The organism is Chryseobacterium sp. SIMBA_028, from assembly GCF_046535285.1.
Lineage (GTDB): Bacteria > Bacteroidota > Bacteroidia > Flavobacteriales > Weeksellaceae > Chryseobacterium.
In genome coordinates, this window is sequence record NZ_JAWRWZ010000003.1 from 57672 (window position 1) to 114871 (window position 57200).

Annotated in this window: 65 protein-coding genes (2 of these 65 cut by a window edge); 14 read left to right on the forward strand and 51 right to left on the reverse strand. The window is 35.8% G+C overall.

Features of this window, described 5'->3' with window-relative positions:
- The 4 genes from SCA31_RS04540 to eno all read right to left on the reverse strand — a co-directional run.
- Positions 1-458: the beginning of a TonB-dependent receptor domain-containing protein gene (locus SCA31_RS04540; protein WP_410695657.1), read on the reverse strand. The gene continues 1711 nt to the left of window position 1, outside the view; only the first 458 of its 2169 coding nucleotides appear in the window; its start codon is at positions 456-458; its stop codon lies off the left edge, out of view.
- Positions 459-538: 80 nt separating this feature from the next.
- Positions 539-1600, reverse strand: coding sequence for a helix-turn-helix domain-containing protein (locus SCA31_RS04545; protein ID WP_410695658.1), 1062 nt, complete (start codon positions 1598-1600; stop codon positions 539-541).
- Positions 1601-1871: 271 nt separating this feature from the next.
- Positions 1872-3158, reverse strand: coding sequence for a citrate synthase (locus SCA31_RS04550; RefSeq protein ID WP_410695659.1), 1287 nt, complete (start codon positions 3156-3158; stop codon positions 1872-1874).
- 81 nt (positions 3159-3239) lie between these two features.
- Complete coding sequence (gene eno / locus SCA31_RS04555; RefSeq protein WP_106916800.1) at positions 3240-4532, reverse strand: phosphopyruvate hydratase; 1293 nt, start codon at positions 4530-4532, stop codon at positions 3240-3242.
- A 280-nt stretch (positions 4533-4812) separates the two neighbouring features.
- Here eno and SCA31_RS04560 point away from each other — a divergent pair, with 280 nt between their 5' ends.
- Positions 4813-5247 (forward strand): hypothetical protein, encoded by a 435-nt coding sequence (locus SCA31_RS04560; protein WP_410695660.1) that lies wholly within the window; start codon positions 4813-4815, stop codon positions 5245-5247.
- A gap of 92 nt (positions 5248-5339) precedes the next feature.
- Here SCA31_RS04560 and SCA31_RS04565 read toward each other — a convergent pair whose 3' ends face one another.
- The 32 genes from SCA31_RS04565 to SCA31_RS04720 form a co-directional block, all read right to left on the reverse strand.
- Positions 5340-7409 (reverse strand): T9SS type A sorting domain-containing protein, encoded by a 2070-nt coding sequence (locus SCA31_RS04565; protein ID WP_410695661.1) that lies wholly within the window; start codon positions 7407-7409, stop codon positions 5340-5342.
- 73 nt (positions 7410-7482) lie between these two features.
- Positions 7483-7992: a 50S ribosomal protein L17 gene (gene rplQ / locus SCA31_RS04570; RefSeq protein WP_410695662.1), complete on the reverse strand. Its 510-nt coding sequence runs from the start codon at positions 7990-7992 to the stop codon at positions 7483-7485.
- 6 nt (positions 7993-7998) lie between these two features.
- Positions 7999-8994, reverse strand: a complete 996-nt coding sequence (locus SCA31_RS04575; RefSeq protein WP_106916804.1) for a DNA-directed RNA polymerase subunit alpha — start codon at positions 8992-8994, stop codon at positions 7999-8001.
- A 33-nt stretch (positions 8995-9027) separates the two neighbouring features.
- Positions 9028-9636 carry a 30S ribosomal protein S4 gene (rpsD, locus tag SCA31_RS04580; RefSeq protein WP_047096812.1) on the reverse strand — a complete coding sequence of 203 codons (609 nt, stop codon included), beginning with the start codon at positions 9634-9636 and terminating at the stop codon, positions 9028-9030.
- A gap of 19 nt (positions 9637-9655) precedes the next feature.
- Positions 9656-10045: a 30S ribosomal protein S11 gene (gene rpsK, locus SCA31_RS04585; protein WP_034694697.1), complete on the reverse strand. Its 390-nt coding sequence runs from the start codon at positions 10043-10045 to the stop codon at positions 9656-9658.
- A gap of 12 nt (positions 10046-10057) precedes the next feature.
- The gene (rpsM, locus tag SCA31_RS04590) at positions 10058-10435 is read right to left on the reverse strand and encodes a 30S ribosomal protein S13 (RefSeq protein WP_034738759.1); all 378 of its coding nucleotides are present in this window, start codon (positions 10433-10435) and stop codon (positions 10058-10060) included.
- A gap of 9 nt (positions 10436-10444) precedes the next feature.
- On the reverse strand, positions 10445-10561 hold the full coding sequence (gene rpmJ, locus SCA31_RS04595) for a 50S ribosomal protein L36 (RefSeq protein ID WP_007839480.1): 117 nt from the start codon (positions 10559-10561) through the stop codon (positions 10445-10447).
- A gap of 62 nt (positions 10562-10623) precedes the next feature.
- Positions 10624-10839 carry a translation initiation factor IF-1 gene (gene infA, locus SCA31_RS04600; protein ID WP_034684855.1) on the reverse strand — a complete coding sequence of 72 codons (216 nt, stop codon included), beginning with the start codon at positions 10837-10839 and terminating at the stop codon, positions 10624-10626.
- A 3-nt stretch (positions 10840-10842) separates the two neighbouring features.
- Positions 10843-12222 (reverse strand): preprotein translocase subunit SecY, encoded by a 1380-nt coding sequence (secY, locus tag SCA31_RS04605; protein WP_410695663.1) that lies wholly within the window; start codon positions 12220-12222, stop codon positions 10843-10845.
- 9 nt (positions 12223-12231) lie between these two features.
- Positions 12232-12681 (reverse strand): 50S ribosomal protein L15, encoded by a 450-nt coding sequence (gene rplO, locus SCA31_RS04610; protein ID WP_034694692.1) that lies wholly within the window; start codon positions 12679-12681, stop codon positions 12232-12234.
- A gap of 21 nt (positions 12682-12702) precedes the next feature.
- Positions 12703-12879, reverse strand: a complete 177-nt coding sequence (gene rpmD / locus SCA31_RS04615; protein WP_029297759.1) for a 50S ribosomal protein L30 — start codon at positions 12877-12879, stop codon at positions 12703-12705.
- A 10-nt stretch (positions 12880-12889) separates the two neighbouring features.
- Positions 12890-13411 carry a 30S ribosomal protein S5 gene (gene rpsE / locus SCA31_RS04620; RefSeq protein ID WP_045491132.1) on the reverse strand — a complete coding sequence of 174 codons (522 nt, stop codon included), beginning with the start codon at positions 13409-13411 and terminating at the stop codon, positions 12890-12892.
- Positions 13412-13430: 19 nt separating this feature from the next.
- Entirely contained in the window at positions 13431-13784 is a 354-nt protein-coding gene (gene rplR, locus SCA31_RS04625; protein ID WP_034694689.1) for a 50S ribosomal protein L18, read from the reverse strand.
- 15 nt (positions 13785-13799) lie between these two features.
- Positions 13800-14345, reverse strand: a complete 546-nt coding sequence (rplF, locus tag SCA31_RS04630; protein WP_109621634.1) for a 50S ribosomal protein L6 — start codon at positions 14343-14345, stop codon at positions 13800-13802.
- Between the two features lie 17 nt (positions 14346-14362).
- Positions 14363-14761, reverse strand: a complete 399-nt coding sequence (gene rpsH, locus SCA31_RS04635; RefSeq protein ID WP_076353268.1) for a 30S ribosomal protein S8 — start codon at positions 14759-14761, stop codon at positions 14363-14365.
- A 144-nt stretch (positions 14762-14905) separates the two neighbouring features.
- Positions 14906-15175, reverse strand: a complete 270-nt coding sequence (gene rpsN, locus SCA31_RS04640) for a 30S ribosomal protein S14 (RefSeq protein WP_076353267.1) — start codon at positions 15173-15175, stop codon at positions 14906-14908.
- A gap of 3 nt (positions 15176-15178) precedes the next feature.
- Positions 15179-15730 (reverse strand): 50S ribosomal protein L5, encoded by a 552-nt coding sequence (gene rplE / locus SCA31_RS04645; protein ID WP_076353266.1) that lies wholly within the window; start codon positions 15728-15730, stop codon positions 15179-15181.
- 13 nt (positions 15731-15743) lie between these two features.
- Entirely contained in the window at positions 15744-16070 is a 327-nt protein-coding gene (gene rplX, locus SCA31_RS04650; RefSeq protein ID WP_109621632.1) for a 50S ribosomal protein L24, read from the reverse strand.
- A gap of 21 nt (positions 16071-16091) precedes the next feature.
- Positions 16092-16460, reverse strand: a complete 369-nt coding sequence (rplN, locus tag SCA31_RS04655) for a 50S ribosomal protein L14 (RefSeq protein WP_002983226.1) — start codon at positions 16458-16460, stop codon at positions 16092-16094.
- Positions 16461-16462: 2 nt separating this feature from the next.
- Positions 16463-16717, reverse strand: a complete 255-nt coding sequence (rpsQ, locus tag SCA31_RS04660) for a 30S ribosomal protein S17 (RefSeq protein WP_027387210.1) — start codon at positions 16715-16717, stop codon at positions 16463-16465.
- A gap of 12 nt (positions 16718-16729) precedes the next feature.
- Positions 16730-16915 carry a 50S ribosomal protein L29 gene (gene rpmC, locus SCA31_RS04665; RefSeq protein WP_027371716.1) on the reverse strand — a complete coding sequence of 62 codons (186 nt, stop codon included), beginning with the start codon at positions 16913-16915 and terminating at the stop codon, positions 16730-16732.
- Positions 16916-16927: 12 nt separating this feature from the next.
- Positions 16928-17353, reverse strand: a complete 426-nt coding sequence (rplP, locus tag SCA31_RS04670) for a 50S ribosomal protein L16 (protein WP_042720939.1) — start codon at positions 17351-17353, stop codon at positions 16928-16930.
- A gap of 98 nt (positions 17354-17451) precedes the next feature.
- Positions 17452-18201, reverse strand: a complete 750-nt coding sequence (rpsC, locus tag SCA31_RS04675; RefSeq protein WP_076353263.1) for a 30S ribosomal protein S3 — start codon at positions 18199-18201, stop codon at positions 17452-17454.
- A gap of 7 nt (positions 18202-18208) precedes the next feature.
- The gene (gene rplV, locus SCA31_RS04680; RefSeq protein WP_410695664.1) at positions 18209-18607 is read right to left on the reverse strand and encodes a 50S ribosomal protein L22; all 399 of its coding nucleotides are present in this window, start codon (positions 18605-18607) and stop codon (positions 18209-18211) included.
- Positions 18608-18609: 2 nt separating this feature from the next.
- Positions 18610-18888 carry a 30S ribosomal protein S19 gene (gene rpsS / locus SCA31_RS04685; protein WP_034702850.1) on the reverse strand — a complete coding sequence of 93 codons (279 nt, stop codon included), beginning with the start codon at positions 18886-18888 and terminating at the stop codon, positions 18610-18612.
- Between the two features lie 2 nt (positions 18889-18890).
- Positions 18891-19712, reverse strand: coding sequence for a 50S ribosomal protein L2 (gene rplB / locus SCA31_RS04690; protein ID WP_076353262.1), 822 nt, complete (start codon positions 19710-19712; stop codon positions 18891-18893).
- 22 nt (positions 19713-19734) lie between these two features.
- A complete protein-coding gene (gene rplW / locus SCA31_RS04695; protein ID WP_103289180.1) occupies positions 19735-20025 on the reverse strand; it encodes a 50S ribosomal protein L23 in 291 nt (96 codons plus the stop codon).
- A gap of 3 nt (positions 20026-20028) precedes the next feature.
- Positions 20029-20658 carry a 50S ribosomal protein L4 gene (rplD, locus tag SCA31_RS04700; RefSeq protein ID WP_045491156.1) on the reverse strand — a complete coding sequence of 210 codons (630 nt, stop codon included), beginning with the start codon at positions 20656-20658 and terminating at the stop codon, positions 20029-20031.
- On the reverse strand, positions 20649-21275 hold the full coding sequence (gene rplC / locus SCA31_RS04705) for a 50S ribosomal protein L3 (RefSeq protein WP_410695665.1): 627 nt from the start codon (positions 21273-21275) through the stop codon (positions 20649-20651). The genes rplD and rplC overlap by 10 nt, the downstream gene beginning before the upstream one ends.
- Before the next feature lie 345 nt (positions 21276-21620).
- Entirely contained in the window at positions 21621-22448 is an 828-nt protein-coding gene (locus SCA31_RS04710; protein WP_410695666.1) for a GLPGLI family protein, read from the reverse strand.
- Between the two features lie 73 nt (positions 22449-22521).
- Complete coding sequence (locus SCA31_RS04715) at positions 22522-22761, reverse strand: hypothetical protein (RefSeq protein WP_410695667.1); 240 nt, start codon at positions 22759-22761, stop codon at positions 22522-22524.
- A 163-nt stretch (positions 22762-22924) separates the two neighbouring features.
- Complete coding sequence (locus tag SCA31_RS04720; protein WP_410695668.1) at positions 22925-23686, reverse strand: DeoR/GlpR family DNA-binding transcription regulator; 762 nt, start codon at positions 23684-23686, stop codon at positions 22925-22927.
- 116 nt (positions 23687-23802) lie between these two features.
- On the opposite strand from SCA31_RS04720, the gene SCA31_RS04725 reads away from it, so the two are divergent.
- The 7 genes from SCA31_RS04725 (at position 23803) to SCA31_RS04755 (ending at position 32917) form a co-directional block, all read left to right on the forward strand.
- Entirely contained in the window at positions 23803-25401 is a 1599-nt protein-coding gene (locus SCA31_RS04725; RefSeq protein ID WP_410695669.1) for a glycerol-3-phosphate dehydrogenase/oxidase, read from the forward strand.
- A 7-nt stretch (positions 25402-25408) separates the two neighbouring features.
- On the forward strand, positions 25409-26905 hold the full coding sequence (glpK, locus tag SCA31_RS04730; RefSeq protein WP_410695670.1) for a glycerol kinase GlpK: 1497 nt from the start codon (positions 25409-25411) through the stop codon (positions 26903-26905).
- A 24-nt stretch (positions 26906-26929) separates the two neighbouring features.
- Positions 26930-27661: an MIP/aquaporin family protein gene (locus tag SCA31_RS04735; protein ID WP_410695671.1), complete on the forward strand. Its 732-nt coding sequence runs from the start codon at positions 26930-26932 to the stop codon at positions 27659-27661.
- Between the two features lie 12 nt (positions 27662-27673).
- Positions 27674-28480 carry a hypothetical protein gene (locus SCA31_RS04740; protein ID WP_410695672.1) on the forward strand — a complete coding sequence of 269 codons (807 nt, stop codon included), beginning with the start codon at positions 27674-27676 and terminating at the stop codon, positions 28478-28480.
- Between the two features lie 129 nt (positions 28481-28609).
- The gene (locus SCA31_RS04745) at positions 28610-29029 is read left to right on the forward strand and encodes a hypothetical protein (protein ID WP_410695673.1); all 420 of its coding nucleotides are present in this window, start codon (positions 28610-28612) and stop codon (positions 29027-29029) included.
- A 71-nt stretch (positions 29030-29100) separates the two neighbouring features.
- Positions 29101-30072, forward strand: coding sequence for a hypothetical protein (locus tag SCA31_RS04750; protein ID WP_410695674.1), 972 nt, complete (start codon positions 29101-29103; stop codon positions 30070-30072).
- Between the two features lie 109 nt (positions 30073-30181).
- Entirely contained in the window at positions 30182-32917 is a 2736-nt protein-coding gene (locus SCA31_RS04755) for a hypothetical protein (RefSeq protein ID WP_410695675.1), read from the forward strand.
- 72 nt (positions 32918-32989) lie between these two features.
- Here SCA31_RS04755 and SCA31_RS04760 read toward each other — a convergent pair whose 3' ends face one another.
- From SCA31_RS04760 to SCA31_RS04810, 11 genes are all read right to left on the reverse strand, one after another.
- Entirely contained in the window at positions 32990-33490 is a 501-nt protein-coding gene (locus tag SCA31_RS04760; protein ID WP_410695676.1) for a low affinity iron permease family protein, read from the reverse strand.
- Positions 33491-33591: 101 nt separating this feature from the next.
- Entirely contained in the window at positions 33592-34788 is a 1197-nt protein-coding gene (locus SCA31_RS04765; protein WP_410695677.1) for a PepSY-associated TM helix domain-containing protein, read from the reverse strand.
- Positions 34789-34973: 185 nt separating this feature from the next.
- Positions 34974-35594, reverse strand: a complete 621-nt coding sequence (locus tag SCA31_RS04770) for a hypothetical protein (protein ID WP_410695678.1) — start codon at positions 35592-35594, stop codon at positions 34974-34976.
- 29 nt (positions 35595-35623) lie between these two features.
- Positions 35624-37633, reverse strand: a complete 2010-nt coding sequence (locus SCA31_RS04775; RefSeq protein WP_410695679.1) for a TonB-dependent receptor domain-containing protein — start codon at positions 37631-37633, stop codon at positions 35624-35626.
- 332 nt (positions 37634-37965) lie between these two features.
- Positions 37966-38271 carry a 30S ribosomal protein S10 gene (rpsJ, locus tag SCA31_RS04780; protein WP_002661363.1) on the reverse strand — a complete coding sequence of 102 codons (306 nt, stop codon included), beginning with the start codon at positions 38269-38271 and terminating at the stop codon, positions 37966-37968.
- Between the two features lie 16 nt (positions 38272-38287).
- Complete coding sequence (gene fusA, locus SCA31_RS04785; RefSeq protein ID WP_410695680.1) at positions 38288-40405, reverse strand: elongation factor G; 2118 nt, start codon at positions 40403-40405, stop codon at positions 38288-38290.
- 6 nt (positions 40406-40411) lie between these two features.
- Positions 40412-40888, reverse strand: a complete 477-nt coding sequence (gene rpsG, locus SCA31_RS04790) for a 30S ribosomal protein S7 (RefSeq protein ID WP_089734635.1) — start codon at positions 40886-40888, stop codon at positions 40412-40414.
- A gap of 23 nt (positions 40889-40911) precedes the next feature.
- Entirely contained in the window at positions 40912-41325 is a 414-nt protein-coding gene (rpsL, locus tag SCA31_RS04795) for a 30S ribosomal protein S12 (RefSeq protein ID WP_002983146.1), read from the reverse strand.
- Between the two features lie 181 nt (positions 41326-41506).
- The gene (locus SCA31_RS04800; protein ID WP_410695681.1) at positions 41507-42454 is read right to left on the reverse strand and encodes a sulfatase-like hydrolase/transferase; all 948 of its coding nucleotides are present in this window, start codon (positions 42452-42454) and stop codon (positions 41507-41509) included.
- Between the two features lie 152 nt (positions 42455-42606).
- The gene (locus SCA31_RS04805) at positions 42607-44193 is read right to left on the reverse strand and encodes a hypothetical protein (protein WP_410695682.1); all 1587 of its coding nucleotides are present in this window, start codon (positions 44191-44193) and stop codon (positions 42607-42609) included.
- A 97-nt stretch (positions 44194-44290) separates the two neighbouring features.
- Positions 44291-45877, reverse strand: coding sequence for a hypothetical protein (locus SCA31_RS04810; protein WP_410695683.1), 1587 nt, complete (start codon positions 45875-45877; stop codon positions 44291-44293).
- Positions 45878-46079: 202 nt separating this feature from the next.
- On the opposite strand from SCA31_RS04810, the gene SCA31_RS04815 reads away from it, so the two are divergent.
- The 6 genes from SCA31_RS04815 (at position 46080) to SCA31_RS04840 (ending at position 50336) form a co-directional block, all read left to right on the forward strand.
- Positions 46080-46556 carry a Dps family protein gene (locus SCA31_RS04815; protein WP_410695684.1) on the forward strand — a complete coding sequence of 159 codons (477 nt, stop codon included), beginning with the start codon at positions 46080-46082 and terminating at the stop codon, positions 46554-46556.
- Between the two features lie 94 nt (positions 46557-46650).
- Complete coding sequence (gene pncB, locus SCA31_RS04820; protein WP_076353246.1) at positions 46651-47829, forward strand: nicotinate phosphoribosyltransferase; 1179 nt, start codon at positions 46651-46653, stop codon at positions 47827-47829.
- Between the two features lie 127 nt (positions 47830-47956).
- Positions 47957-48427, forward strand: a complete 471-nt coding sequence (locus SCA31_RS04825) for a YciI family protein (RefSeq protein ID WP_410695685.1) — start codon at positions 47957-47959, stop codon at positions 48425-48427.
- A 2-nt stretch (positions 48428-48429) separates the two neighbouring features.
- Positions 48430-49020, forward strand: coding sequence for a hypothetical protein (locus SCA31_RS04830; protein ID WP_410695686.1), 591 nt, complete (start codon positions 48430-48432; stop codon positions 49018-49020).
- A gap of 168 nt (positions 49021-49188) precedes the next feature.
- On the forward strand, positions 49189-49443 hold the full coding sequence (locus SCA31_RS04835; RefSeq protein ID WP_410695970.1) for a TIGR04149 family rSAM-modified RiPP: 255 nt from the start codon (positions 49189-49191) through the stop codon (positions 49441-49443).
- Positions 49444-49580: 137 nt separating this feature from the next.
- Positions 49581-50336 (forward strand): DUF5995 family protein, encoded by a 756-nt coding sequence (locus SCA31_RS04840; protein ID WP_410695687.1) that lies wholly within the window; start codon positions 49581-49583, stop codon positions 50334-50336.
- A gap of 67 nt (positions 50337-50403) precedes the next feature.
- Here the strand turns inward: SCA31_RS04840 and SCA31_RS04845 are convergent, their stop codons facing one another.
- The 4 genes from SCA31_RS04845 to SCA31_RS04860 all read right to left on the reverse strand — a co-directional run.
- A complete protein-coding gene (locus tag SCA31_RS04845; protein ID WP_410695688.1) occupies positions 50404-53502 on the reverse strand; it encodes an efflux RND transporter permease subunit in 3099 nt (1032 codons plus the stop codon).
- Entirely contained in the window at positions 53502-54617 is a 1116-nt protein-coding gene (locus SCA31_RS04850) for an efflux RND transporter periplasmic adaptor subunit (RefSeq protein ID WP_410695689.1), read from the reverse strand. The genes SCA31_RS04845 and SCA31_RS04850 overlap by 1 nt, the downstream gene beginning before the upstream one ends.
- Before the next feature lie 92 nt (positions 54618-54709).
- On the reverse strand, positions 54710-55984 hold the full coding sequence (locus tag SCA31_RS04855; RefSeq protein WP_410695690.1) for a TolC family protein: 1275 nt from the start codon (positions 55982-55984) through the stop codon (positions 54710-54712).
- 236 nt (positions 55985-56220) lie between these two features.
- Positions 56221-57200 carry the 3' portion of an ATP-binding protein gene (locus SCA31_RS04860; protein WP_410695691.1) on the reverse strand. 382 nt of this gene lie beyond the right edge of the window, so 980 of the gene's 1362 nt are visible here — the last part of the coding sequence; its start codon lies beyond the right edge, outside the window; it ends in the stop codon at positions 56221-56223.

Here is a 57200-nt window from a genome sequence, read left to right on the forward strand (position 1 = left end):
TCAATAATTCCTTTAAACTCTGCATCATACTTTGAAGACGGATTGGTATTAACTTCTATTGACTCTACCATTTCAGGTGGCAATGATCGCAAATAAGCCTGTAATTCCTGATTGCTCATCACAATCGGTTTTCCATCAATAAATATCGCCGGTGCTATTCTTCCACCAATAAAAATTCCATCTTCTTGATCTACGGTAACTCCTGGTGTTCTTCTAAGGACTTCAAGAAGATGGGTAGAAGTTTTGAAGTCTTTATTACCCGAGACAGCCATCACGATGTTTCCGTCATTTAACTTCAGGTTTCTGGGGACAGCCTGAATCACCACTTCTGAAATATTTGTGGTTGTAGCTTTTGGGGTAATCAAAGAATCTGATGCTTTTTCTTTTACAACGTTCTGAGCATTTCCAAAAAATGAGATAAATAATAGCAACAGAAACAGCCATATTTTAGTGATCATAAATTTTATATTTTATGAAACCAAAAGTATTAGCTTACTAAAGAAAAAAGGTTTTGAAGTTAAAATTCCGCAGTACGAAATTATAAATTAAAACTCTGAAAGCTCGTTTCAGATAACGTTTGCGATTGTCTATACAAAAGCGGTGTGGTATTTTTGATTTTTTTGAATGTTGAAAAAAATGTAGACTTAGAATTAAAGCCCACCTCGTAGCCAATCTCTTCAATCTTTAAATAAGAACCACTATCTATTTTTTCACATGCTTCATAGATTCTATACTCATTAATGTAAGTGGAAAAACTTTTCCCCAGATTATCATTCAACAGTTGGGAAAGCTGATGTGCAGACATATTCATTTTCAGAGCAAGGTCACTTAGTTTCAGATTGGGATTCTTATACAGTTCTTCGAAATCCATTAACTGCTCCAGCTTAATTACAAAACTATTGGCCTGCTCTCCGGAGATTTTTCTATTTGAATATTTATGGGTTTCTTTTACTAATACTGCCTGATGCTTTTTATTGAATAAGGTCAAAAAATTAGCATAGAGTACAAATGAAAATACAAGACTCCCTCCTGCACAGTAGATTTGTACCCAGCCTGTAGAAATCAATTGATAGGTTAAAAAAATAATCACATTACTGATCAAAACAGGAAGAAGAAACTTATTAAAGCTTTTCTGGCCTTGTTTTAATAAGATGTAATATTGATAAACTGCAAGAAACATAAATATCGACCAAACGGTGTAAATAAAAGTTCCAAAATAATGGTCCCATGTAACAGGAAAAAATAAGTACAGTACCCCGACAGTTCCCAAAATAAGAGTCAGTATTCCAAATATTTTTCGGCAGCTCTTAAAATCAAAATGGTCATTCTGAAAGGAAGATTTTACATAGTAATAGAGTGCTGGTCCTGTAAAAAATAATGCGGGCATCCCCAAATGCTGAATACTCCTTGGTAAATCCGGATAAAAATAAATACACACGGAAATTCCTACTCGTAAACTTAGCATCAGGAGAAGTATTCCCAGAAAAAATTCTGGAAGGTTTTTCAGTTTCTTAATAAATAACAGGTAAACCCCAAGCAGAAGCCCATTGAATGCTCCTACTGCACTGAAGAAAAATAGCATCTGCTGCCCAAAAGTCATGGTCTGTTATTTTTTATATTAAACAAAAAGTGGCAAATATGGTTTCAAAAATCACACTGATGTCTGATCTTTAGCAATAGTCCTTAGGTTATTTCATTAATAAATATCAATTATCTGGCTTTATCTGAAACTTATATCCTGCAAGGGTAAATTTAATAATTTATTTAATATCAATCACATATAGATCTCATCAAAAATAAGATTTTATTGTGAGTCCCAATAAAAAATCCCAAAGCAAGCTTTGGGATTTGAATATTATAGAAACCAGAAATTATCTGTTTGTAATATCGATGTAGTTTCTTTCTTGAGCACCTTGGTAAACCTGTCTTGGTCTTCCGATTGGGTCTCCTTTCAATCTCATCTCTTTCCACTGAGAAATCCATCCTGGAAGTCTTCCTAATGCAAACATTACAGTGAACATTTCTGTAGGAATTCCTAATGCTCTGTAGATGATACCTGAATAGAAGTCTACGTTTGGATAAAGTTTTCTTTCAATGAAGTATTCATCCTCAAGGGCTACTCTTTCTAACTGCATTGCAATGTCAAGAGCTTTATCCTGGATACCAAGTGCAGTAAGGATATCGTCAGCAGCTTTCTTGATGATTTTTGCTCTTGGATCGAAGTTTTTGTAAACTCGGTGTCCGAATCCCATCAAACGGAAGTTATCGTTTTTATCTTTAGCTTTAGCAACATATTTAGATACGTCACCACCATCTTTTTCGATTAGCTCAAGCATTTCGATTACTGCCTGGTTAGCTCCACCGTGAAGAGGTCCCCAAAGTGCAGATACCCCAGCAGAAACAGAAGCAAAAAGACCTGTATGTGCAGAACCTACCATTCTTACTGTAGAAGTAGAACAGTTTTGCTCGTGGTCAGCGTGAAGGATTAATAATTTATCTAAAGCTCCTACAACAATTGGATCTATTTCAAAATCAGCATTTGGTAATCTGAATGCCATTTTGTAGAAGTTCTCTACGTAGTTTAGGTTGTTATCTCCATGGTTTAATGGTAAACCTTGAGTTTTTCTGTAAGTCCAAGCACAAAGGTGAGAGAACTTAGCGATCATTAGCTCAGCAGCATGATCCATTTCTTCTTTAGAATTTACGTTAACTGCTTTTGGGTTGAAAGCTGTTAAAGCAGAAGTCATAGAAGATAAAACTCCCATAGGGTGAGCAGAACGAGGAAAAACATCAATGATCTTTTTCATCTCATCTGCGATGAAGTTATATTTTTTAATATTGTTGTCGAAAGAAGTAAATTGATCCTGAGTAGGTAATTCTCCATGTAATAAAAGATACATTACTTCTGTAAAGTTAGATTTCTCAGCAATCTGCTCGATTGGATAACCTCTGTAGAATAACTCTCCTTTATCTCCGTCTAAGTAAGTGATGTCGCTAATAGTAGCTCCAGTATTTTTGTAACCTAAATCCAGAGTGATTAAACCTGTCTGGTCTCTTAATTTTGAAATATCAATCCCTCTGTCTCCGATAGTACTATCCACGATAGGATATTCATATGAATTACCGTCGTAATTCAATATTACTTTGTTGTCTGACATTATTTATTTTTTTTTAAATATACTACTTTCCATAAAATACGGCAAACAAAAATTATCGCTTGCCGTTATTTATAAATTCAATTATCTTTTAATTTTAAATGCTTCTAAACCTGGGAAAATTGCAGTTTCACCTAGTGCTTCTTCAATTCTCAACAACTGGTTGTATTTCGCCATTCTGTCTGATCTTGAAGCTGAACCTGTTTTGATCTGTCCACAGTTCATAGCTACTGCCAAGTCAGCAATGGTAGCATCTTCAGTTTCTCCTGATCTGTGAGACATTACTGAAGTGAACTTGTTGTTCTGAGCCATTTGTACTGCTGCCATTGTTTCAGAAAGAGAACCAATTTGGTTTACTTTTACAAGAATTGAGTTAGCAATACCTTCTTTTACTCCTCTTGATAATCTGTCAACATTCGTCACGAATAAATCGTCACCTACCAACTGTACTCTGTCACCGATTTTATCAGTTAACATTTTCCAACCTTCCCAGTCATCTTCCTGCATACCATCTTCAATAGAGATGATAGGATATTTAGCTGCCAATTCTGCAAGGTAAGAAACCTGCTCTTCTCTTGATCTGTGAGCTCCTTTATCTCCTTCAAATTTTCTGTAATCGTAAGTTCCGTCTTTATAGAATTCTGAAGCAGCACAGTCTAACGCCAACATGATATCATCACCAGGCTTATAACCTGCCTTTTCAATAGCCTGAAGTAAAGTATCCAAAGCATCTTCAGTCCCGTTGAATGTTGGAGCAAAACCTCCCTCGTCCCCTACTGCTGTAGAAAGACCTCTTCCTTTAAGGATTGATTTTAGGTTGTGGAAAATTTCAGTACCCTTTCTCAAAGCGTGAGAGAAAGAATCTGCCTTTACCGGCATAATCATAAATTCCTGGAATGCAATAGGGGCATCAGAGTGAGAACCACCATTAATTACATTCATCATAGGAACAGGAAGTGTATTTGCATTTACACCACCTACATATTTATATAGAGGCATTCCTAATTCTGCAGCTGCAGCTTTTGCTACGGCTAAAGAAACACCAAGAATTGCATTAGCACCAAGGTTCCCCTTGTTAGCCGTTCCGTCAAGATCAATCATAATCTGATCGATATAGTTTTGTTCGAAAACCGGCTGTCCAACTAAATTTTCAGCAATTACTTCTTTTACATTTTCAACAGCTTTCAGAACTCCTTTTCCTTGGTATTCTGAACCACCGTCACGTAGTTCCACAGCTTCGTGTTCTCCGGTAGATGCTCCTGAAGGTACAGCTGCACGCCCCATTGCTCCACTTTCTGTAAATACATCTACTTCAATGGTTGGATTACCTCTGGAATCTAAAATTTGTCTTGCTTCTATGTAAGAAATTGCACTCATTTTTTATTTTTTTAGTTTACACAAATTTAATCAAAAATAAACTTTAAAGGGGCATTTTTCATGGATCTTTTGGTACAAATTGAGAGTTAAATTTTCGTTAATTTTGAACCTTATAATTGTATAAAGATTCAATAAAAAAAATTATAGGTATCCTTTCGTTTTCATGTAATTTTTAAATGTAAAATCAACGCTGTTGGTTTACTTTTTGATTTCATTAAAATAATTAAATTCTTCATTATAGGAATAAAAACCTATATTCGATACATAAAAAATAACCATTATGAAAAAAGGACTTTTAATAGCAGTTTCAGCTTCTGCCTTACTACTTACAAACTGCAAAAAAAGTGAAAGCGGAAACAAAAGTGTAATTAAAACAGATAGCTCGGAAACATTGGTTACTGATAACAATGGGAAAATTGATTCTGTAACACAAAGCTCATCAACACTAGATGTAAACGGAAAGAAAATTGAAAAAACAGATTTTGTTTATAAAGCTACGGACGGAACCTTGGTAAAGGTTATATTCAAGAATGACCCAAAGGAAAGTACAGTAGCTATTACCAGCAACACAAAAACATTTACTCTTTCTAAAACTGAAACTAAAGGGGAGGAAACCATCTATAAGAAAGATGATATGACGGTAAGGGTAAAAGGAGACAGCTTACACCTGGAGCAGGGAAATAATATCATAGAATTGAAAAGAACTAAGATCTAGATTGATTTCAAGTCGGGAAATGAAACGATATAACAATTTCCATCGATATACAAACAAATAAAAACCGTTCAGCATGCTGAACGGTTTTTATTTTATTTTTTGATTACTTTTTCAAAGTATGTTTTATTATTGGTGGTAATTTTTACAAGATAATTCCCTTTTTCGAGGTTAGAAATATCTATGGAGTTTCCTTTAATATTATCCATATTTTTGAAGACCCTACCTATCATATCTACAACAACAATATTCTTGATTTGTTCTTTAGTATCAAAAAATAGAACTGAAGAAGTGGGATTTGGATAGATCCTCATTTCATTATTGGTTTTAATACTTTCCTCATTAATTGTTAAAGTACCATTCACCAAGTCCAATCTATAGAATCCAAACGTTGCAGTTCCAATTATATAGTCTCTATAAATGGCGTACTTACCCATATTCGCTGCAGTTAAATAATATAATTTTGTCTCCCGTATTTTTTGCCAGGATACTCCATAATCTGTTGTTTTAAAAATATCTCCATCATGTACTCCATAACCAGTACCATCATCGAAAATTTCAAAATCTTTAAAAGATCCCGTCCAGTTATTATTAACAAACCATGTGTTTCCCAAATCTACAGAACAATAATTTCCTACATACATTCTTGAAGAATTTCCGAAAATAATATCTCTGGGCTGATCAAACACTCCTGGAAAACTAATGGCTTCCCAAGTTATGCCACCATCAATTGTTTTCATCATTTTTTCACTAGTAAGAAGAAATCCTACATTATTATTCACAAATTTCATCACTCTCACATGTCGTCCTACCTCAAAAGGAGTTGACCATCCTGTCGTTTCGTTGTAAATAGTAACGTAACCTTTATATTGATCTGCATTATCTCCTCTCGTTGCCATTGCAAAGTCACCATTAGGCTTCATTGCTAGTGCTCCTGTCAAACCACGGGAAATACTCTGGATAGTCCAAGTTAAACCGTTATCTTGTGTTTTCCAAAATTCATAGGCATATTTACGTAGTCCGATTCCTTTACCATTAGGAAGTATACTAATAGCTCCAGTGGGTATACTAGGAGGCATATACTTCCAAGTCTTTCCCTTATCTGTTGATGCGTATTCTCCCCCTACTGTTGCAAGATTTTTACTTGCATAAGAATAATCATATGTTAAGCCTCCTCTATAAATCCAATTTATTTTTTCAGGAATCCAGTTCACAAGATCTGTACTCTTAAAAATTGAATGATGTAGCTCGTTGCCTGTTTCATTATCTCCACCTACTAGAAATTTTCCTCCGCTTATTGCAAGAGCAGTAAAGACATGGAATGAAGTAGGATATATAACACTTGAATTCCATAATTCCCCTGTTGCTGTTCTGTACAATTTGTTTGGAGTTCCAACGGCAATGAATTCATTATTATAAACCTTAATATCCTTTAGAAAAGGAATGTTTGTGTCCAGCCAAGTATTTCCACCATCCAATGTATATTTGGTAGTTCCATTATCAAGAGATGCAATACCGTTTAGTGCATTTTTAAAAATAACTTTCCAAAACCTACCAGGGGTTTCACTTACCTTAATCCAAGTTTGACCTCCATCCGTTGATTTTAAAATAAAGCTATTACCTGCTGCTGCCTCAGTTACACAGTATCCTGTATTTGCATCTGTAAAGAACAGACTTGTAATTTTGGCAGCATAATCACCAGTAGGTACCATATATACATTCCATGTAACCCCACCATCAGTAGATTTCATTATCCGGCTATTTGTAGTACTTATAAATATAGTGCTATCATTCAAAACAAACAATGCCTCGGGAAAAAGCGACCCAGGTAATGGATAAGAAACACCCGGTGTTGAAAACTTAGGATCAGATATGATCAAGTTATATCCTATTACAGCATAACCTTTATTATTATGAATTGTAAAATCGCTTACGTTACTATAGTCATTAATTTTCCTCCAAGTATTACCTTCATTCTCAGTAATCAATAAATCATCATCTTCATTACGCTTTTGTACCAAGTAACTTCCATCTGGTAAAATTTCCATCTTCATCACTCTCTCCCCTTTTAAAAATGGGGTAGTGAGCATCCAGTCAGTATTCAATGATTGACTGAAAAATAGAGTACAGCATAGGATTGCTGTTGCAAATATTATTTTTTTCATGGTTTTAGTTTTAAATAAAAGGAGCTTATGGTAAACCACAAGCTCCTTTAAAATATTTTGAAGTGTAAACTAATTATTCTTCAGTTTTTTCTTCAGTAGTGTCAGCTTTAGCTTCTTCTACTTTTTCTTCTACAGGAGCATCAGCAACAACTGCTGCTTTAGCTGGCGTAGATCTTCTGCTTCTTCTTGTAGCTTTTTTCTCTTCAGCATTAGGGTTGTAAAGCTCGTTGAAATCTACCAATTCGATAAGAGCCATATCAGCAGCATCACCTGGTCTGAAACCTGTCTTAATGATTCTTGTATAACCACCGTTTCTTTCAGCGATTTTTGGAGCTACAGTTCTGAATAATTCAGCAACCGCAAATTTATTTTGAAGGTAAGAGAATACTACTCTTCTGTTATGTGTAGTATCTTCTTTTGCTTTTGTTAATAGAGGCTCAACATATACTCTTAAAGCTTTTGCTTTAGCTACAGTAGTGTTGATTCTTTTATGCTCAATTAGAGAACAAGCCATATTAGAAAGTAAAGCACTTCTGTGAGAAGCTGTTCTTCCTAAGTGATTGAATTTTTTACCGTGTCTCATTATTAATTATTTATCAGCGTCTAACTTATATTTTGCAACGTCGAAACCGAAGTTAAGACCTTTTGAATGCACTAATTCTTCTAGTTCTGTCAAAGATTTTTTACCAAAATTTCTGAATTTCATCAAATCAGACTTACTGTAAGAAACAAGTTCTCCAAGAGTTTCTACTTCAGCTGCTTTTAGACAGTTAAGGGCTCTTACTGAAAGATCCATATCTGCTAATTTAGACTTAAGAAGTTGTCTTGTGTGAAGTGTCTCTTCATCGTATTGGATAGATGCTTTTACGGCTTCAGTTTCAAGCGTGATTCTCTCATCAGAGAATAACATGAAGTGATAAATTAATATCTTAGAAGCTTCAGTTAAAGCATTCTGAGGGCTAATAGACCCATCAGTTTCTATATCTAATACAAGTTTTTCGTAGTCTGTTTTTTGCTCTACACGATAATTTTCAATGCTGTATTGTACTTTCTTGATCGGTGTAAAAATAGAGTCAATAGCAATAGTCCCTACAGGAGCATTGTTTGACTTATTTTGTTCCGAAGGAACATACCCTCTACCTTTTTCAATATTGAAAGTAATTTCGAAAGTTACATCATTATTTAGGTTACAAATCACTAAATCCGGGTTTAAGACCTCAAATCCGTTGATCGATTTTCCTAAATCACCAGCAGTAATAATCGTTTGACCTGAAACTTTAGCAACAACCTGCTCGTTAGCCTGGCCTTCTGCTGAAGCTTTTAATCTAACCTGCTTAAGGTTAAGAATAATTTCGGTAACGTCTTCGATTACTCCTGGAATAGTTGAAAATTCGTGCTCTACACCTTCTATTTTGATAGATGAAATAGCGTATCCTTCCAGAGAAGAAAGCAACACTCTTCTCAAAGCATTACCGATTGTAAGCCCGAAACCTGGTTCTAAAGGTCTGAATTCGAATTGACCTTTAAATTCATCAGAGTTAAGTAAAATTACTTTATCGGGTTTTATGAATTGTAAAATTGCCATATTATTGGGTTGAGCAAAAATTTGATTAAAAAATTATTTAGAGTAAAGTTCGACGATAAGGTTCTCCTTAATGTCCTCCGGAATTTGGATTCTTTCAGGAGCAGAAATGAAAGTACCTTCTTTCTTCTCATCGTTGAATTGTAACCACTCATAGTTTGACTTAGAAGCCAATGCGTTGGTAACAACCTCAAGAGACTTAGACTTTTCTCTTACAGTGATTACATCACCAGCTTTTACCAAATAAGAAGGGATGTTAAGGATTTCTCCATTCACAGTGATGTGTCTGTGAGAAACCAATTGTCTTGCACCAGATCTAGTTTTAGCAAAACCTAATCTATATACAACGTTATCCAATCTTGATTCACAAAGTTGTAATAGAACTTCCCCTGTTACACCTTTACTTCTGTGTGCTTTTTCAAATAAATTAGCAAACTGTCTTTCTAAAATACCGTAAGTATATTTAGCTTTTTGTTTTTCAGCTAACTGAACTGCATATTCTGATTTTTTAGCACCTCTTCTCTTGTTAGGACCATGTTGTCCTGGCGGTTGGTTTTTTCTCTTTTCGAAGTTTTTATCATCTCCGTAGATTGCAGCACCAAACTTTCTAGCAATCTTAGTTTTAGGTCCAATATATCTTGCCATAATGGGTAAATTCTAAAAATTAAACTCTTCTTCTTTTTGGTGGTCTACATCCATTGTGTGGCATAGGAGTCACATCAACGATTTCACTTACTTCAATACCTGAATTGTGAATAGATCTGATCGCAGATTCTCTACCTGCACCTGGACCTTTTACAAACACCTTTACTCTTCTTAAACCAGCTTCGTGAGCTACAGCAGAGCAATTTTCAGCTGCCATTTGAGCAGCAAATGGAGTATTCTTTTTAGAACCTCTGAAACCCATTTTACCGGCAGAAGCCCAAGAGATAACCTCTCCGTTTTTATTTGTTAAAGAAATGATGATGTTATTGAAAGAAGCTTGAATATGTGCTTCACCAATAGCTTCAACTTTTACTTTTCTTTTTTTAACTACTTTAGTTTGTTTTGCCATAATTCCTAACGATTATTTACTAGCTTTTTTCTTGTTAGCAACAGTTTTTCTCTTTCCTTTTCGGGTTCTAGAGTTGTTTTTCGTTCTCTGGCCTCTTAAAGGTAATCCTAGTCTGTGACGTATTCCTCGTTGGCATCCTATGTCCATCAATCTCTTGATGTTCAATTGCACTTCAGATCTTAATTCTCCTTCTACTTTTACGTTTTCAGAGATATATGTTCTGATTGCAGCCAATTCATCGTCATTCCATTCGTTGACTTTCTTGTCTTCGCTGATACCGGCAGCTTTAAGGATTTCAGAAGAAGTATTTCTTCCTACTCCATAGATGTAAGTTAAACCGATAACACCTCTTTTGTTTTTTGGTAAATCAATACCTGCAATTCTCGCCATAATTTAATGTTAACCTTGTCTTTGTTTAAATTTTGGGTTCTTCTTGTTGATTACGAACAGTACACCTTTTCTGCGTACAATTTTGCAATCAGCGCTTCTTTTTTTAATTGATGCTCTTACTTTCATTTTGATAGTATTTATTTTTTAACAAATGCCAAATGGAATGCATGTTCCATTTGGCTAATTGTTTAGTATCTAAATGTGATTCTCCCTTTTGTTAAATCATAGGGAGACATTTCTAATTTTACCTTATCACCAGGTAAAAGTTTAATATAATGCATTCTCATTTTACCGGAAATATGAGCGATAAGTATATGCCCATTCTCCAGCTCTACACGGAACTGGGCGTTCGAAAGTGCTTCCGTGATAACGCCGTCTTGTTCGATATGTTTTTGTTTCGCCATAAATTAATATCCAGTCGTTCTTGATAATTTAGACTGCATTAAGCCATCATAATGATGGTTCAGCAGATATGTATTAATCTGTTGAACTGTATCTAAAATTACACCCACCATGATTAATAGCGACGTTCCCCCGAAAAACAAGGCAAACGCATCTGTCTGAACAAAGCTTCCATGCACAATTGCAGGAAGGACTGCAAAGATAGATAAAAAAATTGCACCTGGCAAGGTAATTTTTGATAAAATATCATCTAAATAATCAGCGGTCTCTTTTCCGGGTCTTACTTTTGGTACTAAACCTCCATTTCTCTTCAAGTCATCAGCCATTTGGTTTACCGGAATTGTAATTGCAGTATAGAAAAATGAGAAGATAATAATTAATAGCGCAAACAATACATTGTATTGCCAGCTAAAAACATTTTTGAAACCTGCAAGAAAGGTATTAGATTCGTCGAATTTTGTTAATAATCCTGGTACGAACATCAATGCCTGAGCAAAGATAATCGGCATTACACCAGCAGCATTTACTTTCAATGGAATCCATTGTCTTGCTCCCTGCATAAGATTTTTGTTTACACCTCCTCTTGCTTGAGCTCTGCTTACATACTGAATAGGAATTTTTCTAACAGCCACTGATAAAATCACGGCTAAAAGAACAACTAACATCCAGAATAATACTTCAATAAGGATCATGATAGATCCCATTCCTCCTTTTCCGTTCTGCACGGCCATCTCCTGTACGAATGCCTCAGGTAATCTTGAAAGGATCCCCACCATAATAAGGATAGAGATACCATTTCCGATTCCCTTATCGGTAATCTTTTCACCTAACCACATTGCAAACACTGAACCACCTACCAGAATAACAATACTTGGTAACCAGAACATGATTGAAGTTGGTTCTACAAAATATGCAGATTGGAACTGAGCATATGGTAAGAATAATTGAGTAATAGAAGTTAAGTAAGAAGGTGCCTGTACCAGACAAACTCCAATCGTTAACCATCTTGTAATTTGGTTCAATGTATTTCTACCTGACTCTCCATCTTTCTGAAGCTTCTGAAGATAAGGAATAGCCATCCCCATCAACTGAACAATAATAGAAGCAGAAATATAAGGCATGATTCCCAACGCCATTACGGAAGCGTGGCTGAAAGCTCCCCCCGTAAACGACGAAAGCAAGCCAAGGAGACCTGCTCCTTGCTTGTTACCGCCTTGATTTTTATAATGCTCTAAGAGATCTCCCACCTCTGCAAGATTAATTGCTGGAAGTGAGATATAAGATGCGAATCTATACACAAGGATAATACCTAACGTAAAGAGAATTTTATCTCTTAACTCCTTTAGGCTCCATATATTTTTAAGTGTTTGTATAAATTCTTTCATTAGTAAGTATTATAAGGTAATTGCTTTTCCACCTGCCTTAGCAATAAGCTCTTCAGCAGATTTAGTGAACTTGTCAGCAGAGATTGAAACCGCAGATTTCAATTCTCCTCTACCCATAATTTTCACTAATTCGTTTTTAGAAACTATCCCGTTTGCTACTAAAACTTCTTTCGTGATATCTCCAGTGATGGATTTGTTCTCGATTAAAGTTTGAATAGTGTCAAGGTTAACTCCTCTAAACTCTTTTCTGTTTACGTTTTTGAATCCGAATTTAGGTAATCTTCTTTGTAAAGGCATCTGTCCACCTTCGAAACCGATTTTCTGAGAATAACCAGCTCTAGCTTTCTGACCTTTGTGTCCTTTTGTTGAAGTACCTCCTTTTCCGCTACCTTGACCTCTACCAATTCTCTTTGAGTTGAAAGTAGATCCTGCAGCAGGTTGTATGTTATTTAAATTCATTTTAATTTCTCTTTTATAAAATTATTTTTGAACTTCAAGTAAGTGGCTTACTGCAGCGATCATTCCTAAGATAGAAGGAGTCGCTTCATGTTCTACAACTTGGTGAAGTTTTTTTAATCCTAATGCTTCAAGCGTTCTCTTTTGGGTTTTTGTTCTACCAATAGCGCTTCTTACTTGCTTTACTTTAATTGTTGCCATTGTTTTATTATTAACCGTTAAACACTTTACTTAGAGAAACTCCTCTCATTCTTGCGATCTCTTCAGGTCTTCTGATATCCAATAACGCTTTGAAAGTAGCTTTCACCACGTTGTGAGGGTTAGAAGATCCTTTAGATTTTGAAAGGATATCGTGAATACCAGCAGATTCCAATACCGCTCTTACCGCACCACCGGCGATAAGTCCTGTACCGTGAGAAGCAGGTCTTAAGAAGATATCTGCACCACCGTATCTAGCAGTAGTTTGGTGAGGAATAGTATGGTTCATTACAGGAACTTTCACAAGATTTTTCTTAGCGTCTTCAACTGCTTTAGCAATTGCAGAAGCAACCTCTTTAGATTTTCCTAAACCGAAACCGATAATACCTTCTTCGTTACCTACTACAACAATAGCAGAAAATCCGAAAGCTCTACCCCCTTTAGTTACTTTTGTTACTCTGTTAACAGCTACGAGACGATCTTTTAATTCTAATCCTCCCGGTTTTACTCTTTCTATATTATCTAGTCCTAACATATTTTCCGAAATTTAATGATTAGAATTTAAGTCCACCTTCTCTCGCACCATCAGCTAGAGCTTTTACTCTACCGTGGTAAACGAAACCGTTTCTGTCAAATACAATACTTTCGATTCCTGCAGCGATAGCTTTAGCAGCGATAGCCTTACCAACAGCAGCAGAAACTTCAGTCTTAGTACCTTTAGCGTCTACACCTTTTTCTCTAGAAGAAGCTGATGCTAAAGTTTTACCATTTTTATCATCGATTAACTGAGCGTAAATTTCCTTATTACTTTTGTATACAGATAATCTTGGCAATTCAGAAGATCCAGAGATTTTCCCTCTTACTCTTCTTTTGATTCTTATTCTTTTTTCTAATTTACTTAATGCCATAATACTTATAATTTATTAAGCAGATTTACCAGCTTTACGTCTAACAATTTCTCCTACGAATCTTACACCTTTTCCTTTGTATGGCTCAGGCTTTCTGAAAGAACGGATCTTTGCAGTAACCATTCCTAGAAGTTGCTTGTCGTGAGACGCTAAAGTAATAATTGGGTTTTTACCTTTTTCAGTCAATGTATCAATTTTCACTTCACCTGGAAGTTCTAATACGATACCGTGAGAGAATCCTAAAGCTAACTCAAGTTTTTGACCTGTGTGAGAAGCTCTGTATCCTACCCCTACTAGTTCTAGTTTCTTTTCGAAACCTTCTGATACACCTACGATCATGTTGGCGATCAACGCTCTGTATAAACCGTGAAGCGCTTTGTGTTGTTTAGAATCAGATGGTCTGTTTACGTTAAGTTCACCATCTTTCTGTTCTAAAGTAATTCCTGCTGTAAGCTCCTGAGAAAGTTCTCCTTTAGCTCCTTTTACTGTTACTACACCGTTATTTTCAGTGACTGTAACTCCAGCTGGAATTGTTATAATTGCTTTACCAATTCTTGACATTTTCCTCTGATTAAAAATTAATAAACATAGCAGATTACTTCACCGCCTACTTTCTCTTCTCTAGCTTTCTTGTCAGTCATTACTCCTTTAGAAGTAGAGATGATAGAAATACCCAAACCGTTTAGTACTCTTGGAAGTTCAGTAGAACCTTTGTACTGTCTCAAACCTGGTCTAGAAGCTCTTTGAATAGACTTGATAGCAGGTTTGCTAGTTTGCTTATCGTACTTTAAAGCGATTTTGATCACTCCTTGAACAGCGTTATCTTCAAACTTGTAGTTTAAGATATACCCTTGATCAAATAAGATCTTAGTAATCTCCTTTTTGATTTTCGATGCAGGAATTTCCACCACTTTGTGGCCTGCGCTTTGTGCGTTCCTTACTCTTGTTAGGAAATCTGAAATTGGATCTGTTACCATTTTTCTTTTATAAAATTATTGGTTATAGACAATCAGTATTGTAAAGACTTGAAGAATAAAATATCAGACTTCAGAAATTCTTAGGTCTGATATTTTTATCTTTAGTATCTGAACAACTTAATCGTCCGGATTAATTTGTAATTGTTACCAACTAGCTTTTCTTACACCTGGGATAAGACCGTTGTTTGCCATTTCTCTGAAAGTTACTCTGGAAAGTCCAAACGTTCTCATGTATCCTCTTGGTCTACCTGTTAGTTTACATCTGTTGTGTAATCTTACAGGAGAAGCATTTTTAGGTAATTTTTGAAGTCCTTCGTAATCACCTGCTTCTTTTAAAGCTTTTCTTTTGTCAGCGTATTTAGCAACAAGTGCTTCTCTTTTGCGCTCACGCGCTTTCATTGATTCTTTAGCCATTTCTTAGTTCTTTTTAAATGGTAAACCGAAGTGAGTTAATAATGCTTTAGCTTCTTTATCTGTCTTCGCAGTTGTTACGAAAGTGATGTCCATCCCTTGGATTTTTTTCACTTTGTCAATTACGATTTCAGGGAAGATAATTTGCTCAGTAATACCTAAGTTGTAGTTACCTCTACCATCGAAACCATCTGCTTTGATACCAGAGAAATCTCTAATACGTGGTAAAGCAGAAGAAGTAAGTCTGTCTAAGAACTCATACATTCTCTGAGCTCTCAATGTTACTTTTGCTCCTACAGGCATTCCTTTTCTAAGTTTGAATGCAGCTTCATCTTTCTTAGAGATTGTACCTACTGCTTTCTGACCTGTAATGTTTGTTAATTCTTCTACAGCATAATCAATAATTTTCTTATCTGCAGTAGCATCTCCTAAACCTTGCGAAATAACGATTTTCTCTAATCTAGGTACTTGCATAATTGACTTGTACCCAAATTCTTCCATCATTGCAGGAACAATTTGCTCTTTATATATTTTTTTGGGTCTTGCTATAAATTCCATCTGTTAATTTAAATTATAAAGTTTCACCCGTTTTTTTGTTGATTCTTACTTTCGTATCTCCTTCGATTTTGTAACCGATTTTGATAGCTTTTCCGTCTTTACCAACTAAAGCTACGTTTGAGATATGAATAGAAGCTTCCTTTTCAGTAATTCCTCCTTGAGGATTTGAAGCTGAAGGCTTAACGTGTTTTTTAATGATGTTAAGTCCTGCAACAATTACTCTAGGGTCTTTTCCTTCTTTCTTAATCACTTCAATAACTTCACCAGTTTTACCCTTGATATCTTTCTTACCAGTGGTAATGATTACGTTATCTCCTCTTTTTATTTTTAACTTTGACATTTCTTTTAAAAATTTTAAAAATTAAAGTACTTCAGGAGCTAATGAAATGATTTTCATATATTCTTTGTCTCTCAACTCACGAGCAACTGGTCCGAAAACACGAGTTCCTCTCATTTCTCCCGCTGCGTTTAGTAATACACAAGCATTGTCGTCGAATTTGATGTATGAACCATCTTTTCTTCTTACTGCTTTTTTAGTTCTTACTACTACAGCTTTAGATACCTGACCTTTTTTAGCGTTTCCTGATGGTGTAGAATCCTTGATAGTAACAACGATTTTATCACCAACTGAAGCATATCTTCTTCTGGTTCCTCCCAGAACTCTGATAACTAGTACTTCTTTTGCACCTGTGTTATCAGCAACTTTTAATCTTGATTCTGTTTGTAACATTATTACTTAGCTTTTTCAATGATTCTTACTAATCTCCATCTCTTGCTCTTGCTCATAGGTCTAGTTTCTTGGATAAGAACTGTATCACCTTCTGTGCATTCGTTGTTCTCGTCGTGTGCAGTATATTTTTTCGTTTTCAAAACGAATTTACCGTACATCGGGTGCTTTACTCTTGTAGTTTCACTAACAACAATAGTTTTTTCCATTTTATTGCTGGAAACCACTCCGATTCTTTCTTTTCTTAAATTTCTATCCATTGTAAAATGAAATTATTGTTTGTTAGTTAACTCAGTGTTTAGTCTTGCGATTGTTCTTCTCAAATCTTTGATTTGAATCGGGTTTTCAATTGGGCTGATTGCATGAGCCAATTTCAATTTAGAATATTGAGCTTTTGCTTCAGTTAATTGAGCTTGAATATCACCCGCGCTTAAATTTTTAATATCAGCATTTTTCATTGTATTCAAAGATTATAGAGGTTTAACAAAATCGTTAGCAACGATGAATTTAGTAACTACTGGTAATTTTTGTGCAGCAAGTCTTAAAGCTTCCTTAGCGATCTCGTAAGGTACACCTCCGATTTCGAACATAATTTTACCTGGTTTTACTACAGCTACCCAGTATTCAACAGCACCCTTACCTTTACCCATCCTTACTTCGGCTGGTTTCTTAGTAATTGGCTTATCTGGGAAGATTTTGATCCATAGTTGACCTTCTCTCTTCATATATCTTGTAGCAGCAATACGAGCTGCTTCAATTTGTCTTGCAGTGATCCAAGCTCCTTCCGTAGCTTTGATCCCAAAAGTTCCGTAAGCAAGTTGACTACCTCTTTGGGCATTCCCCTTCATCTTCATCTTGTGAACTCTACGGAATTTGGTTCTTTTTGGTTGTAACATAATTTCTAAATTTTAGATTTTAGATTTTAGATTTTAGATTTTTTTTAATTTTAAAAAAGTAACGGTAATTTAAAATTCAAAATTTCTAATCTAAAATTTTAATTATTATTGTTATTGTTGTTGTTTTTTCTAGGTCTTCTGTTGTCTCTGTCTCCTCCTCTGTTTCCTCTGTCTGACTGACCTCCTTTTTTCTGTTGTCCCACTAGTGGAGAAAGTTCTCTTTTACCGTAAACTTCCCCTTTCATGATCCAAACTTTTACCCCTAGTCTACCGTAAGTAGTGTGAGCTTCTGCCCAGTGGTAATCGATATCAGCTCTGAAAGTTGACAATGGAATTCTTCCGTCTTTGAAAGATTCTGATCTTGCCATTTCAGCTCCGTTCAATCTACCAGAGATTTGAACTTTGATACCTTCAGCACCCATTCTCATAGTACTTGCCATTGCCATTTTAACAGCTCTTCTGTAAGAAATTCTGTTTTCAATTTGCTTAGAAATACTATCAGCAACTAGTACAGCATCTAATTCAGGTCTTTTGATTTCGAAAATATTGATTTGAATATCCTTACCTGTAAGTTTCTTCAATTCTTCTTTCAATTTATCAACTTCCTGACCTCCTTTACCGATGATAAGTCCCGGTCTAGCAGTAGTGATTGTAACTGTTACTAATTTTAATGTTCTTTCAATATAAATTTTTGAAATACCACCTTTAGATAATCTAGCCTCAAGGTATCTTCTGATTTTGTAGTCTTCAGCGATTCTGTCTCCATAATCGTTTCCACCAAACCAGTTAGAATCCCATCCTCTGATGATACCTAATCTATTACCAATTGGATTTGTCTTCTGTCCCATACCTTGATTAATTTTCTTTTTTACCTAAGATTAATGTAATGTGGTTTGATCTTTTTCTGATTCTGTACCCTCTACCTTGTGGAGCTGGTCTTAGTCTCTTCAATTGTCTTGCACTGTCTACAAAAATTTCTTTAATGATAAGGTTTGCTTCTTCAATATCAGCACCTTCGTTTTTAGTCTGCCAGTTAGCCATTGCTGAAAGCAATACTTTTTCTAACTTGTTAGATGCGTCTTTTTTAGAATATTTTAGAATGTATAAAGCTTTATCTACTTGCTCTCCTCTAATGATATCAGCTACTAATCTCATTTTTCTTGGAGAAGATGGGCAATCATTGTGTATTGCTTTTACTACATCTTGGTTTGTCAATTTACGTGCTAATGCACTTTCTCTTTTTCTTGATCCCATGATTATCTACTTCCTTTGTTTTTGTTACCACCATGACCTCTGAAAGATCTTGTTGGAGAAAATTCGCCTAGCTTGTGACCAACCATGTTTTCTGTAACATAAACAGGGATAAAAGATTTCCCGTTGTGTACTGCAATAGTTTGTCCTACGAAGTCCGGAGAGATCATTGATGCTCTAGACCAAGTTTTGATAACTGTCTTCTTACCAGACTCTATATTTGTCTGAACCTTCTTATCTAAAGTATGATGAATGAATGGTCCTTTTTTAAGTGATCTTGCCATAATTATTTACGTTTAGATATGATATGACGGTTAGACGCTTTATTTTTCTTTCTGGTTTTGTAACCTTTAGCAGGCATACCGTTTCTAGATCTTGGGTGACCTCCTGAAGAACGTCCTTCACCACCTCCCATTGGGTGATCTACTGGGTTCATTACAACAGCTCTTGTTCTTGGTCTTCTACCTAACCATCTGCTTCTACCAGCCTTACCTGATACAGTTAATTGGTGATCTGAGTTAGAAACAGATCCAATCATTGCATAACATTCAGTAAGGATCATTCTTGATTCTCCTGAAGGCAATTTGATGATTGCATATTTTCCATCTCTAGAAGTTAATTGAGCTGAAGAACCAGCACTTCTTGCTAAAATAGCACCTTGACCAGGTTTCATTTCAACACAAGAAATAACAGTACCTAATGGAATATTTTTCAACTTCATTGCGTTCCCTACATTTGGTTCTACGCTTTCACCAGAAATTACTTTCTGATCAACTTTGATACCGTTTGGAGCGATGATATATCTCTTCTCTCCATCAGCATACTCTAATAAAGCGATAAATGCAGTTCTGTTTGGATCATATTCTACAGTTTTTACAGTTGCTTCAACGTTTGCTTTGTTTCTTTTGAAGTCAATAATTCTGTATTTCTTTTTGTGTCCACCTCCGGTGTAACGCATGGTCATTTTACCAGTTTGGTTACGTCCACCTGACTTACTAATACCAACTGTTAGAGATTTCTCTGGTTTGTTGGTAGTAATTTCTTCAAAATTGTTTACAATTCTGAATCTCTGTCCCGGGGTGATAGGTTTTAATTTTCTAACAGACATTACTATTATTTATAATTAATAATTAATTTACAGCAAAAATATCGATAACCTCACCTTCAGCAAGTTTGATTACCGCTTTTTTCAATTTGTTTGTCTTTCCTACTTGAAGACCTTTTTTAGTGTATTTTGAAGAAACCTTCGGAGCATAAATCATTGTGTTAACGTCTGCTACTTTTACACCGTAAGCTGCTTCAACAGCTTTTTTAATCTGGATTTTATTCGCCTTAGGATTAACTAAGAAAGAATAAGAGCCTCTTAAATCTGTAAGGTAATTAGCCTTTTCTGAAATAACTGGTTTAATAATAATAGACATGACTTATTTCTTTAAATTTTCCTGGAATTTTTCAACTGCACCTTCGAAGAAAATAATCTCACCAGCGTTTACTAGATCGTAAGAACTAATTTCGTTGAAGTTCATTACTTTAGTTTTAGGTAAGTTTCTTGAAGATAAATACACATTCTTGTTAGCTTCAGGAAGAACGAATAAAGATTTTTTACCGTTAAGTTCCAATGCATTTAATACATTGATGAAATCTTTAGTCTTAGGAGCACCAAAGCTCAAATCTTCTAAAACTTTAATGCTGTTGTCTCTCATTTTCTGAGATAAAACAGATTTTTTAGCTAATCTCTTAAGAGCTTTGTTCAATTTGAATCTGTAGTCTCTTGGTTTTGGTCCGAATACTCTACCTCCACCTCTGAAAGTTGGAGATTTGATATCACCATATCTAGCAGATCCTGATCCTTTTTGCTTCTTAAGCTTTTTAGTAGAAGCAGTAATTTCGCTTCTTTCTTTTGCTTTATGAGTCCCTTGTCTTTGTGCAGCAAGGTACTGTTTAACTTCTAAGTAAACCGCGTGCTGATTTGGCTCAATTCCGAATACTGTTTCGTCTAGAGTTACTTTTCTTCCGGTCTCTTTTCCTGATGTATTTAATACTACTAGTTCCATTTTCTGATAATTACATAAGAATTTTTAGCTCCCGGAACAGCACCTTTTACTACTAAAAGATTTTGTTCTTGATCAACTTTTAACACTTGAAGGTTTTGAACAGTAACCTGCTCACCTCCCATTCTTCCAGCCATTCTCATCCCTTTGAATACTCTTGAAGGGTCTGAACCAGCACCGATAGAACCTGGAGCTCTAAGTCTGTTGTGCTGACCATGAGTTGCCTGCATTACACCTCCAAATCCATGTCTTTTAACAACACCCTGGAAGCCTTTACCTTTTGAAGTTCCTGTTACGTCAACATACTCACCTTCAGTGAATAAATCAACTTTTACTTCTTCTCCTACTTTTACTTCATCAACGAATTCTCTGTAGAATTCTACTAATTTAGCTTTAGGAGCAGAACCAGCCTTTTTAAAATGGCCAGCTAACGCTTTACCAACGTTCTTCTCACTCTTGTCATCGAAACCTAACTGAACAGCTTTATAACCGTCTTTTTCTATGGTTCTGACCTGTAAAACCGAGCATGGGCCAGCTTGAATAACTGTACAAGGAATATTTTTCCCGTCTTCGTTAAACAAAGAAGTCATACCGATTTTTTTACCAATAATACCTGACATTGTTTATATTATAATAAAATTTATCCTTTATTTATCTCATTTTTTGGAAGTCTGAAGTAATTTCTACTTTTGATATAGGCATACTACGCTCCTAAAATGAGTGTGCAAATCTACGAATAATTTTATTACTGACAAATATTTTGACTAAAATATTTTGATTTTTAACCATTTACACTTTTTAAAAAAATTACCTTTTATTTTTAAGACAAACCACACCTACCAAGAAACAATAGAAGTATCAAAAAAATATATTCTATAGTAATAGCATTAAACTTCACTATATATAGTAAAAAATGTAAAAGCCTTATGAAATCATAAAGCTTTGTATTTTCAACACCCTATATATTAAGGAATCAATTCTATCGGGTTATTTCTTTTTTTCAATTTATCTTTCACTAAATTTTCGGCACCGGCATCCAGCTTAAATCCACTTTTAGCCATCTCCTGAACCAGATTCTCCTGGCTATTTTTCAATCCTTTGTAAAAATCAGCCTTAGGAACTTTTTTTCCACTCATCCTTTTCTCTGAAATCCACAACGGTTTTTCATCAGCAAAATTTTTATAGCTCAATAATTCAAATTTATAATGCTTTTTATCATCTTCCATTTCTACAATCAATCCCGGCAATCCATAAAACTTATATGGACCATCAGACACGGGAATATCATTTGTAAACCAAGCCTTATAATTACGCCCTGCATATACAAGCATGGCAGCCTGACATTTTAGATTTCCAATATTCTTTTTCTCACTGGTGATCTTCCAGTTAAATCCAGGACTCTCTTCATAGGAAAAATCCATTCTGATTATTTTATCATAATAATCAATTTTGTTTTTGGCAGGATCCTTAATGATTCTGTATGTAAAATTAGTCTTTGGAATATTTGTTAAATCTAGCGTTGACGTCCTCACACTATTATTAATCAGCCCCGCAGCAACAGAGTCTCTTTTATAAGAATTTAAACTCATGAATTGCGACCTATCCTTCCCTCTCTGCAATATAAAGTATTCCTCACTTTTATTTCCAACATCCAAGGAATCGCGTTGACTGGTCAGCAAATAAACATATTGAGATTTTACTACATCTATATCCACATTCTTTTGGCCACAGAGCCCATTCCCCATCGTGCATAAAAAGAAGAACAGCAACGACGCTATAAATTGTTTTTGCATAAAAAAGTATCTACAGTAAACTATAAAAGAGGATATGACATCCTCTTCTACAGTTTGTATTGATTAATATTAATTAATTTCCACACAGTATATCATCTGCTATAATAGCGATGTCAATTACATCAGCAAGCGTTTCTCCACAAGCCATTCCTGTGATTCCACAAGAAAGAGTTGTAGACACACAACCATACGCAGCTGCCGCTTCAACCTTAACAGTTGCATTTTCTTCTACGATTTCAGTCTCAGAGGAAATAGTGTTCGCACTCATTGAACCAGCAACCATAATTGTTGCTGCTAAGAATAATTTTTTCATGGTAATAATTTTTTGTTTTAGTTTCACTAAGTAATTAAAAAAAAGACAAATAGCCAAATTTTTTAATAAATAAAATCACCTATTAATGAAAAATAATTAAACATTTAACATAAAATATGAATATTTATTTTCAATGATCATTATTCAATTCCAATATTAATGGTTATTTAATAACATTAACTCCAACTTCTTCTAATCTTGTATGTTCTTCAACAGAAATCCCCTCATCCGTAATCAGATAATCTACCTGATCCAATAATGCAATTTTACCAAACCCTTTTTTGTTTAATTTTGAAGAATCTGCAAGAATAATAGTCTGATCTGCACATTCCATCATCACCTGATTCAAATGTGCCTCTGCTGCATTAGAAGTACTAATTCCGAATTCCACATCAATTCCGTCTACTCCCAGAAAAAGCTTATTGCAGGAAAACTGCCTAAGGATTCCCTCTGAGATCGACCCTACGATTGAAGTAGAGCTTTTTCTAACCTCTCCGCCCAATTGGATGATATTAATATTAGGATTATTACACAGCTCAATGGCTACCCTCAGTGAAGAAGTTAATACCGTAAGCGGGCCAAAATTCACCAGCATCCTGGCAAGATAATGCATGGTAGTTCCGGAAGCCAATATAATACAGTCATTCTCCTGAATCAAAGAAAGCGCAGCCTTTGCAATGGCTTGTTTTGCTTCTACATTAATGCTTTCCTTTTCCACTACATTTTTTTCATAAGCATACCTTAGCTGCTTACTAGCACCTCCATGATTTCTGAAAAGAAGCCCTATACTTTCAAGAAAATTCAAATCCTTTCGGATCGTAACTGAAGAAACATTCAGTTTTTCACATAGATCCTGAACAAGAACATGCCCTTTTTCATCAAGTTCTTTTAATATTTCATCATGCCTGGGGATTAGCTTCTCCATTTTATTCATTTAATCAAAAATACCGTTTTTTTTCCACATCTTAAAATTTCATTTATTTTCTTTTTGCTTTCATTTTTAATTTATATATTTGAAAACGAAACATAAACGAAACATTTATGAAACGAAACGAAGAACTCAGTAAGTTAACCAATGTAAAAGAATGGGACTTTATTGTCATCGGAGGAGGAGCCAGTGGTTTAGGCTCGGCATTAGATGCAGTAAGCAGAGGATTCAAAACCTTATTGCTTGAATCTCATGATTTTGCGAAAGCAACTTCTAGCAGAAGCACCAAATTAGTACATGGTGGAGTAAGATATTTAGCACAAGGAGACGTAGGCTTAGTGAAAGAGGCTTTAAAAGAAAGAGGTCTATTGGCAAAAAATGCAGCACATATTGTAAAAAACCAATCTTTCATTATCCCTAATTACACCTGGTGGGGCGGAATCTATTATAAGATAGGACTCTCTGTTTACGATTTCCTAGCAGGAAAATTAAGTTTGGGTAAAACGAAATATATCGGTAAGTCTAAAACCGTTGAAAAGTTACCCACTATTGAACAAAATCATTTAGTAAGTGGTGTTGTTTACCAGGACGGGCAGTTTGACGATGCCAGACTTGCCATCAATTTAACCCAAACCATTATAGAGAAAGGCGGAAGCGCAGTCAACTATGTAAAGGTAGTTAATCTTCTAAAGGATGATGCTGATAAAATCATTGGTGTGGTTGCAGAAGATCAATTCTCAAAACAGCAATATCAGATTCACGCAAAGGTGGTTATTAATGCTACAGGTGTCTTCACAAATGATATTCTTAACATGAACAATCCTAAGCATGGTAAACTTGTGGTACCAAGCCAGGGAATTCACCTGGTGCTGGATAAATCATTCCTGAAAAGTGATGATGCCATTATGATTCCGAAAACATCAGATGGAAGGGTCTTATTTGTTGTGCCTTGGCATGACAGAGCTTTGGTCGGAACTACTGATACGCTTCTAAAGGATGAAAGCTTTGAGCCGCGTGCCTTAGAAGAGGAGATCAACTTTGTTTTAAATACAGCAAGACAGTATCTGGCTAAAAAACCAACCCGTGAAGATGTAAAATCTGTCTTTGCCGGACTTCGTCCTCTTGCTGCTCCTAAAGATGGCAGCAAAAGTACAAAAGAGGTTTCCCGAAGTCATAAAGTAATTGCCTCTGAAACGGGATTAATTTCCATCATTGGAGGAAAGTGGACGACTTACCGTAAAATGGCAGAAGATACCGTTGACAAAGCCATGCAAGTACATAAACTAGGCAATACCACTTCCAAAACAGAACACATGTCCATTCATGGAAATGTAAAGCCTGAAGAGGTAGACAGAACCAATCATTTATATGTATATGGTTCTGATATTCCTGCTATAAAAGCCTTACAGGAAAGCAACCCACGTTTTTTACAAAAAATACACCCTGATCATCCTTTCACCGTTGCGGAAGTAGTATGGGCTGTAAGAAATGAAATGGCTGAAACTATTGAAGATGTTTTGGCAAGAAGAGCACGTCTGCTATTCCTTGATGCCAGAGCAGCTATAGACAGCGCACATAACGTTGCAAGAATTATTGCAGAAGAAAAAGGATATTCTGAAGACTGGGCAATGCAGCAGGAAAATGAATTCATCGAACTAGCAAAAGGATATTTATTAACACCTTATTCACCTAAAGTTATCAACCTTAATTAATCATAATATGAATGAAAAATTAATACTCGCTTTAGATCAGGGAACTACTTCCTCCAGAGCGATTCTATTCAATCACAGTGGAGAAATAAAATATGTATCTCAAAAAGATTTCAGACAAATATTCCCTACTCCGGGCTGGGTAGAGCATGACCCAAACGAGATCTGGTCTTCACAGATTTCAGTAGCTGCAGAAAGTATTGCCAAGGCTGGTATTTCTGGATTGGAAGTGGCTGCAATTGGTATTACTAACCAACGTGAAACAACTATTGTTTGGGATAAAGAATCTGGCGAACCTATTTACAATGCTATTGTTTGGCAAGACCGAAGAACTTCAAAATACTGCGATGAACTTAAAGAACAGGGGCATGCAGAAATTATAAAAGAAAAAACAGGACTTATTCTGGATGCTTACTTCTCTGCAACTAAGCTGAAGTGGATCCTTGACAATGTAGATGGTGCCAGAGAAAAGGCTGAAGCCGGAAAATTATGTTTTGGAACTGTTGACACATGGCTTGTATGGAAACTAACCCGTGGGAAAATGTTCATCACTGATGTTTCCAATGCCAGCAGAACAATGCTTCTGAATATTCACACTTTGGAATGGGACAATGATTTATTGGAACTATTCAATATACCTAAGGCGATTCTTCCAGAGGTAAAACAAAGTAGTGAGGTATACGGAGAGACAGCTACTACTCTATTCTCTACGAAAATTCCGATTGCAGGTATTGCAGGAGACCAACAGGCTGCTTTGTTTGGACAGATGTGTACCTCGCCAGGGATGGTGAAAAATACATACGGAACAGGGTGCTTCTTACTCATGAACACAGGAAAAGAAGCCGTTGCTTCTAAAAATAACCTTCTGACAACTGTTGCATGGAAGATCAATGGAGAAGTCAACTACGCTCTGGAAGGAAGTGTATTTGTAGGAGGCGCAGCTATTCAATGGCTGAGAGATGGACTTAAGCTTATTCATTCTTCTGAGGAAGTTAATGATCTTGCCGCTTCTGTTGAAGACAATGGTGGAGTTTACTTCGTTCCTGCCCTTACCGGTTTAGGTGCTCCTCATTGGGATCAGTATGCACGTGGAACTATTGTAGGAATTACCCGCGGAACTACTGACGGCCATATCGCAAGAGCTACCCTTGAAGGAATTGCATTTCAGGTATATGATATTGTAAAATCCATGGAAGCTGATTCCGGAAGAGCAAGTCTTGAGCTAAGAGTAGATGGCGGGGCTTCAGCCAGCAACCTATTGATGCAGATACAATCTGATCTTTTCGGATTTAAAATTACCAGACCCAAAACACTGGAAACAACAGCACTGGGAGCAGCCTACCTTGCAGGTCTTGCAGTAGGATTCTGGAAAAACATTGATGAAATCCAAGAACAATGGATTGTAGATAAAGATTTCCACCCTCAATTGGAAAAAGAAAAGGTAGATACGATGATTCACTTTTGGACCAAAGCGGTATCTCGTGCTCAAAACTGGATAGAAGATTAATTCCCTGACCTTAAAAATACACATATGACTCCATTTATCGCAGAAGTGATCGGAACGATGCTTCTTATATTGTTAGGCAACGGTGTTGTAGCCAATGTTGTCTTGAAAGATACCAAAGGAAATAATTCCGGATGGATTGTTATTACTACCGCTTGGGCATTAGCCGTTTTTGTCGGGGTAACCGTTGCAGGGCCTGTAAGTGGAGCTCATTTAAATCCAGCTGTAACTATTGGCCTTGCTGCTGCAGGAAAGTTCTCCTGGGATTTAGTACCTTCTTACATCGTTGCTCAAATGATTGGCGGAATGCTGGGTGCATTTCTGGTATGGCTATTCCATAAAGATCATTTTGCCATTACGGAGGATGAGGGAGCAAAGCTGGCTTGTTTTAGTACAGGCCCTGCTATCAGAAAGGTTTCATCCAATCTTATCAGTGAAATTATCGGAACATTTGTACTGGTATTTGTGATTTTCCACTTCTCAGATCCGAGTATAGCTTTACAGGCGGATCCTAATGCAAAAGTTGGTCTTGGCACTGTAGGAGCTATTCCCGTTACCTTTCTTGTTTGGGTAATAGGACTTTCTTTAGGAGGAACTACAGGATACGCTATTAACCCTGCCAGAGATCTTGCCCCAAGAATTATGCATGCCATTCTTCCGATAAAGGGAAGCAGTGACTGGAGCTATGCGTGGATTCCCGTAATAGGTCCTATTATAGGTGCTGTAATTGCCGCTTTACTATTCATGGTTTTAAAATAAAAAGTACAAGTGATGAAAATATTAAAAGGAATCTTCCTCCTACTTCTAGGCACGGGAAAATTATTTTCACAGGAAAGCAGTGATCCTAAAGAAACAAAAGAAGGCCGATTGGACTTCACTGCCAATATTCAAAACAATCATTTATGGAGAGGTTTAATCATTACAGACAAACCGGTTGTAATGGGTAATCTTTCCTATGCATTGGATGCAGAAAAGAAATGGAAAATAGGTATTTGGGGAGCTTCTGCATTAGCAGATGACAAAGATAACACCCATTACAAAGAGATCAATTACTATGTTCAATATTCTAACGGACGTTTTTATATTGGATTATGGGATCTTTATAATTCCAGAAATATCAATACAGCCGTTGCTGCTGATGACATTTTTAGTTATTCACAAAGAAGAACAGCTCATATTATTGATTTAAGAACCAATTATACATTCGGGCCTTCATTCCCAATCAATATTGAGGCAGACATTATGCTTTATGGAGGTGCCAATGCAGGAGAAGTTATTCTGGAAGCTGATGGAAGCTATAAAAAGAACAGATATTCTACCTATATTCAGGCAAGTTACCCGGTAATAAGTGGACAGAAAGTAAATCTGGACGCTTTTATAGGAGCAGGATTTTCACTCAATGGAAACACCTTTTTGTATGGAAATGGGAAAAACAATTTTGATATTGTCAATGTAGGAGTAAAAGCAGGAAAGGTACTAAAGATCACAGAGCATTATAGTCTTCCAATCTCTATGATGGCCATGTGGAACCCCTCTAATAAGTATGCAAGAATTCAACTTGCAGCCACTGTCTTTTAATCTAACTTTAAATAAATTATATAAAGACCGCTCTTTTGGGGCGGTTTTTGTTATTATCAAAAGTCAATATCAGGGTTTTTACGGCTTACTGATTGGGTAAATATTCCTAATTTTGAAGAAAAAAGAACTATGAAAAAAATTTTCAGTTTAGTAATCCTGTGTATCAGTGTTTTTACTTTAGCACAAATAAAGACTCCTTTTACCGGACATAGAAGTTTTGATATTCTGAAAGGATATAGCGGTACTGGTACTCCTCATTATTATTTGGATGTGAAAAAAAACGGTGACGTACATTTTGGGTACGTTCAGGTGAATCAGGCCGACGGAAAGGAAACCAAAGAAGAAATAAACGCCGGCAAATATGTTCCCAATAAGGTAATGAAGGTAGTATTTAAAAAATTTAACGAAACTTTTTTTCTAAAACTTGATAAAAACAAAATTTATCTTACGGATGAAAAAGGAAACATTCAAAACCTCGAAGGCTGCTGCTCTTCCAGCGAAAGCATAGACAAAGATACCTGCACTTGTGAAAGTGAGTTGTATCAATAAAAATCTGGCGACTGCCGCTCCTTGGCGGAAATGGCTAAACTGAATTGTGACTGCAAGAGTATTTTATATCAATGAAAATTTTAAGAATTTTACTGCTATTCTTTCTGATGGCTTCATGCAGTAAGAAAGAAAATCACCCTTACACTTTTTATTACTGGAAAACCAGTTTGAAATTGGATCGGGAGGAGAAAAAAACATTGGATCAAGCTTCTGTTCCTTATTTATACACACGGTTTTTTGATGTTGATAAAATTGGAGGGAAGTTTCAGCCTGTGGCTGTCATCACCAAAGGCAAAAGTTTTGAAACCAATAAACAGATTGTACCGACAGTTTTCATCACCAATCAGACTTTACTTGGTATTTCTTCGGAGGAAATTAAATTTCTTGCGGAAAGCATTCATCAATTAGTACAAAAGAAGGCCCAAGAATATCATTTGAAAACAAATAATGAAATTCAAATTGATTGTGACTGGACTGCCGGAACTCGGGATGATTATTTTAATTTTTTAAAAGAGCTTAAAAAAGTTTCCGGAAAAGAAATCACCTGTACCCTACGCCTTCATCAGGTTAAGGATAAAAAGAAAACAGGAATTCCACCGGTCGGAAAAGTATACCTGATGTGCTACTCTACTTCTTCACCATTGGAGAAGTCTGATAAAAATTCAATTCTGGATGTACATATTTTAAAAAGCTATCTTTCAAAAATGGAAGATTATCCCATCAAAAAAATTGAAGTAGCACTGCCTATTTATTCATGGGGTATCGTTACCAATCATCTTGACAAGCACAGACTGATCAATGCCTTATCTAAAAAGGATCTTGAAAACCCTAATTTTAAGAAAATCTCTGATCATGAAGTTGAAATCATACAAGACGGTTTCTATTTCGGAAACTATCTTAATAAAGGTTTTAAAATAAAGGTAGAAGAGATTTCCAGAGAACAATTGGAAGATGTAACGAGCTTCCTTGAGAAAAAAATCCCTCATTTTAATATTATTTATTATCAATTAGATAGTAAATTTGTGTTAGATCGAAAATTTTAAATCTTTTACAGATTAGGGTAGATGATAAAAACTTTATTAGTCAAATTATTTTCTGCCGGCACCAACATTACAAACAACTATATAAAATTATAAAAACACTACACACCCTATGAAAAAATACATTCTTTCACTTGCGGTTGTATCTCTTTTCTATACGAATTCTGATGCCTGTGCATGGTCGGATCCCGATTATGAATACTTCAATCTTTTTACACAAAGTATTATTAAGGATAAATCTTACCTTCCTTTTCTGCATACCTACTCCAGCAGATTCTTTGGCGGATACAATCCTTCTCTGATTCCTGATGACAATGTTGAAGCATGGAAAAAGTTCTTCAATAATCAGCTTACGTATGCCGAGACGGAGAACCTTGTGTACAAGCTAAGCATGAATGATCTGAATGCTTTAAAGAATGGCAGCCCCACCCAGCCTCTTTTGCAAAAACTGGGAACCGGGTTTTATCAGAAATATAAGGAGGGGATTGATTATTTAATTGAAGCTAAGTATCTGGAACCTTATATGAGCATCAATTATATTGAAAATGAAAACTCATTCTATTCCTATAGCAGAAATGAAAGCAAGAAAGATGCAACTTCTCTTGATTACAATAAAACAATCGCCGCTCTGACATCTTTGTACAATGCTGCCAAAAATCCGGAGATCAAGCAACGTTACGGATACCAGCTTGTACGTTTGAATCATTATACCAGAAACTACGATTCTGCAGTACAGGCTTTCAAAACCTATATAGAACCCATCAAACTAAAAAGTACGGTTTACTTTATGGCATTGGACCAGCTGGCGGGTGCTCAAAGGGGACTGGAAATGAACGGTGATGCCAACTGGAATTTCTTCCAGGTGTTCATGAACAGCAAGGATCGTAAGGAATCTGCCTTTATTTCTATGAAACTTTCGGATACAGCCTCTTTCAGTAATATTATGAAAAGAGCAAATACGAATGAGGAGAAAAATATGGCTTATTTTCTTTTAGGATACGAAGACTTCAATAATCCGATTCCTATCATGGAAAAAATGTTTGACCTCAATCCTGATTCTGAGATTCTGAAAGTAATGGCTGTAAGAAGCATTAATGAACTGGAAAGAAATTATCTTCCGACCTATTACTATACTTCAGCCTCTTTGGGAAAGGTATCTGTTTACACAGGAAATACTGAAACCAAAACCTCAAAAGATACTCCTACCGATAATAAAGCTACCACAGAAGTAAAAGAGGAAAAAGTTTCTTTCTGGCAAAAGATTGTCAGATTCTTTAAAAATCTTTTTGGTGGTTCATCTTCTGATAAAACAGGTGATGGAAAGAAAGCTGACCAAAGTGATGATGAATTATTAAATAACCCGAACAGAATTCCTTTCTATACAACCGGCTATAGTGGCTATGACCAAACGACCAAAGATTACCTTGATGATCTGGAAAAGTTCACTGCAAAAACCAAGGAAAAATCTAAGGATGAGTATTGGCAGATTGCAGATGCATACCTGAAGTTTTTAAAGAAAGACTACAAGGAAAGTACTGAGATTCTTAACAACGTCAAAACTACCAATCCTGAATATCTGGAGGAAATTAAAAGAATGAAAGTTCTTAATGATATTGTTTCTCAACCGAAAGTAGATGCAGCTTATGAGGATCATTTAATGAAAGACTATGCTGAATATTTTGTAGAAAAAGAAGTGAAAAAGGACACGGCCAATGTTAATGAGTATGATTATTATGGAGATGCTCCTTCTACTGCAGACTTCCTTAAGGATGTGATGGCTAATCGTTACTTTCTTCAGGGTGAAGACGGAAAATCTTTCCTGATGAATAATAAGCTTTCGGATCTTCAATACAATCCGAACTCTAGTTTGGTAAAGAGTGTTGAAGAGTTCTACAGAAAACCGAATAAGTCACAGTTTGAACAGCAAATCATCGCCAAGAATATGGACAGTGTAGGAAATATTGATTCTTTCTTCAATACTATTTATGGTGACAGAGCGATGAGACTTGCTGATTTCGACAAAGCTAAATCATATTATGAAAAGGCTCAGAAGTTTGGAGGAATTCCAAGAGAAAATTACGACTGGAATGAAAAAAGTGGCCAAACTATTACTCAAAAACAATATACTTCTTCTGAATATAATGGTTTTAATAATATTTCAAGTCTTGTTTTCGGACATAATGTATGGGAGAGCTTCCAAAGCACAGATACTGAAAGCATGAAAGCAGAAAATTATGCTGACTTCCCTTTCATTAAGAGTAATATGAATAAGCTTGAACTTACTGATGTGCTTATCCAACTTAAAAAAATAGGAAACGGAACGGATGAAAAAGCAGCCAAAGCTAATCAACTGATTGGAAACTTATTGTACAATACTTCTATTTTAGGATATTACCGACAGCTGTTTGTAATGGATATTGACAACAGCAATGGCGGAAAATACTACTTCTGGAATACAGATAAAGGAAACCCGTACAAGTATTATTACAAGAACTTCCTTGATACTTCTTATATTGAGCCTGACAACTTTGATCTAGCTATCAATTATTATCAAAAGGCACTTAAGCTTTCAAACAACAAGGAAGAAAAAGCAAGAATCCTATTCCAGATGGCAAGTGCTGAGCAGGGTAAATACTATCAGTACGAAGCAAAAACACAGAAAGATTTCGATTATTCTGATCCAAAGTGGTCTGAAAAAGAAGATGCCCGTCAGAAAGAAATGGACAATCTTAAAAATCAGAAGTACAGAACCTACTTTGCACAGTTAAAAACTCAGTATTCTGAGACCGAAGCTGCTAAAAGTCTAATGGGAAGCTGTAGTTATTTTAGCTACTTTATGAAAAGATAATGTATGGAAGTTGATCTGAAGTTTCAGGTGAAATTCTAGACAAGCTTATTACCTATCAAACAAAAAAAGGAATCATTTAGATTCCTTTTTTTGTTCTTGCTTCTGTAGCCATTCTTCATGCTTTTCTCTGAAGAAATCATGCTTATAGTCCTGATTTCTTTTTGCTGCATCAATGGAATGAGAAGTATGAATATCAGCATCTTTCCTAGCAAACTGGGCCAGGTTTTCATAATAGTGGTGAAGCTGATCCAATTCTTTTTCTGTAAGCTCTTCAATATCTACAATTCTATTGCTAGCTTTCTCATGAGCAGCAATGAGTTCATTCAGTTTAATCTGTGTGGCTTTTGAATCTTTATTCTGTGCTTTCTGAATAAGAAAAACCATTAGAAAGGTAATGATTGTAGTTCCGGTATTGATAACAAGCTGCCAAGTTTCCGAATAATCAAAAAAAGGTCCGGAGACGGCCCAAGCCACTACGATAGCCATCGCTCCTAAAAAGGCATTGGGACTTCCGGTAAATCCGACAGCCCAGTTTGAAAATTTTTCAAAAAGATTTTTATTTTGATGGTCCATAATAGGGTTATTTTATCTAATAAATGTATAAAATTAACCTGAACCCATGAAAGAAATATTTAAAATCAATATGTAGATCCAAATATCTGATGCTTACATATCTATTTAATCTTCCTGAACCTATGCCACCAAATCAGGAAACCGGTAATGGGTAAAGAACAGCCAATCAAGGAGACAATGAAATACAGAATAATACTTGGCAGTCCCATAATTTCTCCTGTATGCAGAGGTTTAGCCAATGCTGTAAATTGTTTGTTTAAGGGTTTATCAGAAAATAGCTCCTTTGTTTTAAAAACTCCGGTTTTATCAAAGGTTACTTCATCCGGAAGCATCATCCCCAAGAGGTTTTGTGTGTTGGTTTTTATCACTACATATCGTGGATTTTCCTTGTTAGGAAGTTCAATACTTGTTGTAGCCGTATAAGGTAACTGTTGATCTGCTAATTTTAAAATCTTATCGATGGATGCCGATTCTGAATTTTTAAGATTTTTCTTTTCATCCTGCTTTTGAAGCATATCTTCCAAAAGCCCTCCGAAGGCATCATCTTCACTTTCATTATCTTTTGAAATATTATCGATGGACGCCCCTCCCAAGCTTACAATAAGACCATTCTTCACCCAGGGATAGGTGACATACAAACCGGTAATGGCAATGAAGAACAGTATCAAAAAAGTGTAGAAACCCAGAGTGTTGTGCAGGTCATAATTCAATCGCTGGAACTTCGCCTTGAACATAACGGTTAACCCCTGCTTCAGGAACTTCAACTTTTTGGGTAACCAAAGTATAAAACCTGAAACCAGCAATACACAAAACATCAATACTCCGGCACCCAATATCTGACGTCCCACATTTCCCATCATTAGATTTCTGTGGATATCAAGAACAATCTCAAAAAAACGGCTCGATCCTACATCAGGCTGTCCAAGAATTTTGCCTGTATATTGGTTATAATAAGTGGCTTTATCCAATTGCTTTTCACGATAGCCTACCACATAGCTTCTCCCTGTATCATCAGGCATCAGCAAGGAGGTTAATTCCTTACCATCTTTCAACAGTTCGGACTGAATCTGATCAGGACTTTTAATCTGTTTAGAGGATGATCTGATATACACCTTATCTCTATTACTAAAATCGGTGATTTGGTTTTTAAAGGCATAAAGGCAACCTGTAAGACACACCACGAAAACAATGATACTTGATAAAAGTCCCAGCCAAAGATGAGTAATCCACATTACATATTTAATGATAGATTCATTCTTCCGTCTTTTCCTGTAAAGGCTTTTAAACAATGTTTTCATTTTTGTTATAATAGCAAAAACATTAAGACAGTTTTGCCGTCTTAATGTTTTTAAATTGATATGAATAAATTAAAAAGTTAATACGAATCAAGGACGAAATCCGGAACAGATGATGAAATTATTGATCTCCAAAACATTCCATCTTCTTTCTCCTTACTTCCCGCCTAAACCGGTATCAATGTTGGTTATTTTCTTCCTTTAAACTGAACTTCCTTTACAATCTCTTCGAATTTTGTAAAGTGTTCCGGAGTCAATGCTTTTTGAATGGCCGCTTTTCTTTGGGTATCAAATTTTTCCCAGTATTCTTTAGCTAAGTCATTATTCCCATGATATACATCGTGAGCATCATTGAATGCTTTTTCAAAGGCGTCATTAGCAGCGTTCACCATCTTGAATTCATCTTCAGAAAGTTGAGCTTCTGCTTTTATTTTTTCTAATAAAGCATTGTCATATCTTGGTCTTTTTCTGGAATTTTCATCAACAAATTTGTTGAATTTTTCCATTTGCGGAGCATCCAGCACTTTAGCCATTTCAATCGCCTGCTGTGCTCTCAGTTCTTCACCTTTAATTCCCAAAGCAACACGGTCCATATTTCCACCCTGAGCTTTTGCAGCCTGATAGTTCTGCTCCTGCAGTTGTTGGTATTTTACTGTAATCTCATCAAAGCTTTTTTCCTGCTCTGGAGTAAGTTTTACTTCTGTTTTGAATTGATTATAATCTACTCCTTTCTTCTTGTCTCCTGAACATGAAACAACCAATAAAGTGGCGAATGCTACTGCTACAGTTTTGATATAAGTGCTTTTCATTGATATTTTATTTTAAGGTTTTAATATTATTAGAAAAAGTAATTTGCTCCGAACTGATATCTTATACCGTCTATTCTGAAGCCAAAGTTATTAGCCGGATCGGATGCATCATTACGTATATTTTTGTCCAATAGATTATATACTCCGAATGTGAAGCGAACATGTTTGTTCAACTTGTACATCGTTCCTAAGTCCCAAAGGAAATATGATGGTATTGGGTATTCCTGTGCCTTACCTCTGCTTACGCCAGGCTGGCTTTCACTTCTATAGTTTCCTCTTGACCAGAATTCAAAGCTGTCAGTTGCTTTCCATGAAAGGTTCACGTTGGCCATGTGTTTAGGTATTCTTGCATAAGGCTTATTGTAAAGAGCAGGAATTTCATCAGATTTGATTTTTGTATCTGTGTAGGTATAATTTGCTTTTAATGCAATATCCTTTGTCACACTTACTCCAAGGTTAGCCTCTAGCCCCATGCTGTTTGCCTTACCCAGGTTTTCTCTTGTAGAGATGAAATCATAAAGATGATTGTACAGACTTTCAAACTGTTTACATTCTTCTGTATTATTACATTTTCTTACTTCTACCAATTTATTTCTAAAGTCGGTATTAAATCCTGTAACACTTAGGTTAATCACTTTTTTGTTATCCTCAAACATTACAGTAACTTCCTGGTTGAAACTTTTTTCCGGCTTAAGATCTTTATTTCCGATGATTACTCCGTCCTGAGTTCCTCCTCCGGTAACTTGTCCCCAGAAAGGATTTACAGCCCTTAATCCTGGCGCTTTATATCCCCATGAAGTTCCTCCTTTTACCGTAAAGTTATTATTAATGCTCCATACCAAGTATCCTCTTGGTGTAAAATTGGAACCGTAGTTTTCATCATTATCCAAACGGGCTCCTGTCACCAAGTGAAGCTTGTCAACTAACTTCCAGTTTGCTTCGGCAAATGCAGACCAGTTCCAACGGGTCAATCTGCTTACAATGTCACCGTTTTCAGATTTCATTTTATTTCCCAGGTCATTCAGTCTTTCATATCTGTATTCTGCACCAAAGCTGATTACATGATCTTTCAGATTGAAATTATTAAGACTGTAAGCCAAGAAAGTTTCATACCTCATATCCCTGTTTGGATTATTGGTATTATCATATTGAATGTAAGAATTCGTATGGAAGTTGGAATAATCTCCTTTATGACTTAATGCTAATACGTTTCTCTCATAGTTATTACTTGAGCTTTTTGCATTTGGAGCCAATGAGTATCCAGGATTCTGGTTTCTTTCCTGACGGTTATAGTCGTAGTTTAATTTAAATGTATTTTTAGCATTTGGAGTAAGGCTAAATTCTGTACCGAAAGCTTTAATAACTCTTTCTGTAAATCCACCTACAAACTTATCTTCATTTCTGTTTGAATAGCTTCCCGTAACCTTCATTTGAAGAAGGTTTTTTACTAAAGACCCTGCAGTATACCCATCAATCTGGTAGGTATTCCCCGATTCTTTATGTACCTGCTGTATTAAACTTGTCCCAATAGAACCTCTCCACCCGTCTGTAAGTTTTTTAGTGATGATATTAATTACACCTCCCATTGCATCGGAACCATATAATGAAGACATTGGTCCTTTTACGACTTCAATTCTTTCAATAGTTTCCAATGGCGGCATCCATCCTTGTTCAATTCCGGGACCATCAGAGTTGGGTCTTGTTTCTCTTGTATTGATTCTTTTACCATCAATTAAAACCAACGTCTGTCCAGATTCGGCACCTCTTATTGAAAAATCACTCGTACTTCCTCCTCCTGTAATGAAAACTCCGGGTACATCCTGCAATGCATCTGTGATATCTCTATAAGCTCTCTTTTTAAGGTCTGCCTGTGTAATTACAGAAATTGTTGCCGGAGTATCCTTGATTTTCTGAGCATATCCAGAACCCGTTATTACGACTTCATTAATACTATGGCTTTTCAAAGTGTCCTTAGTTTTCTGTGCATTTACTAAAGCTGTTCCTAAAACAAGTAAAGAAAAAGATACTGTTCTTATCATCAATCAAATTTTTTGCAAAATTATTATTTTTAATAATTCTAAATAAACAAATCAAACTGACATATGTCACATGAAAAAGAATAATCATTACCAGATTATTAACCATTTTATCTATAACATAAAAATATACCAACAGGATCTATTAATCATTGGGTCATATTTTTATAAGAGACTATATGTTTACAAAAAATTTAATCAAAAAAAAGTAAGCTTTCTGATTAAAAAACATATTTGTAAGTCTTTATAAAAATTATTTCAGATAAATTATATGCATAAAAAAATCCGTTCCTAAAAAGGAACGGATTCTATAATTATTGCAAAGTATGCAATTATCACACTTTAATTTCAACGTCTACACCGCTTGGTAACTCTAATTTCATTAGAGCATCAACCGTTTTAGAAGAAGAAGAGTAGATATCCATTAGTCTCTTGTGAGCTGATAATTGGAACTGTTCTCTTGCTTTCTTGTTTACGTGCGGAGATCTCAACACTGTGAAGATTCTCTTGTTCGTTGGCAATGGAATTGGACCGTTTACAACAGCACCAGTAGCCTTTACCGTTTTTACGATCTTCTCAGCAGACTTGTCTACCAAGTTGTAATCGTAAGATTTTAGTTTTATTCTGATTCTTTGTGACATTTCTTTAATTTAAAAATTAACCTTTTGCTTTAGCTATGATATCTTCAGCAACGTTTTGTGGAGTAGCTTGATACTTCTCTAATTCCATAGAAGAAGTAGCTCTTCCTGATGAAAGTGTTCTTAGAGTAGTTACATATCCAAACATTTCAGAAAGTGGAACAGAACCTTTGATTACAACAGCTCCATTTTTCTCTTCCTGACCACTGATTGTACCTCTTCTCTTGTTAAGGTCACCAATGATGTTACCCATATACTCTTCCGGAGTTACAACTTCCAGTTTCATAATAGGCTCCATAATTACTGGCTTAGCAGCACGTCCCGCTTCTTTAAATCCTAACTTAGCAGCCATTTCAAAGGAAAGAGCATCAGAATCCACCGCGTGGAAAGATCCGTCTTTAAGAACAACTTTAATACCTTCAACTTCGAAACCAGCCAAAGGACCGTTCTTCATTGCAGCTTTAAAGCCTTTTTCAATTGCAGGAACAAATTCTCTAGGAACGTTACCACCTTTGATCTCATTGATGAATTCTAAACCAATTTTACCTTCGTCTGCAGGTCCTAGTTCAAATACAATGTCAGCAAATTTACCTTTACCTCCAGATTGTTTTTTGTAAACTTCTCTGTGGTTAGCAACTCTTGTTAAGTTTTCTTTGTACTCTACCTGAGGTTGTCCTTGGTTTACTTCAACTTTGAACTCTCTTCTCATACGGTCAACAATGATATCTAAGTGAAGCTCACCCATACCAGAGATAATCGTTTGTCCAGAAGCTTCGTCAGTTCTAACAGTAAACGTTGGATCTTCTTCAGCCAATTTAGCTAAAGCGTTACCCATTTTATCCTGGTCAGCTTTAGTTTTAGGCTCAACAGCGATACCAATTACCGGATCAGGGAAAACCATCGATTCAAGAACGATTGGGTTTTTCTCGTCACACATAGTATCACCAGTTTTGATAGATTTGAATCCTACCGCTGCACCAATATCACCAGCTTCAATATATTCTACTGGGTTTTGCTTGTTAGCGTGCATCTGATAGATTCTTGAGATTCTTTCTTTATCTCCTGAACGAGTGTTCAAGATATAAGAACCTGCATCTAGTCTTCCAGAATATGCTCTGAAGAATGCTAATCTTCCCACGAATGGGTCAGTAGCAATCTTAAATGCTAGAGCAGAGAAAGGCTCATCTACAGACGGCTTTCTTGTAATTTCAGCGTCTGTTCTTGGGTCAGTACCTTTGATATCATCTTTATCCAATGGAGAAGGCAAGTATTTACATACTGCATCCAACATAAACTGTACTCCTTTATTCTTGAATGAAGAACCACAAGTCATTGGGATAATAGATAAATCGATAGTAGCAGCTCTCAATGCAGCATTGATTTCTTCTTCTGTAATTGAATCCGGATCTTCAAAGAATTTCTCCATCAAAGTTTCGTCATACTCAGAAACAGCTTCTACTAATTTCTCTCTGTATTCAAGAACTTCATCTTTCATGTCTTCAGGAATTGGAACTACCTCGAAAGTAGCACCTTGTCCAGCTTCATCCCAGATGATCGCTCTGTTTTTAATTAAGTCTACAACTCCTTTGAAATCTTCTTCAGCACCGATTGGTAAAACGATTGGAACTGCATTAGATCCTAACATATCTTTAACCTGGTTTACCACGTTAAGGAAGTCAGCACCTTGTCTGTCCATTTTGTTTACGAATCCCATTCTAGCAACTTTGTAGTTGTCAGCAAGTCTCCAGTTTGTTTCAGACTGAGGCTCTACTCCATCTACTGCTGAGAATAAGAATACCAATCCATCTAATACTCTTAAAGATCTGTTTACTTCTACAGTGAAGTCAACGTGTCCCGGTGTATCAATGATGTTGAAGTGGTAAGGCTTAGTATCTGCAAGAGGCTTTCCTTGGTCTGTTGGAAAGTTCCAAGAACAAGTAGTTGCAGCAGAAGTAATAGTAATACCTCTTTCTGCTTCCTGCTCCATCCAGTCCATTGTAGAAGCACCATCGTGAACTTCTCCAATTTTGTGGTTTACTCCTGTATAGAATAAAATCCTTTCAGTAGTGGTAGTCTTACCCGCGTCAATGTGAGCAGCAATACCAATGTTTCTTGTAAATTTAAGATCTCTACCCATTTCAGATTAGAATTTAAAGTGTGAGAAAGCTTTGTTAGCTTCCGCCATTTTGTGAGTATCAGATTTCTTTTTGAAAGCTGCACCTTCTTCTCTTGAAGCAGCTACAACTTCATTAGCTAATTTCAAAGCCATAGACTTATCATTTCTCTTTTTAGAGTAGCTAATTAACCATTTCATTGCCATAGAAATTTTTCTATCAGCTCTGATTGGCATAGGAATCTGGAAGTTAGCTCCACCTACTCTTCTAGAACGTACTTCTACGTGAGGCATAACGTTTGTTAATGCATCTTTCCAGATTTCAAGGGCTGTTTTCTCAGTTTCTCCTTTTTTAGTTTCTACGATTTCTAATGCATCATAGAAAATTTTAAATGCGATTGACTTCTTACCGTCAAGCATTAAGTTGTTTACGAATCTTGTTACCAATTGATCATTAAATTTCGGATCTGGTAACAACGGTCTTTTTTTCGCTTTTGTCTTTCTCATTGCTTTTGTACCTTATTTAATGATTATTTTTTCTTTCCTTTTGCAGGAGCAGCAGCTGCTTGTCCTGGTTTAGGTCTCTTAGCTCCGTACTTAGATCTTCTCTGAGTTCTTCCATTTACACCAGCTGTGTCTAAAGCACCTCTTACGATGTGGTAACGTACTCCCGGTAGGTCTTTCACCCTTCCGCCTCTAACCAATACTATCGAGTGCTCTTGAAGATTATGTCCTTCGCCCGGGATATAGGCGTTAACTTCTTTACCGTTAGAAAGTCTTACCCTTGCAACTTTTCTAAGTGCAGAGTTAGGTTTCTTCGGTGTAGTAGTATATACTCTCGTACATACACCACGTCTTTGTGGACAAGAATCAAGGGCAGCCGATTTGCTCTTCTTGGCAAGCGTGGCTCTTCCTTTTCTTACTAATTGTTGAATAGTAGGCATTTAATTGCTTTTTATTTTAGGGTGCAAAAATAACAATATTTTTTTAATTGACAAGCAGTTATGGAATTTTATTTATTCTCTTGTTTTCTTAATTGTTTTCCATAACAAGCTGAAACCTCGATGAATTTGATATTATTCAATCATTTTTGGACCATGAAAATTGACCTTAAAAAAATAAAATTTATTTAAAAGCATCCTTTATTACTTTTCCTTTCATGTACTGTTTAGGCATTCCTAAAAGTTCAGCCATTGTACTGGCAATATCAATCTGTTCGTAATTCCCAGTGCTGATGGTTGTATTCTTTTTAAAATCCGGTCCCATTCCAAAAAACTCAATATGCCTGCATCCTGCACAATCATCTCCGTGTTCTGCAAACCCTCCATTGGCATCCAAGTGTCTTCCATGATCATTAGAAACAATCAGGGTTGTTTTGTCCTTATAGGCAGGAAGCGACTGAAGATAATCCCAGATCTCCTTAATGGAAGCATCTGTAGTTTTTATAGCCTTAACATATTCATTCCAGTTATTGGCGTGTCCATAAGAGTCTACATCTTTAAGATTAATCACCATGACATTCGGGCTGTATTTTTTCATTACTTCCTTTGTATTTGCCATTGTTACCGCATCAGCACGGTATCCTGAACCATTCCCACTCACTCCACAGTCAACACTTGGCTGAAATTTCCCATTCCATTCTTCAAGCTTGCAATTGTTCAATACTTCTAATTTATCTTTGGAAGCAATAACCCAAGCCTTAGTTTTATCTGCTCCGGTATATTTTAACCATTGTTGCATTACAGAAGGAAACCCAGGTAGCTCGGTACCATTGTTTTTAATGTTTTCGTATACTCCTGAACACATGGCACTATGACCGGGATTGGTATTGGTAGTTCCGTTATTTCTGAAATTACTGATAAAAACACCTTGGCTCAACAAGCCTACTCTATTAGGTATATTCTCTTTATTGGAAGCTTCCCATGTTTCAGAAATACGAGGTCCGTCAACAACTAACAGAACTACATTTTTAGTCTGATATTTTTCCTCGGTTTTTGTTTGTGCTTCCGTATCATTACTACTGCATGAAAGTATAGAAAACAACACACTGAAATACAAGAAGATCTTCTTCATAGCTTTTTTACCTTTTATAGATTTAAAGTACAAAGCTAGAAAACAGACCCTCGGGGTTTATTAATAAATTGTTATCTATTCCTTAAGAATTTAAGCTCAGCCCATCAAATGATAAATAAGATTTTTTTTAATGGGAGATGCTTAACCCGAAATTATTCTATGATGGTAACGGTGACTTTTTTGTTCCAATTAAAGCTTCTCACCTGCTCTTTTAGGGCATTATGAATATTAGGATTGATGGAATAAATATACAAATGGTCTTCCCCCAGCACGGCACTGCTTCCATTGATCTTTAAAACAGCAACTTTTTTCCAGTTTTTTGGAGTATGCCCATCAAGCCATTCCTCATAGGCTATTGCAAGCTGATAGTTATTATCACGGGTATATTTGGTAAGAAAGTCTTCGACCTCATCATCAAAAAACTTCTTCTTAATTTTAAATTCAACCATTTCCATAGATCCCAACCCCATAAAATCCAGCAAATGAATATCTGTGAAGTAAGTGATTGCTCCAATATCATTGGCCACCACTTTAGAATTATTGTAATATGTATTTAAGAATCTGGCAGATTCCACCTGCTGCTCATAAATATTTGCACTTCCATTGGTAATTAAAGTATGGCCATATCCAAACTTATAAATAAGTAGAGCCATGTTTGCCAATACAAAGATTCCTAATATTTTCTCTGTTTTAAAGGTTAACAATGGCTTTGTAAAAAAAGAAGCTAACCTCGGAATAAGAATCATAGCAAAGGCTACCAATACATAAGCCTCATATCTGAAAATGCTTTTAATCTCTCCGAACAGACAGTGCAGTATAAAAGTGAAGCCCCAGGCCAAGAATAGGAAGTTCTTCAATACAATGTTTTTAAAACTCAACTTGCTCTTATAATCCCGGTACATCAAAATTACACCGATCAATAATGGGAATATTCCTATCTTATAGAAGGTAATATTTAAAATCATCTTTTTTAAGATAATTTCCAGTGCCTGAGTAAAAACATTTCCGGAAAGATCCAGCAAAGTCCCTTTTACAACTACTGAATTGGGAAAGAAATATCCGCTTCTGGGATAATTGAAATATCCAAATAAAAGAATAGGAATAAAACCAATGATAAGTACAAGTATGGCATTCTTAAATTTCTTGATTAAAGAGAAAACAAAAGCAAGTGAGGCAAAATAAAACATGCTTTCAAATCTTATTAATCCCAATAAAAGGATGGTGAAATAAAACCAATAAGCATAAACTCCTGTCCTAAAGTTGTCTTTGATCCATTTTTGAAAACAATAAATATTCACAGCTATCACAAGCACCTGCAGAACATGTTCCATTCCGGATACAATCTGTACATGCAGTACTGCAAAGAAAAGCGTAAACAAACACGCAATAACAATATGTCTGGATTGGTTAAAATAATATGAATAGTATTTATTCAGGATCACAATAAGCAAACAGGCAGCAGTTATATTAAAAATCAAAGGGATAAGTGCATGATTTCCAAAAACAGAAATCAAAACACTTAAAATAAATGTAAAAATGGGAGAAGATGAAGAGGATGAAAAGGCATATTTTGTAACTCCCCAAATGCCATGCAATGCAAAATTTTTGGCCACCGCCAAGTGAATATAGGCATCATCTAATATATAAGTAAAGTAGTTCTCCGTGGTAGACAACATGATCAGAATATACATCAAACATATTCCGAAAAAAATAGATACTGTTGTTAAAAAACTTTTCATCGTTTGCAATATTACTACTTCCAAACTATTTTAAAAAATTTAATAGAATATGTTCTTTTTAAGAAAACAATCTGAACATAATATATTTACCTATAAATTAATCTATTAACTTAACTGATATATTTTGGTTCCAGTTAAAGCCTTTTACCTGCTCTTTTAAGGTATTGTGAATTTTAGGATTGATGGAATAGATATATAAATGATCTCTTCCCAATACAGCATTGCTTCCACTGATCGTTATCATGGCAACTTTTTTCCAATTTTTTGGGGTATGCCCCTCCAGCCATTCTTCATAGGCTATTGCAAGCTGGTAGTTATTTTTGATGGTATATGCTGTTAAGAATTTTTCAAATTGATCATCTATTCCTATTACTCTTTTTCTAAAGGGCATTACTTCCTTTGAACCCAGCCCTTCATAGTCTAGCAGACGAATATCCGTAAAATAACAGATGCCCCCAATATCATTAGCTACCACCTTAGACTCGTTATAATATTTTTTCAGAAATCTGGCTGACTGTATCTGCTGTTCATAGATATTTCTACTTCCAACCACAATAAGATAGCTGACAATCCCAATCTTTAAGAGTAAAGTCAGGCATGATAGCAAGAGCAATGAAGAAACAAGTCTATTTTCTTTCAATAAAAAATTACGTTGTTCAAAAACAGACCTTAGCCTTGGAATAATAGCCATAGCAAAGCCTATTAATATATACACTTCATATCGATACAGTCTGGTCAACTGACTGAAAGTACCATGCAGAAACAATGTAATACACCAAACGATAAGAAGAAAATTTCGCGCTACAATTTTTTGAAAATTCAAACCTTTTTTAACATCCTTAACAATTAGAAATACAGAAATTAGTAACGGTAGTAAGCCTGCAAAGTAAAAATAACGGTTATATAAAATTTTATTAAATAATATACTTGCTATCTGATAAAAATAATCACCAGAAAAATCAAACTTGGCCCCTTTTACAACAACTGAATTTGGAAAAAAATATCCTGTTTCCTGATAAGTAAAATATCCAAAAATTAAAATGGGAATAAAACCAAATACCAACACCCAAGCAACCTGTTTCCATCTTCGCTGCGACAAAAAAACTAAGGCAAGCGATAAGAAATAGAACATAAAATCAAACCTGATCAGCCCAAGCAAAGCAAGGGTACCATAAAACCAACCTGAATAATATCGATCCTTATACTCAGACCTCAACCATCTTTCGAGGCAGAGAACATTTACAACCATTACTAATGCCTGAATTACATGCTCCATTCCAGAAAAAACTAGAAGCGAAACAGAAGCAAAAAACAAGGTAAAAAGATTACTCAATATAATGGATTTGGTTGTACTGAAATAATCAGCATAGTATTTATTTAGAAAATATATGGTAAAAAAAGCACATACTGTATTAAAGACCAAAGGAATAAGCTCATGATCTCCCAATACATAAATCAGTCCACTTAAAATCACTGTAAAAACCGGTGAAGAAGAGGTAGAAGAAAAAGCATACTTTGTAACACCCCATACTCCATGAAAAGCAAAGTTTTTTGCTATTGCAAGATGAATATAGGCATCGTCTAATATATAGGTAAAATAGTTCTCAGTTTCCGAAAGCATTAGAAGTATGTAGATCATACACATTCCAAAAAATAATACCACAGTTGTTAAGAAGCTTTTCATTATTTGCAATATTAGTACTTCCAAACTATTTTAAAAAATTTTCTTATAGTTATCATCTATCAATAAGCAAGGGAGTTCGGCACGATATTTCGTAAATTTGAGATATATAAATGATAAAATTGCTATTATTATAACTTCATTCCCAACCACAGGAATGAGGACAGCAATTAGAGTATAACCCTTAAAAAATAAATATATACATATGAAAAACGCTAGTATTATTGGCCTTAAAGAAGCCGACTGCAAGAAAATAGCAGAAAAGTTAAATGTACTGTTAGCTAACTACTCTGTATTTTATCAGAATACAAGAGGTTCACACTGGAATATCAAAGGAGCTCAGTTCTTCACGCTTCACCCGAAATTTGAAGAATTATACAACAGCCTTGTTCTAAAGATTGATGAAATTGCTGAAAGAATACTGACTTTAGGGGCTATTCCTGCACACAACTACTCGGATTATTTAAAAGTATCAACCATTCAGGAGAGTAAAGAAGTAAGTGATGGCAACAAAAGTGTTGAGCAAATCTTAAATTCGTTTAAAGTGGTACTGGATCTTCAGAGAGAGCTTTTAGATATCACTGATGAAGCAGGTGACGAAGGTACAAACTCTCAGATGAGCGACTATATCACAGAGCAGGAGAAAGAAGTTTGGATGTACAATTCTTATTTAGGAAAATAACCGATAAAGATCATCGAAATATTTCAAAAAAATCGCCTTACATTTAGGCGATTTTATTTTTTATTTTTATATTTGCGTTAAAATTACACATATTATGAACGACGTAAGACTCAACTCTATTCTAGATAACGATTTCTATAAAATAACCATGCAAAATGCTGTGGTAAAATTATTTCCTGGTTCTATTGTAAAATATGAATTCATCAACAGAGGGAAACATCACTTTCCCGATGGGTTTGATGCAGCCTTAAAAGAGGCAGTCAACAAAATGGCTGAATTGAAGCTTACTAAGGAAGAGAAGAAATTCATGGCAAGAACCTGCCCTTATATTGATCTTCCTTATCTGGATTTTCTGGAGGGTTACCATTATGACCCATCTGAAGTAAAGATTCATCAGGAAGGAGGTGATCTGTCTGTAACCGTTGAAGGACTTTGGTACAGGACTATCCTTTGGGAGGTACCATTATTGGCGCTCATCAGTGAGCTTCATTATGAAATGAACCATATGGAAAGAGATTCTAATGAAGTTGTTATGAGCAAAACCATTGAAAAGGCAGAATCTCTGGGCAGACTTGGAGTTACATTTGCAGAATTCGGGACCAGAAGAAGACATTCCTATAAAGTACAAAATCTGGTAATGGAGGCTTTGACCAAGAAAAAAGAATCCACCTTTATCGGAAGTTCTAACGTACACTTTGCCATGAAATATGGTGTAAAACCTATCGGAACTCACGCTCACGAATGGTTTATGTTCCACGCAGCTGAATATGGTTTCAAAATGGCTAATGAAATGGCGTTGGAGCATTGGGTAGATGTTTACAGAGGAGATCTTGGAGTAGCACTATCAGATACGTATACTACCGATGTTTTCTTCCAGCAGTTTGATAAGAAATTTGCCAAGCTTTTTGACGGAGTACGCCATGACAGTGGTGATGCACTGGAGTTTGCAGATAAAACTATTGCTCACTATCAAAGAAACGGCATCAATCCGATGTTTAAGTATATCATTTTCTCTGATGCGCTGAATCTTGAAAAAGTAGAGGAAATCACTAATTACTGCAGAGGGAAAATCGGAATTTCTTTTGGAATAGGAACCAACCTTACGAATGATGTAGGATTAAAACCTATGAACATCGTGATGAAGCTTATCGGAGTTCAGGCTCCCAATAAGGAATGGATTCCTACGGTAAAACTTTCTGATGAACATGGAAAATATACCGGTGATCCAAAGATGATTGAACTGGCTAAAGAATTTTTAAGAATAAAAGATTAATGTAACCTCATTAAGACTATTAAATATAACCTCGTAACCATCGAGGTTTTTTTGTGTTATATCATCATTTGAAATTCAGCTTTCAGAAATTTATAAGGTTTTATTATATTTATCAAAACAAAGCAGTATGATATCAAGAACATTACTTATCGTATCCCTCTTCATCTCAACACTCTCCTTGGCACAGGAGAAGAAGACCGATAAACCCAAATTTAATCAAGAACTAGCCACTTCTCTTGGTGCAGACCAATATGGCATGAAAGCTTACACCATTGTAATGCTGACAACCGGTCCTGCAAAAATTGAAGACAAAACTCAAATGAGTACTGTGATGAAAGGACATATGGCCAACATTGGTAAACTAGCCGATGAGGGTAAGATTATCGTGGCGGGACCTTTTTTGGAAAAGAATAAGGAAAACTACCGTGGCATGTTTATTTTCAATACAAAATCTAAAGAAGAAGCTGAGCAATGGGTAAAAACAGATCCTGCAGTTCAGGCCGGAGTTTTCAGCTATGAGATTTTCCCTTGGTATGGATCGGCTGCATTGCCTCTATATCTGAAGCACCATGAGGAAATTTCAAAGGAAAATCCTTAGAAATGGGATTTTATAGTAAATTTTCAGAACAGAATCTAATCGAATCTTATAAAAATCAGATAGACTATCAGGGTCAACCGGATAAGGAGATTATAGACGAAATTATAAGCAGGGGTACTCTGGAGGATTTTCAAAATAAAATTAAAGCTCAGGATTTATTTTTAAATGAGCAAAATAGATTGATAAGAGAGATTCATGGGCATTACATGAACAAATTATCAAAACAGGAATGTTTATCATTATTAAGCTCTGATTTGTTATCCGATAAAAGCATTGGAAATCTTGTAGATAGAAAATACAATCAGATCCATCAGAAAGTTGAGAATTTAAAAGTTGATTCAGATACTTTAATGTACAGTTTTATCGGGACTATTATAGCTTCTGTTGTCAGTACCATTATTATCCTGGCCGTTTTATACAAATTTATATTCCTGTCAGTTTTCTCTTTTAGTTTACTTATACCTGCTTACATTATTAATTATTGGATTATAAGATTATTCACAGGAAAAACACGTGATAATTTGGCTGTATTTATAGCTTCATTTATAGCAACAGTCCTTAACTGTGTATATTTTGTTCTTTTTGTTAATTAAGAAAAAGTAATAATCAACTTCATAAAAATAAAAAGTTGCTAAATACTCATTCAATGATATTTCATTCTCATCTTTGAGCAAAATAAAAATAAACCACTATGTAACATCATGGTGATTTATTTTTCACTACCTTAGACATTCATTTTCAGATTTATACAAATTAAAACCATCAAAAAAATTAATTCCATGAAAAAAATGAACGTATCAAAACTTTCGAGAACTGAACTGAAAGATGTATTCGGCGGAACACTGTATCCGGCAGAATGTCCCGGAGGATGCCATGGTGAAGGCATGATCAGATGTCCTGACGGCACTACCACGATGACTAATTTTATATGTATGGGAGGAAGATGCCAACCGGCCGCCATGTGCAAACCATTGGTTCTTGAACCTTTCCCTGGTCCTATTGTAATCACTCCATAACCTGATGAACAATACATAAAGTGAGCTTTCCGGCTCACTTTTTCTATATTAAAAGATCATCCTATTTGTTTTCAAAGCAATGCATTACTGAACTGATGATAGGTTTTTATTATCTTTAAGTAAATAAAAATACCACCATGAAAACCATTGAAGAAGTTTTAGAAAAACTGGATGCTATTATTATATGGTGCAAGGAAAATAATAGCCCGGCAGGATATTTTGCCTGTACTTACCGCATTATGACGGCACAGGTTTTAAAAGGAATCCAGCAGAAGAAATTTGAGGATAATCCAAGAATGACAATACTTGATATTGCTTTTGCACAAAGATATCTTGAAGCATGGGAAAGTTACAGTAAAGGCAAGAAATGTACAAACTCATGGTATCTGGCCTTTGAAGCAACCAAAAACAAGGACCTGCTGATCCTACAGCACATATTCCTTGGCATGAATGCTCACATCAATCTGGATTTGGGAATTTCAGCGGCTTCCATTATGCCTTACCGAAAAATAAATCCTTTAAAGAAAGACTTCGAAAATATTAATAACGTGATTGCATCAATCAATCAGAAAGTTCAGGATTCTTTAAGTAAAATATGTTATCCAGTGGATCTTATTGACCAGCTTTCTAACGGAAAAGATAACGCCATATTGGATTTTGCGATCTCCAGGGCAAGAGAAACCTCATGGGCAACGGCGGTAATTGCATCAAGCACTCCAAATTTTCTCAGAGAATCGGTTATCAATATCGTAGATTACGCAGCAGCAAAAATTGCCATGCAAATTGTAAACCCAAGGATCCTCACTCCTACCCTCATCAAGGAACTTAAAAAATGTGAAAGTGGTGATGTGATGAAAAATATCGAAATTTTGGAATCAACGAAGACTGTTTAACTCAAAATAAAAAGGTCGGGATCTTCCTCACGGATCCCGACCAAATAATGAACAAATAAAAAAGAAACTATCTTGTTTCCTTATGCTTTTTACGATAGGCATAATGAAATACAATCGGTAATATTGTAAATGACAACAGCATACAGATGATAAGTCCACCCACAATCATAATGGCTAAAGGTTTTTGAATTTCGGATCCCATCCCATTGGACATTGCCGCCGGAAGAAGTCCCATTGACCCCATCAACGCAATCATCACTACCGGCCGAATTCTGCTTTTAACTCCTTCTGAAATAGACTCCTTAAGGGACATCCTATTTTGAAGATTCTCTTTCATTACCCCAATCAGGACAATCCCGTCAATGGTAGCCACTCCGAAAAGGATAATGAAACCAATTCCTGCCGAAATTCCAAAGATGGTTCCTGTAAACCACAGGGATAAAAACCCTCCAATAAATGCAAAGGCCAGTGTAATGGATGAGATCAGTGTATCTTTTACATTTCCAAAGTTGAAATATAGGAGCATAAGAATAAGAACCAAAGAAATCGGAACCACCATTGCCAACTGCTTTGCTGCTCTTTCTTTACTTTCAAACTCACCGGCCCAGGTCATTTTATGATTCTTTGGAAGCTTCACCTCTTTATCCACTTTAATTTTGGCTTCTTCAATGGTGCTTCCCAGATCACGTCCTTCGATATTGAATCCTACTCCAATGTATCTGCTGTTTCCTTCACGATAAATAAAGGATGGTCCGGTATGATAGTCGATGGTTGCAATTTCCTTCAATGGTACTTTTTTATTATCCTGTGTAGGAATCAAAATATTTCCCATTTTTTCCGGAGTATCCCGGTATTCTTTTTCAAACCTCAGCATCACGTCAAACATTCTTTCTTCTTCATAGAACTTGGTTGCAGCCTGTCCTCCAATCGTCATTTCAATTACCGCTTGCGCATCTGCTGTAGAAATGCCATACTTAGCCATTTTAGAATCGTGAAGCTGTATTCTCAGCTCCGGAAGCCCTATATTTTTGAAAACATTTACATCTGAAATTCCCGGAACAGTTCTGATGGAATTAGCGACCTGATTGGCATAATTTTCAAGCTCGAATAAATCATTCCCAAATATTTTAATAACCAACGGAGCTTTTACCCCTGCAACATATTCTTCTACATTATCCTGAATTGGCTGGCTGAAACCAAAATTAATTCCAGGATATTTTTCAAGGGAAATTCTCATTTCCTCAAGAAGTTCTTCTTTGGATATTTTTTTCTTCCATTCCTTTTCAGGTTTCAGCTGGATATTAAATTCAATATTAAAAAATCCTGTGGGATCCGTTCCATCATTGGGACGGCCGGTTTGGGTCATTACAAATTTCACTTCATCATACTTCATCAAAATCTCTTTCATCTCCTTGGTTAACCGCACAGACTCATCAAGATTTACACTATTGGGAAGTGTTGCACGTACATAGATAGCACCCTCATTCAGTTTGGGTAGAAATTCTGAACCGTAATTTGAAAACTTCCATCCACAAATTGCAATTAACCCTACAAAACCAATGATAAATCCTTTTTTATGATGAATACTGAACTCGTAGATTCTGTAAATATTTACCCTGAAGAATCTAGAAATAAAGTTTTCTTTTTCTTCAATATTTTTAGTTAATAAAAGCTTACACATCGCCGGAACATACGTTAAGCTTAGAATTAATGATCCTAACAAAGCATATCCTAATGTAAATGCCAGAGGTGAGAACATTTTGCCTTCAACTTTCTGGAATGAGAAGATCGGCATCAGGGCAACAATCAGGATCAATAGGGCAAAGAAAATATAACTTGCGACACTTCCTGCGCTCTTCTTGATGATTCCTAGTTTAGAAATTTTATTAAATCTCTTTAATCCAATTTTTTTAGCTTTCAATTCGAGGGCAACAAATACATGTTCTACGATGACTAAGGTTCCCTCCAGCAGCAATCCAAAATCAAGCGCTCCCATGGAAATCAAATTAGCCGGCAATCCTTGAATTTTCAGCATAATGATCGCAAAAAGAAATGCCAATGGAATCACAGAGGCAACAATAAATGTAGTCCTCCAGTTATACAGAAATATGAATACAATAATGGAAACCAGAATCACTCCCTCAATCAAATTTTTGGAAACGGTATGAACGGTTGTATTTACCAATTCTGTACGGTCAATAATGGGAACAATCTGAACATCTCCGGGTAATTCTCCGCCATTCAGCTGTTCTATTCTTTCTTTAAGTCTTGCGATCACTTCACTTGGGTTTTCACCACGAAGCATGATTACAATGCCTTCTACAACATCATTTTCTTTGTTATACCCTACCTGACCCAATCTTGGCTTTGCAGAAACTTTTACTTCAGCAACGTGCTTTACCAAAATAGGAGTAGAACCTTTTACCTCAATCTGAATATTTTCAATATCCTCTTTTTTCTCTAAAAGACCAATCCCCCGCACTACATAAGCCTGATCTCCTTTTGCTACTACATCTCCGCCTACATTAATGTTACTCCTCGAAACAGCTTCATACACATCCAGGGGGGAAAGGTCGTAATTGTGTAATTCTGTAGGATTAATTTTTATTTCATATGTTTTTTCTTCTCCACCGAAACTTACTACATCAGCGACTCCCGGAACCGCCAACAGTTCTCTTTCTACCACCCAATCCTGAATGGCTGTAACTTCTTTAATGGGTAATTTACTTTTAATAATATACCTGTAAATTTCACCGGTGGCTCCTGATGGAGGCTCAATACTATATTCTGCTCCACCCGGAAGATTTACATTTCCTAATTTATTGGAAGCATATTGCTGGGCATAAAAATCATTGACATGGTCATCAAAAATCACTGTAACCACAGATAATCCGAATAAAGAAATAGAACGCACCGAAGTTTTATTCGGGATCGCATTCATCTCCTTGGAAATCGGGAGTGTGACAAATTTTTCTATTTCCTCTGCACTTCTTCCCGGCCATTGGGTAATGACTCTTACCCTTGTATTGGTAACATCCGGAAATGCCTCAATAGGAGTATGTATATAGGAATAGATTCCTCCTACCAGCAAAAGAAAGGTTCCTAAAAGAACAATCAGTGAGTTTTTTAACGAAAAGGAAACTATATTCTGTACAAATTTTCGCATTACTTGGTCGACTTATTTAATTGATTTTTCAGGTTTTCATAGATCAGTAACCCATTAGAGGCAATTACATTTTCTCCCTGCTTTAAGTTTCCTTCTACATAAATATACTGGCTGTTGGAAGCCACTTCTGTTACAGGCCTGATCTCCAGCTCACAGTCTTTTTTATACACCACCACATAACTTTGATTGTTGTCAAAGATCAATGCCTTTGCAGGTATAGCCAATGCGCTTTTATTTTGAGAATTAACAGGCAAAACAACATCTGCTGACATTCCTGGCCTTAACTTCATCCCGTTATTATCCATAATAATCTTGGCCTTTAATACTCTTTCATTTTCATTAAATACCTGTGATATATTGTTGATTTTACCTGAGAAATTATCATCAGGATAAGCCAAAGTCTTTACCACAACAGGTTGGTCTACGTACACGTGCCTCATATTGGTTGCATATACATTCGCCATTACCCAAACCTTATCCAGATTAGAAATAGTGAAAAGCTGATCTCCACCGGCGGTAACCGGCATTCCCTTGGAGATATTCTTGGCAATAACATATCCGTCTGCAGGGGCTTTTATCTGAATAGTACTTCCCCCCGCAGAATACAGCTGCATATTTTTTTGAGTCTTGGACATATTGGACTGTAATATCGTTACTTCGGCTCTTGCTTCCTGAAGGTCTTTTTGGGAAGCGATATCGTCTTTATACATGGCTTCTACAGATGCCAGTTTTCTTTTAGCGACAGCCAATTGCGCTTGTAAGGTTTGAGTATCATCCTGCATTTCATTAACCGCTGTACTTTTTACACTGGCCAGCACCTGTCCTTTTTTCACATAGTCACCCAAAGAAAAATAGGTATCTGTAACCACTCCATCTACAAGACTTACAAAGGGAACTGTTTTATCAGAATTGCTCTCCACTTCTCCGGTAAGAGTAATACTTTCTTCTATGGGAAGCATTTCTGCCCTGGCCAGTTTAATATCTTTTTTTAGTTCCTTGCTGATGCAGTATGTTTTTTCTGCTTCCTTATCCTGCTTTTGATCTTTACAGCCTGTAAGCGTAACCAGGGCAGACAGATATATTACTGCAATGTATTGGGTAGTGTTCATTTTCATAAGTAGATGTTTGTATTTTTATAAGATAATGGGTAGTTGTCGCTGGTCCCCTTATTTATTAGAAAGGATTTTTTCAATGACAGCTTTACACCTTATAAATCCTGCCCTACAACATATTGCAGGTTTTCGTAGTATTGATTAAGTTCCTTTTTAGTATCCAGTATGATCATTTTATTGCCGATGTAGGTATCCAAAAAATCCATGTATTCCAGCATACTGATATTTCTTAGTCTAAAGTTTTTCTCATGGCTCACCAGCAAACCGTCCAATGTAGCTTCGTAAGCATCATCAATTTCTTCGGAGACTTCCTGGGTACGGATATAATTTCTGAAAACGGAGACAATTTCATTTTCAGATTTCAGCTTATTTTTTCGGGTTTCATTCTTTCTTTTCTCTATTTCAAGCTTAGCCTCCTGAATATTCCCTTTATTTCTGTCGAAAATTGGAAGATCAACCGAAACACCTAGTCCAATAAAATCTTTCATAATATTCCCCCCTCTGTCATAACCTATGGAAACAGCTACATCAGGTGTCTTCATTGCATTTTGAATTTCCAGATTCTTGGAAGCATGCTTTTCTTTATTTTTCGACATCAAGATATCCGGACGGTTTTCCTTTGCCCTCTCAAGCCACTGCGTCAATTCTATTTCCGAAAGTTGCTTTTCCGGCATTGTAAATGCATCTGAAATCACAAGGTAAGAATGGGACGGAATCATCAGTAAAGATTTCAGCTCCACTTGTTGGTCTTCAATTTCCTGCTTCAATGAAACAAGCTTTTTCTTGAATTCAATTTCCTGAGCCTTTAAACGAACATATTCTGCCTTACTGATATTCCCCAGATTCAATTGGTTATGATAGGATTTCGTTAATTTTTCAATGGATGCAATCTGACCCTGATAGATCTTTTGCTGCTCCTGATTGAACAAAATTTCAGTAATTGTATTCCTCAACGTTTTTTTGAGCTCACGCAATACTTCCTGCAATTCATATTTCTCTCCCTCAACTTCAATTTTCTGTAATTCAATATTTTTTCTTCTCTTTCCTGCTGTCTGAATTACCTGTTCTATTTCTGCAGAGATCTGTGTATTTTTTCCCCAGTTTCCAATCAGTGCAGGCTGTTCTTCAATATCATAAGTTCTCCACAGGTTAACTTCACTGATGCTTAATTTAGGATTGGGCCAGTATTTAGCCTGAACTGCCCTTGCCTCTGCCTGGGAAATTTCAAGTTTTTGGGCAATAAGGTCAAGGTTATGGGCAAGAAAAATCGTTTCAGTTTCCTTTCTGTCAATTCTCAGAGTATCTGAAATCTGTGCTGAAAAGAAACTGAAACAATGAATATAAAATAGTGTAAAAAAAATTTTCTTCAAGGTCTCTTATTTAAGACCACAAAATTATTTTTCTAACATTAGAGGCAATTTCGAGTGAAATTAAAATTCAATTAGTTCAACATTAGAGTTTGATTAGAATGATTTTTATTCCGGGAAATTGTATTTGATTAATTATGTTTTGGCTAAAGAATTATGAGCCTATTTTGTAAGTGGATTAAAACCTGCTTCTATTGAATATTGAATTTACCAAATCAGCAAAATCAGCAAGAGAAATATCAGGAATGAACCGGAAATTCAAGAAGAACACTTGTACCAACATTTACAACAGAATCAATTTTCATTAGGATATGATGATGATCAAAAATGCTTTTGGATAATGACAATCCAATTCCACTTCCTTTCACATTTTCTACATTTTGCCCTCTGTAAAAAGTTTCTGTAATCTTCAAAAGGTCATCAGAAAGAATACCCCTACCCTGATCTTTAACCTCTATATTCAACTGATTATCTTTTTCTGACAAATTGATCATCACGGGATGATCCTGAGAATACTTAATGGCATTTTCTACAATATTATATAGTGCCAAATATAAAAGAGTTTCGTTTCCAGGAAACTCCAGTAAAGTTGGTTTTGCTACCTGAAGCTGGATTTTAAGGGGAGATTGTTTTTCTTTTGCCTTAGGTTCCAGTTTTTCATAAATTTTCCAGATCAGCTCATCTACTCTTATCGGCTTGTGGGAAGCTTCAAGCTTCGTCATTCCGGACATCAGAAGAAGATTATTGAGGATATTTTCAATTTCAAAAACGTTGTCCAAAGATTCTTTGGCTACTTGTTTATATTCTTCCGGAGTTCGGTCCTTTTGGGCAAATACTTCCAAATTTCCGGAGATTGCTGCTAAAGGAGTTTTAAATTCGTGAGAAACATAGTTGATAAAGTTCTGCTGCAACAGCACACTTTCAGAAATACGCCCTAATAACTTATTGTAAGATTTGATCAGGTCTTCAATCTCATCATTGGTATTGGTAGAGGTAATAGCTGTAGAAATATTATTGTAATCTACTTTGTTAATCCGCTCTACTACATTGGAAATCGGTTTATATACCACGTTTGAAAGGTATCTGCTTAAAAAATAAATAGCCAGTAATCCGATAATAAGCACAGAAATCATAATAATGGCGAGCCTCCAGATCTGTGATTGAAATGAATCATTAGATGATTTTACAAAAACAACAAAATCTCCCTGATTATCCGGAT

What these genes read in the sequence shown, in the direction of transcription:
- rpsM (WP_034738759.1), bottom strand. Translation starts at nt 10,435, where the DNA reads ATGGCGAGAATTGCAGGTATTGATTTACCAAAAAACAAAAGAGGTGTT.
- rpsN (WP_076353267.1), bottom strand. Translation starts at nt 15,175, where the DNA reads ATGGCTAAAGAATCAATGAAAGCGCGTGAGCGCAAAAGAGAAGCACTT.
- rpsJ (WP_002661363.1), bottom strand. Translation starts at nt 38,271, where the DNA reads ATGTCACAAAGAATCAGAATAAAACTAAAATCTTACGATTACAACTTG.
- SCA31_RS04825 (WP_410695685.1), top strand. Translation starts at nt 47,957, where the DNA reads ATGATATCAAGAACATTACTTATCGTATCCCTCTTCATCTCAACACTC.
- rpmC (WP_027371716.1), bottom strand. Translation starts at nt 16,915, where the DNA reads ATGAAAAATGCTGATATTAAAAATTTAAGCGCGGGTGATATTCAAGCT.
- SCA31_RS04560 (WP_410695660.1), top strand. Translation starts at nt 4,813, where the DNA reads ATGAAAAAAGGACTTTTAATAGCAGTTTCAGCTTCTGCCTTACTACTT.
- SCA31_RS04750 (WP_410695674.1), top strand. Translation starts at nt 29,101, where the DNA reads ATGAAAATTTTAAGAATTTTACTGCTATTCTTTCTGATGGCTTCATGC.
- rplR (WP_034694689.1), bottom strand. Translation starts at nt 13,784, where the DNA reads ATGGCATTAAGTAAATTAGAAAAAAGAATAAGAATCAAAAGAAGAGTA.
- rplB (WP_076353262.1), bottom strand. Translation starts at nt 19,712, where the DNA reads ATGTCTGTTAGAAAATTAAAACCTATCACCCCGGGACAGAGATTCAGA.
- SCA31_RS04735 (WP_410695671.1), top strand. Translation starts at nt 26,930, where the DNA reads ATGACTCCATTTATCGCAGAAGTGATCGGAACGATGCTTCTTATATTG.
- SCA31_RS04740 (WP_410695672.1), top strand. Translation starts at nt 27,674, where the DNA reads ATGAAAATATTAAAAGGAATCTTCCTCCTACTTCTAGGCACGGGAAAA.
- rplC (WP_410695665.1), bottom strand. Translation starts at nt 21,275, where the DNA reads ATGTCAGGTATTATTGGTAAAAAAATCGGTATGACTTCTTTGTTTAAC.
- SCA31_RS04800 (WP_410695681.1), bottom strand. Translation starts at nt 42,454, where the DNA reads ATGAAGAAGATCTTCTTGTATTTCAGTGTGTTGTTTTCTATACTTTCA.
- rpmD (WP_029297759.1), bottom strand. Translation starts at nt 12,879, where the DNA reads ATGGCAACAATTAAAGTAAAGCAAGTAAGAAGCGCTATTGGTAGAACA.
- rplP (WP_042720939.1), bottom strand. Translation starts at nt 17,353, where the DNA reads ATGTTACAACCAAAAAGAACCAAATTCCGTAGAGTTCACAAGATGAAG.
- rpsQ (WP_027387210.1), bottom strand. Translation starts at nt 16,717, where the DNA reads ATGGATAGAAATTTAAGAAAAGAAAGAATCGGAGTGGTTTCCAGCAAT.
- rpsC (WP_076353263.1), bottom strand. Translation starts at nt 18,201, where the DNA reads ATGGGACAGAAGACAAATCCAATTGGTAATAGATTAGGTATCATCAGA.
- rplO (WP_034694692.1), bottom strand. Translation starts at nt 12,681, where the DNA reads ATGAATTTAAATAACATACAACCTGCTGCAGGATCTACTTTCAACTCA.
- SCA31_RS04775 (WP_410695679.1), bottom strand. Translation starts at nt 37,633, where the DNA reads ATGATAAGAACAGTATCTTTTTCTTTACTTGTTTTAGGAACAGCTTTA.
- SCA31_RS04710 (WP_410695666.1), bottom strand. Translation starts at nt 22,448, where the DNA reads ATGCAAAAACAATTTATAGCGTCGTTGCTGTTCTTCTTTTTATGCACG.
- SCA31_RS04745 (WP_410695673.1), top strand. Translation starts at nt 28,610, where the DNA reads ATGAAAAAAATTTTCAGTTTAGTAATCCTGTGTATCAGTGTTTTTACT.
- SCA31_RS04850 (WP_410695689.1), bottom strand. Translation starts at nt 54,617, where the DNA reads ATGAAAATGAACACTACCCAATACATTGCAGTAATATATCTGTCTGCC.
- SCA31_RS04760 (WP_410695676.1), bottom strand. Translation starts at nt 33,490, where the DNA reads ATGGACCATCAAAATAAAAATCTTTTTGAAAAATTTTCAAACTGGGCT.
- rpmJ (WP_007839480.1), bottom strand. Translation starts at nt 10,561, where the DNA reads ATGAAAGTAAGAGCATCAATTAAAAAAAGAAGCGCTGATTGCAAAATT.
- SCA31_RS04770 (WP_410695678.1), bottom strand. Translation starts at nt 35,594, where the DNA reads ATGAAAAGCACTTATATCAAAACTGTAGCAGTAGCATTCGCCACTTTA.
- SCA31_RS04845 (WP_410695688.1), bottom strand. Translation starts at nt 53,502, where the DNA reads ATGCGAAAATTTGTACAGAATATAGTTTCCTTTTCGTTAAAAAACTCA.
- SCA31_RS04720 (WP_410695668.1), bottom strand. Translation starts at nt 23,686, where the DNA reads ATGGAGAAGCTAATCCCCAGGCATGATGAAATATTAAAAGAACTTGAT.
- rpsK (WP_034694697.1), bottom strand. Translation starts at nt 10,045, where the DNA reads ATGGCAAAACAAACTAAAGTAGTTAAAAAAAGAAAAGTAAAAGTTGAA.
- SCA31_RS04810 (WP_410695683.1), bottom strand. Translation starts at nt 45,877, where the DNA reads ATGAAAAGCTTCTTAACAACTGTGGTATTATTTTTTGGAATGTGTATG.
- SCA31_RS04725 (WP_410695669.1), top strand. Translation starts at nt 23,803, where the DNA reads ATGAAACGAAACGAAGAACTCAGTAAGTTAACCAATGTAAAAGAATGG.
- SCA31_RS04550 (WP_410695659.1), bottom strand. Translation starts at nt 3,158, where the DNA reads ATGTCAGACAACAAAGTAATATTGAATTACGACGGTAATTCATATGAA.
- rplN (WP_002983226.1), bottom strand. Translation starts at nt 16,460, where the DNA reads ATGTTACAAACAGAATCAAGATTAAAAGTTGCTGATAACACAGGTGCA.
- rplF (WP_109621634.1), bottom strand. Translation starts at nt 14,345, where the DNA reads ATGTCAAGAATTGGTAAAGCAATTATAACAATTCCAGCTGGAGTTACA.
- fusA (WP_410695680.1), bottom strand. Translation starts at nt 40,405, where the DNA reads ATGGGTAGAGATCTTAAATTTACAAGAAACATTGGTATTGCTGCTCAC.
- SCA31_RS04830 (WP_410695686.1), top strand. Translation starts at nt 48,430, where the DNA reads ATGGGATTTTATAGTAAATTTTCAGAACAGAATCTAATCGAATCTTAT.
- SCA31_RS04805 (WP_410695682.1), bottom strand. Translation starts at nt 44,193, where the DNA reads ATGAAAAGTTTTTTAACAACAGTATCTATTTTTTTCGGAATATGTTTG.
- secY (WP_410695663.1), bottom strand. Translation starts at nt 12,222, where the DNA reads ATGAAAGAATTTATACAAACACTTAAAAATATATGGAGCCTAAAGGAG.
- rpsE (WP_045491132.1), bottom strand. Translation starts at nt 13,411, where the DNA reads ATGTTAGGACTAGATAATATAGAAAGAGTAAAACCGGGAGGATTAGAA.
- SCA31_RS04715 (WP_410695667.1), bottom strand. Translation starts at nt 22,761, where the DNA reads ATGAAAAAATTATTCTTAGCAGCAACAATTATGGTTGCTGGTTCAATG.
- rplV (WP_410695664.1), bottom strand. Translation starts at nt 18,607, where the DNA reads ATGGGATCAAGAAAAAGAGAAAGTGCATTAGCACGTAAATTGACAAAC.
- SCA31_RS04840 (WP_410695687.1), top strand. Translation starts at nt 49,581, where the DNA reads ATGAAAACCATTGAAGAAGTTTTAGAAAAACTGGATGCTATTATTATA.
- infA (WP_034684855.1), bottom strand. Translation starts at nt 10,839, where the DNA reads ATGGCGAAACAAAAACATATCGAACAAGACGGCGTTATCACGGAAGCA.
- eno (WP_106916800.1), bottom strand. Translation starts at nt 4,532, where the DNA reads ATGAGTGCAATTTCTTACATAGAAGCAAGACAAATTTTAGATTCCAGA.
- rplW (WP_103289180.1), bottom strand. Translation starts at nt 20,025, where the DNA reads ATGTCTATTATTATTAAACCAGTTATTTCAGAAAAGGCTAATTACCTT.
- rplE (WP_076353266.1), bottom strand. Translation starts at nt 15,730, where the DNA reads ATGGAATTTATAGCAAGACCCAAAAAAATATATAAAGAGCAAATTGTT.
- SCA31_RS04755 (WP_410695675.1), top strand. Translation starts at nt 30,182, where the DNA reads ATGAAAAAATACATTCTTTCACTTGCGGTTGTATCTCTTTTCTATACG.
- rpsG (WP_089734635.1), bottom strand. Translation starts at nt 40,888, where the DNA reads ATGAGAAAGACAAAAGCGAAAAAAAGACCGTTGTTACCAGATCCGAAA.
- glpK (WP_410695670.1), top strand. Translation starts at nt 25,409, where the DNA reads ATGAATGAAAAATTAATACTCGCTTTAGATCAGGGAACTACTTCCTCC.
- SCA31_RS04565 (WP_410695661.1), bottom strand. Translation starts at nt 7,409, where the DNA reads ATGAAAAAAATAATATTTGCAACAGCAATCCTATGCTGTACTCTATTT.
- SCA31_RS04545 (WP_410695658.1), bottom strand. Translation starts at nt 1,600, where the DNA reads ATGACTTTTGGGCAGCAGATGCTATTTTTCTTCAGTGCAGTAGGAGCA.
- rpsL (WP_002983146.1), bottom strand. Translation starts at nt 41,325, where the DNA reads ATGCCTACTATTCAACAATTAGTAAGAAAAGGAAGAGCCACGCTTGCC.
- rplQ (WP_410695662.1), bottom strand. Translation starts at nt 7,992, where the DNA reads ATGAGACACGGTAAAAAATTCAATCACTTAGGAAGAACAGCTTCTCAC.
- rplX (WP_109621632.1), bottom strand. Translation starts at nt 16,070, where the DNA reads ATGTCAAAGTTAAAAATAAAAAGAGGAGATAACGTAATCATTACCACT.
- rplD (WP_045491156.1), bottom strand. Translation starts at nt 20,658, where the DNA reads ATGGAACTAGTAGTATTAAATACATCAGGAAAAGAGACCGGAAGAAAA.
- rpsD (WP_047096812.1), bottom strand. Translation starts at nt 9,636, where the DNA reads ATGGCAAGATATATTGGACCTAAAACTAAGATTGCTAGAAAGTTTGGT.
- rpsH (WP_076353268.1), bottom strand. Translation starts at nt 14,761, where the DNA reads ATGGTAACAGATCCAATTTCAGATTTCCTAACAAGAGTAAGGAACGCA.
- SCA31_RS04765 (WP_410695677.1), bottom strand. Translation starts at nt 34,788, where the DNA reads ATGAAAACATTGTTTAAAAGCCTTTACAGGAAAAGACGGAAGAATGAA.
- pncB (WP_076353246.1), top strand. Translation starts at nt 46,651, where the DNA reads ATGAACGACGTAAGACTCAACTCTATTCTAGATAACGATTTCTATAAA.
- SCA31_RS04575 (WP_106916804.1), bottom strand. Translation starts at nt 8,994, where the DNA reads ATGGCAATTTTACAATTCATAAAACCCGATAAAGTAATTTTACTTAAC.
- rpsS (WP_034702850.1), bottom strand. Translation starts at nt 18,888, where the DNA reads ATGGCAAGATCACTTAAAAAAGGACCATTCATTCATCATACTTTAGAT.
- SCA31_RS04815 (WP_410695684.1), top strand. Translation starts at nt 46,080, where the DNA reads ATGAAAAACGCTAGTATTATTGGCCTTAAAGAAGCCGACTGCAAGAAA.